48 protein-coding genes and 1 pseudogene (2 of these 49 cut by a window edge) are annotated in these 57,671 nt (G+C 59.4%); 26 read left to right on the forward strand and 23 right to left on the reverse strand.

The features are described from left to right. The 4 genes from ABD997_RS06960 to ABD997_RS06975 all read right to left on the reverse strand — a co-directional run. Positions 1-184, reverse strand: the beginning of a protein-coding gene (locus ABD997_RS06960; RefSeq protein ID WP_345316290.1) for a hypothetical protein. 704 nt of this gene lie to the left of the window's left edge; the window shows 184 of its 888 coding nt (coding positions 1-184); it begins with the start codon at positions 182-184; the stop codon falls past the left edge of the window. 173 nt (positions 185-357) lie between these two features. Further along, positions 358-1,239 carry a YDG/SRA domain-containing protein gene (locus tag ABD997_RS06965; RefSeq protein WP_345316291.1) on the reverse strand — a complete coding sequence of 294 codons (882 nt, stop codon included), beginning with the start codon at positions 1,237-1,239 and terminating at the stop codon, positions 358-360. 309 nt (positions 1,240-1,548) lie between these two features. Further along, a complete protein-coding gene (locus ABD997_RS06970) occupies positions 1,549-2,784 on the reverse strand; it encodes a tyrosine-type recombinase/integrase (protein WP_345316292.1) in 1,236 nt (411 codons plus the stop codon). A gap of 412 nt (positions 2,785-3,196) precedes the next feature. Next, positions 3,197-4,918: a class I SAM-dependent methyltransferase gene (locus tag ABD997_RS06975; protein ID WP_345316293.1), complete on the reverse strand. Its 1,722-nt coding sequence runs from the start codon at positions 4,916-4,918 to the stop codon at positions 3,197-3,199. Positions 4,919-5,252: 334 nt separating this feature from the next. On the opposite strand from ABD997_RS06975, the gene ABD997_RS06980 reads away from it, so the two are divergent. The 3 genes from ABD997_RS06980 to ABD997_RS06990 are packed head-to-tail and all read left to right on the forward strand — an operon-like array spanning position 5,253 to position 9,943. Beyond that, entirely contained in the window at positions 5,253-6,653 is a 1,401-nt protein-coding gene (locus ABD997_RS06980) for an aminotransferase class V-fold PLP-dependent enzyme (RefSeq protein WP_345316294.1), read from the forward strand. 41 nt (positions 6,654-6,694) lie between these two features. Continuing rightward, the gene (locus tag ABD997_RS06985) at positions 6,695-7,609 is read left to right on the forward strand and encodes a transporter substrate-binding domain-containing protein (protein ID WP_345316295.1); all 915 of its coding nucleotides are present in this window, start codon (positions 6,695-6,697) and stop codon (positions 7,607-7,609) included. Positions 7,610-7,612: 3 nt separating this feature from the next. Next, positions 7,613-9,943, forward strand: coding sequence for a putative bifunctional diguanylate cyclase/phosphodiesterase (locus tag ABD997_RS06990; RefSeq protein ID WP_345316296.1), 2,331 nt, complete (start codon positions 7,613-7,615; stop codon positions 9,941-9,943). Between the two features lie 22 nt (positions 9,944-9,965). Here ABD997_RS06990 and ABD997_RS06995 read toward each other — a convergent pair whose 3' ends face one another. From ABD997_RS06995 to argR, 3 genes are all read right to left on the reverse strand, one after another. Continuing rightward, complete coding sequence (locus ABD997_RS06995) at positions 9,966-10,289, reverse strand: YqfO family protein (RefSeq protein ID WP_345316297.1); 324 nt, start codon at positions 10,287-10,289, stop codon at positions 9,966-9,968. A gap of 30 nt (positions 10,290-10,319) precedes the next feature. Continuing rightward, positions 10,320-10,844: a hypothetical protein gene (locus tag ABD997_RS07000; protein ID WP_345316298.1), complete on the reverse strand. Its 525-nt coding sequence runs from the start codon at positions 10,842-10,844 to the stop codon at positions 10,320-10,322. A 77-nt stretch (positions 10,845-10,921) separates the two neighbouring features. After that, positions 10,922-11,392: a transcriptional regulator ArgR gene (gene argR / locus ABD997_RS07005; protein WP_345316299.1), complete on the reverse strand. Its 471-nt coding sequence runs from the start codon at positions 11,390-11,392 to the stop codon at positions 10,922-10,924. Between the two features lie 256 nt (positions 11,393-11,648). Between argR and mdh the strand changes: the two genes are divergently transcribed. Further along, positions 11,649-12,587: a malate dehydrogenase gene (mdh, locus tag ABD997_RS07010; RefSeq protein WP_345316300.1), complete on the forward strand. Its 939-nt coding sequence runs from the start codon at positions 11,649-11,651 to the stop codon at positions 12,585-12,587. A 100-nt stretch (positions 12,588-12,687) separates the two neighbouring features. Here the strand turns inward: mdh and ispB are convergent, their stop codons facing one another. After that, positions 12,688-13,656, reverse strand: coding sequence for an octaprenyl diphosphate synthase (gene ispB / locus ABD997_RS07015; protein ID WP_345316301.1), 969 nt, complete (start codon positions 13,654-13,656; stop codon positions 12,688-12,690). 269 nt (positions 13,657-13,925) lie between these two features. On the opposite strand from ispB, the gene rplU reads away from it, so the two are divergent. From rplU to ABD997_RS07035, 4 genes are all read left to right on the forward strand, one after another. Beyond that, on the forward strand, positions 13,926-14,237 hold the full coding sequence (rplU, locus tag ABD997_RS07020; protein ID WP_345316302.1) for a 50S ribosomal protein L21: 312 nt from the start codon (positions 13,926-13,928) through the stop codon (positions 14,235-14,237). 18 nt (positions 14,238-14,255) lie between these two features. Then, the gene (gene rpmA / locus ABD997_RS07025) at positions 14,256-14,513 is read left to right on the forward strand and encodes a 50S ribosomal protein L27 (RefSeq protein ID WP_345316303.1); all 258 of its coding nucleotides are present in this window, start codon (positions 14,256-14,258) and stop codon (positions 14,511-14,513) included. 91 nt (positions 14,514-14,604) lie between these two features. Continuing rightward, positions 14,605-15,771, forward strand: a complete 1,167-nt coding sequence (cgtA, locus tag ABD997_RS07030; protein WP_345316304.1) for an Obg family GTPase CgtA — start codon at positions 14,605-14,607, stop codon at positions 15,769-15,771. Between the two features lie 82 nt (positions 15,772-15,853). After that, positions 15,854-16,291, forward strand: coding sequence for a hypothetical protein (locus ABD997_RS07035; RefSeq protein ID WP_345316305.1), 438 nt, complete (start codon positions 15,854-15,856; stop codon positions 16,289-16,291). 610 nt (positions 16,292-16,901) lie between these two features. Here ABD997_RS07035 and ABD997_RS07040 read toward each other — a convergent pair. Next, entirely contained in the window at positions 16,902-18,227 is a 1,326-nt protein-coding gene (locus ABD997_RS07040; RefSeq protein ID WP_345316306.1) for a coiled-coil domain-containing protein, read from the reverse strand. Continuing rightward, positions 18,224-19,972 (reverse strand): leucine-rich repeat domain-containing protein, encoded by a 1,749-nt coding sequence (locus ABD997_RS07045; RefSeq protein ID WP_345316307.1) that lies wholly within the window; start codon positions 19,970-19,972, stop codon positions 18,224-18,226. Before ABD997_RS07045 ends, ABD997_RS07040 begins: the two co-directional genes overlap by 4 nt. A 411-nt stretch (positions 19,973-20,383) precedes the next feature. Between ABD997_RS07045 and ABD997_RS07050 the strand changes: the two genes are divergently transcribed. From ABD997_RS07050 to folA, 3 genes are read left to right on the forward strand one after another with little or no spacing between them, the layout of a single operon-like run. Beyond that, positions 20,384-21,142 carry a threonine/serine exporter family protein gene (locus ABD997_RS07050; RefSeq protein ID WP_345316308.1) on the forward strand — a complete coding sequence of 253 codons (759 nt, stop codon included), beginning with the start codon at positions 20,384-20,386 and terminating at the stop codon, positions 21,140-21,142. Between the two features lie 8 nt (positions 21,143-21,150). Further along, positions 21,151-21,588, forward strand: a complete 438-nt coding sequence (locus ABD997_RS07055; protein ID WP_345316345.1) for a threonine/serine exporter family protein — start codon at positions 21,151-21,153, stop codon at positions 21,586-21,588. A gap of 22 nt (positions 21,589-21,610) precedes the next feature. After that, the gene (folA, locus tag ABD997_RS07060; protein ID WP_345316346.1) at positions 21,611-22,108 is read left to right on the forward strand and encodes a type 3 dihydrofolate reductase; all 498 of its coding nucleotides are present in this window, start codon (positions 21,611-21,613) and stop codon (positions 22,106-22,108) included. Positions 22,109-22,114: 6 nt separating this feature from the next. Here folA and ABD997_RS07065 read toward each other — a convergent pair whose 3' ends face one another. The 6 genes from ABD997_RS07065 to lptD all read right to left on the reverse strand — a co-directional run bounded on the left by ABD997_RS07065 (position 22,115) and on the right by lptD (position 28,768). Further along, complete coding sequence (locus ABD997_RS07065; RefSeq protein WP_345316309.1) at positions 22,115-22,930, reverse strand: symmetrical bis(5'-nucleosyl)-tetraphosphatase; 816 nt, start codon at positions 22,928-22,930, stop codon at positions 22,115-22,117. Between the two features lie 37 nt (positions 22,931-22,967). Continuing rightward, on the reverse strand, positions 22,968-23,342 hold the full coding sequence (gene apaG, locus ABD997_RS07070) for a Co2+/Mg2+ efflux protein ApaG (protein WP_345316310.1): 375 nt from the start codon (positions 23,340-23,342) through the stop codon (positions 22,968-22,970). Between the two features lie 7 nt (positions 23,343-23,349). After that, the gene (gene rsmA / locus ABD997_RS07075) at positions 23,350-24,156 is read right to left on the reverse strand and encodes a 16S rRNA (adenine(1518)-N(6)/adenine(1519)-N(6))-dimethyltransferase RsmA (protein WP_345316311.1); all 807 of its coding nucleotides are present in this window, start codon (positions 24,154-24,156) and stop codon (positions 23,350-23,352) included. Beyond that, positions 24,153-25,139, reverse strand: a complete 987-nt coding sequence (gene pdxA, locus ABD997_RS07080) for a 4-hydroxythreonine-4-phosphate dehydrogenase PdxA (protein ID WP_345316312.1) — start codon at positions 25,137-25,139, stop codon at positions 24,153-24,155. The genes rsmA and pdxA overlap by 4 nt, the downstream gene beginning before the upstream one ends. After that, positions 25,139-26,413, reverse strand: a complete 1,275-nt coding sequence (gene surA, locus ABD997_RS07085; protein ID WP_345316313.1) for a peptidylprolyl isomerase SurA — start codon at positions 26,411-26,413, stop codon at positions 25,139-25,141. The genes pdxA and surA overlap by 1 nt, the downstream gene beginning before the upstream one ends. 72 nt (positions 26,414-26,485) lie before the next feature. Continuing rightward, entirely contained in the window at positions 26,486-28,768 is a 2,283-nt protein-coding gene (gene lptD, locus ABD997_RS07090) for an LPS assembly protein LptD (RefSeq protein WP_345316314.1), read from the reverse strand. Positions 28,769-28,925: 157 nt separating this feature from the next. On the opposite strand from lptD, the gene ABD997_RS07095 reads away from it, so the two are divergent. The 4 genes from ABD997_RS07095 to ABD997_RS07110 are packed head-to-tail and all read left to right on the forward strand — an operon-like array spanning position 28,926 to position 31,965. Then, complete coding sequence (locus ABD997_RS07095; protein WP_345316315.1) at positions 28,926-29,939, forward strand: aminoglycoside phosphotransferase family protein; 1,014 nt, start codon at positions 28,926-28,928, stop codon at positions 29,937-29,939. Then, positions 29,936-30,610 carry an N-acetylmuramate alpha-1-phosphate uridylyltransferase MurU gene (gene murU, locus ABD997_RS07100; protein WP_345316316.1) on the forward strand — a complete coding sequence of 225 codons (675 nt, stop codon included), beginning with the start codon at positions 29,936-29,938 and terminating at the stop codon, positions 30,608-30,610. The genes ABD997_RS07095 and murU overlap by 4 nt, the downstream gene beginning before the upstream one ends. Continuing rightward, positions 30,594-31,322 carry a co-chaperone DjlA gene (gene djlA, locus ABD997_RS07105; protein WP_345316317.1) on the forward strand — a complete coding sequence of 243 codons (729 nt, stop codon included), beginning with the start codon at positions 30,594-30,596 and terminating at the stop codon, positions 31,320-31,322. The genes murU and djlA overlap by 17 nt, the downstream gene beginning before the upstream one ends. 10 nt (positions 31,323-31,332) lie before the next feature. Beyond that, positions 31,333-31,965 (forward strand): outer membrane beta-barrel protein, encoded by a 633-nt coding sequence (locus ABD997_RS07110; RefSeq protein WP_345316318.1) that lies wholly within the window; start codon positions 31,333-31,335, stop codon positions 31,963-31,965. 30 nt (positions 31,966-31,995) lie between these two features. Here the strand turns inward: ABD997_RS07110 and ABD997_RS07115 are convergent, their stop codons facing one another. After that, complete coding sequence (locus ABD997_RS07115; protein WP_345316319.1) at positions 31,996-32,589, reverse strand: class I SAM-dependent methyltransferase; 594 nt, start codon at positions 32,587-32,589, stop codon at positions 31,996-31,998. Between the two features lie 168 nt (positions 32,590-32,757). Here ABD997_RS07115 and ABD997_RS07120 point away from each other — a divergent pair, with 168 nt between their 5' ends. The 3 genes from ABD997_RS07120 to ABD997_RS07130 all read left to right on the forward strand — a co-directional run bounded on the left by ABD997_RS07120 (position 32,758) and on the right by ABD997_RS07130 (position 36,312). Continuing rightward, positions 32,758-33,147, forward strand: a complete 390-nt coding sequence (locus ABD997_RS07120; RefSeq protein ID WP_345316320.1) for a hypothetical protein — start codon at positions 32,758-32,760, stop codon at positions 33,145-33,147. 39 nt (positions 33,148-33,186) lie between these two features. Next, positions 33,187-34,143: a D-2-hydroxyacid dehydrogenase gene (locus tag ABD997_RS07125; RefSeq protein WP_345316321.1), complete on the forward strand. Its 957-nt coding sequence runs from the start codon at positions 33,187-33,189 to the stop codon at positions 34,141-34,143. Between the two features lie 213 nt (positions 34,144-34,356). Continuing rightward, entirely contained in the window at positions 34,357-36,312 is a 1,956-nt protein-coding gene (locus tag ABD997_RS07130) for an exoribonuclease II (RefSeq protein ID WP_345316322.1), read from the forward strand. Between the two features lie 77 nt (positions 36,313-36,389). Here the strand turns inward: ABD997_RS07130 and mgtE are convergent, their stop codons facing one another. After that, positions 36,390-37,739: a magnesium transporter gene (gene mgtE, locus ABD997_RS07135; RefSeq protein ID WP_345316323.1), complete on the reverse strand. Its 1,350-nt coding sequence runs from the start codon at positions 37,737-37,739 to the stop codon at positions 36,390-36,392. A 310-nt stretch (positions 37,740-38,049) separates the two neighbouring features. Between mgtE and ABD997_RS07140 the strand changes: the two genes are divergently transcribed. Continuing rightward, on the forward strand, positions 38,050-38,712 hold the full coding sequence (locus ABD997_RS07140; protein WP_345316324.1) for a hypothetical protein: 663 nt from the start codon (positions 38,050-38,052) through the stop codon (positions 38,710-38,712). Between the two features lie 94 nt (positions 38,713-38,806). Here the strand turns inward: ABD997_RS07140 and ABD997_RS07145 are convergent, their stop codons facing one another. Further along, positions 38,807-39,610 (reverse strand): putative porin, encoded by an 804-nt coding sequence (locus ABD997_RS07145; protein ID WP_345316325.1) that lies wholly within the window; start codon positions 39,608-39,610, stop codon positions 38,807-38,809. Between the two features lie 545 nt (positions 39,611-40,155). After that, complete coding sequence (gene rapA / locus ABD997_RS07150) at positions 40,156-43,050, reverse strand: RNA polymerase-associated protein RapA (RefSeq protein WP_345316326.1); 2,895 nt, start codon at positions 43,048-43,050, stop codon at positions 40,156-40,158. 216 nt (positions 43,051-43,266) lie between these two features. Here rapA and ABD997_RS07155 point away from each other — a divergent pair, with 216 nt between their 5' ends. The 3 genes from ABD997_RS07155 (at position 43,267) to ABD997_RS07165 (ending at position 48,849) form a co-directional block, all read left to right on the forward strand. Then, entirely contained in the window at positions 43,267-44,658 is a 1,392-nt protein-coding gene (locus ABD997_RS07155; RefSeq protein ID WP_345316327.1) for a PhoH family protein, read from the forward strand. Positions 44,659-44,752: 94 nt separating this feature from the next. Then, entirely contained in the window at positions 44,753-48,433 is a 3,681-nt protein-coding gene (locus ABD997_RS07160) for a response regulator (RefSeq protein ID WP_345316347.1), read from the forward strand. Positions 48,434-48,504: 71 nt separating this feature from the next. Next, on the forward strand, positions 48,505-48,849 hold the full coding sequence (locus tag ABD997_RS07165) for a YbaN family protein (protein ID WP_345316348.1): 345 nt from the start codon (positions 48,505-48,507) through the stop codon (positions 48,847-48,849). Positions 48,850-49,128: 279 nt separating this feature from the next. Here ABD997_RS07165 and hutW read toward each other — a convergent pair. Continuing rightward, a pseudogene (gene hutW, locus ABD997_RS07170) lies at positions 49,129-50,940 on the reverse strand (heme anaerobic degradation radical SAM methyltransferase ChuW/HutW); the annotation flags it as partial. Positions 50,941-51,089: 149 nt separating this feature from the next. On the opposite strand from hutW, the gene ABD997_RS07175 reads away from it, so the two are divergent. Further along, positions 51,090-51,533 (forward strand): YbaN family protein, encoded by a 444-nt coding sequence (locus tag ABD997_RS07175; RefSeq protein WP_345316328.1) that lies wholly within the window; start codon positions 51,090-51,092, stop codon positions 51,531-51,533. Positions 51,534-51,630: 97 nt separating this feature from the next. Then, the gene (locus ABD997_RS07180; RefSeq protein WP_345316329.1) at positions 51,631-53,976 is read left to right on the forward strand and encodes a zinc-dependent metalloprotease; all 2,346 of its coding nucleotides are present in this window, start codon (positions 51,631-51,633) and stop codon (positions 53,974-53,976) included. A 51-nt stretch (positions 53,977-54,027) separates the two neighbouring features. On the opposite strand, the gene ABD997_RS07185 is transcribed toward ABD997_RS07180, so the two are convergent. Continuing rightward, positions 54,028-55,884, reverse strand: a complete 1,857-nt coding sequence (locus tag ABD997_RS07185; protein WP_345316330.1) for a serine/threonine protein kinase — start codon at positions 55,882-55,884, stop codon at positions 54,028-54,030. 136 nt (positions 55,885-56,020) lie between these two features. On the opposite strand from ABD997_RS07185, the gene ABD997_RS07190 reads away from it, so the two are divergent. Next, positions 56,021-56,380 carry a hypothetical protein gene (locus ABD997_RS07190; protein ID WP_345316331.1) on the forward strand — a complete coding sequence of 120 codons (360 nt, stop codon included), beginning with the start codon at positions 56,021-56,023 and terminating at the stop codon, positions 56,378-56,380. Between the two features lie 110 nt (positions 56,381-56,490). Then, entirely contained in the window at positions 56,491-57,135 is a 645-nt protein-coding gene (locus ABD997_RS07195; RefSeq protein WP_345316332.1) for a thiopurine S-methyltransferase, read from the forward strand. Between the two features lie 94 nt (positions 57,136-57,229). Here the strand turns inward: ABD997_RS07195 and ABD997_RS07200 are convergent, their stop codons facing one another. Beyond that, on the reverse strand, positions 57,230-57,671 hold the final stretch of the coding sequence (locus ABD997_RS07200; RefSeq protein ID WP_345316333.1) for a porin. Its footprint extends 596 nt past the window's final position; only the last 442 of its 1,038 coding nucleotides appear in the window; the start codon falls outside the window, past its right edge; the stop codon is at positions 57,230-57,232.

Here is a 57,671-nt window from a genome sequence, read left to right on the forward strand (position 1 = left end):
GATAGTGAAATAGATTGCCGAGCCCGTATTCCCCATCTTTTGCTTTGAGCATTGCTGCAAACTCGGTGCCTTCGACCCGAGCGCAGAGTGACACCACGTCCCTCTCGACCAGATCGAGCAGATCCCCTTCGCTTAATGCGCTGACCTGACTAATCTCATTGAGTCGGTAAAAGCGTCTTTCCATCTGTTCGCTGATCCTCTTCAAACCGCTGAATCACTCCTAAAGCGGGCTACGCTCAACCTTACTACAGCCGGCACGGTCACCCAAACTTACGCCAGAATGAGCCCTTAAGATGCTTGAGATTGCGGTTGAACTTGGGGGCTTAGAGGCATGGCAATCGTTTCTTTCTGGGGGTTTTACTTTTCATACCCGTGGATTTGTCGGTGGTACTTTAGGTTGTCTTCGTTGATGTCGTGGTGCGGGTTAACCCGAAGTTTGCCTGATATGGGCCCGAGCAAGCTGAAGTCGTCATCAATCGAGAAGCTGCCTCGGTCTAACATCACGTGGTGATTGGGGCACAGGCAAAGTAAGTTGTCTTTGCTGTCATCGCCGTTATGAGGTCTGCCGAGCGGCCTGATGTGTGCCCCTTCGGAGTAGCTTCCAGTTTTCGTTGGTATAGCAATGCAACAGACTTGGCAGTGGTTTTTGTAAAGCCGCTTAATCTCTAGTGAGATCTCGGTGTCCCGAACGATCCTCATCACCGTCCCTTCACGTCGCTCGGGAGTTGCCGGGCTGCCGGCGATTTCGGTTTTTTCTGGAGTTTTTCTATCGCTATTGCTGCCGCAATAGATCAAACGAAAGCGGCAAATCTTAAAGCCGCTTTTCCCCAGTTCTTCCCAGGCATCCACCACGCAATAAAGGCCTGCGTAGCTGTAGCCCTTTTCTGGTGAGGAAGATGATTTATGGTTATGTCCTCGAGCGACTCTTACTGGCAGTCCTTGGTCCCAACTGGTCAAAAGGCCAGCATTGCTTGGATGCTCCCAGGATTGGTCCTTAACTTGGCGCTTGGTATCCGGATCGTTACCGCCGGCTCCGGTATAGATGATCTCATCGCCGTGGTCTTCGTCATCTTCATAGCCGCCAGATAAGGCAATAGCAGCGGCTCCCTCTTTGCCGTTGCCATCAACGCCCCATCCACTATTTCGGTGAAAGCAAGATGGCATCATCTCTTTGCGATCCGCGAACCAATGTCCCTCTTCAATTCCTTCAATCTCACCAAATGTGATGGGTCTTGCCATGACTAAATCCTTTTAAATGGTCTGGTCTCCCTAATCTATCAGATCGACCGCGCAACTTTGTGCTCTGGACTAGGTGCGCTTAGCGCATGGGGATCTTGAAATAGGTACTGTGACAGTCAGCATTTCTTTTCACCGTGTCGGCTATCGCGTTGACTGGGGATTCCACAATGTTCCCAAGGTGATCGCTGATTATTTTGCCCACTTTCAGACCCTATAGGGTATCGAGTTGTTTCCCACTGGCTATAGCCAACTCGAAAAGTCCCCAAACATGACATTGAGTCCCTATAGAGGACCTGAACTCGTTACCAATTAGCCAATGAGATTCACGGCAGCAGCTTTATGCTCCGGCGCCAGGTGGGCATAGCGCAGCGTCATCTTGAGATCGGCGTGGCCCAGCAGTTCCCGAACGGTATTGAGATCGACCCCTGCCATGACCAGCTTACTGGCAAAGTGATGGCGCAGATCGTGAAAGTTGAAGCCGCTGATCTGGGCGCGCTCCAGTAGGTTGGCCCACGGCTTTTTCACGTCGGTTAATGGCTTACCTGTCTCGGCCTCAAACACAAAGTGATAGTCAGGGTTGTGTTCGCGCCAGTCGTGCAGGGCGGTTACGGCTTCCTGATTCAGTGGTATGGTGCGGCCCGCCTTAGACTTGGCTTTGTCGCCCTGGACCGTGAGATAGCTGCCCCCAAGCGAAACGGCGCTCCAGGGCAGGGACAGCAGTTCACCCCGGCGCATTCCGGTGTTCATCGCCAGCAGGATCAAGGGTTCGAGGTAGTCGGCAAAACGTCGGCCCTGAAGCGACGGGTAGAGCGGCTGATGACGGGCTTCCCGAAAGGCGTTGCCCGAGTCGCGTTTGTTTTTGAGCTCGGCATCCCGCTCCCGCAGCGCGGTTCGCAATCGCTTCTCTTCGGGGGCGCTGAGGTAGCGTACGCGGGTGTTGTCGGCCTTGATGGGCTTGACCTTGCTCAGCGGGTTCGACGCTATCAGGCCCCAATCGACGGCACGGGACAGCGCCCCTTTCAGGCTGTTGACGCTGTAGTTGATGGTCTGGGCCGCTTTACCCAACTTGCGCTGCTCATTGCGCCACTTCTCCACTTCCCACGGGGTGATCTGATCGAGATCTTTACTCAGCAACATGGGGAAGCGGTTGCGGATGTGCTTGTAGGTGCGCTCGGCGGTTTTCGGATTGCGGGCGGTCAGGAAGGGCAGGTAACGCGCTTCGAGGTAGGTAGCAAGGTTCAGGTGCTTGCGGCGTTCATGCTCGGCACGGGCGCTGAGCCGCTCCTGCTGGACATCGTTGCCTTTGCTGACTTCAGCCAGCTTCTCCCGGGCCAGATCGCGCGCTTGGGCGGCGGTGAGCTCTGCCGCTGCCCCTAGGCGGTAATTGACCTGTTTGCCGTTGAGGCGGTAGTACAGATAAAAGGCGATGGCCCCTTTGGGGCTGATCCGGGCATGAAACCCGGGGATCTCGGTGTCGTTAAGCCGACCATCGGCCACCGTAAGGGCCTTGAGACTGCTGTTGCTGATCTTACGCTTGAGCGCCATTGCTCGCCGTCCGTCACTGATTGCAGGGGAGTTGACGTGCTACTGTGTAGCACATATGTAGCAAATCGATTGGATCTGAGCGTAACGCAATGAGCCGGAGTGAACAACGGTTTGCTTGTAATGCTATGTTTAATAAAGGCTTACTTGTTCACTTTTGTTCATGGTGGTTTATGGGAATTCGGCAAAAATTCGTCTCATAATCGCTTGGTCGCGGGTTCAGGTCCCTCAGGGGCCACCAAATATAGAAAGGCGCAGCAGGTTAGTAACCGCTGCGCCTTTTCTGTTTGTGCCGCCATTGTGCGGCTTAGAGGTGCCCTTAAAGTGGAGGACCATTCGCAATGCGCCGTGTGCTGTTTAAATTTCACAACGGGCGTTGAGTATCTTTATCGGGTCGAAACTTAAGTTTATGACTTCACCAATTTGGTAGCAGTAGCCTACTTTTGAGCCCTGCGATTTGCAGACCCATAGCCTCGTAAACGGCTTCGAAATCTTGGCATCCAGCCGGTAGGCCGGGTAAAGCCATTTGTGCCTGAATGAAGAAGCGCTCTTGGCTAGCCGTTTGGTCGTAAGCAGACTGCCACCAATGGATAATTCGCTGGCGCGAGTCATTGAGTCTCTGTGCGGAGGGTAGGCGATCGGATTTGGCTCGATTCTCTTTCGAAGTGGTTGGTAGCAAGTTCCACTTGTCGTTATTTGGCCAGTGAGCAAAAGGTAGGCAGTGGTCGATCTGGCTAGTCTCGGGTTTGAGTTTGGTACCCGTCCAGACGCTCGTGAGGTCAAACCCATTTTGATATAAAGCTATCATACGTTGCCGTATAGCCGAGGTGTCGTGCTTAGGATCAAGCCACTGCAAGTAGATGTAGTAATGCTCTAACGAGATCTCTCCACTTTCTTCTCGGGCAATATTACCTCGGTAACGCTTCATCTCTGCGACCCATTGCTGAATTAACATCGGCTCAATCCAACTGCCGTAGAGCCGAAGGCAATCCCAGAGTTCTTCTTCGAGCGTGAAGTGGCCAAAGCTGGCAAAGAAATGTTGATCAAGGACAGTCTGCCCTTTGATGTTGACGCGCTTTCGTTCCATCGCAAATAGCGGATTACTTTTATCGCCTCGATAGGTATAAGTCACTGGGCCCGATTTGATAGTGGCGAGAACATCCTGAAATGTAGAGATTAGCGCTCGGCTTTCCTCAGGTGAGAGTAGGGCGCCGATGGAAAGATCATCTGGCATCAACCCCATCTGTTTTAGTGTTAGCCACCCTTTTTTCACAAAGCCTAGCCCGGCATTGGAATTGGCACTTTGATGCAGTCCTCCCTGATTCACCAGGCGCATAAATTGTCGAGTCCAATATAGCGCTACTAGCCCCAAGGGAATGATGACTTTACCATCGGTTCTGTCCAATACAGAGCCGGGATGAGCATCGGCGATCCGTAAGAGGGTCCTCAGCAGTGCAAGCTTGTAGGTGGCGGACTTGCTTTCGTTGACAATGACGTGGCGGATTGTAGATAGACTACCTTTTCCGTCATCCGGCAAGGTGAAAACGACACTCTGCCAGCTTACGTCACCTCGGCCCATGGCATCGCTGTCGGCCTGTGTCAGCATGGATACAGCTAAACCGTAGCGCCTCGCGAATTTCTCTAGCTCTGAGCTCTGGGTTGGGTAGGCAACTCTGCCATCTGAAAAGTCACCATGCCTTAGGGTAATGACCAGTCGTCCACCTGGCTTTAGCAGGTTAGAAAGCTTGCGAAAGGCTTTCTCACGATGGCTATAGGCCAGGTGCATCCAGACGGCGCTGACAAGGATGAGGTCAAAACGCATGCCCAATTCGGTAGTCTTAAGCAGTCCTGGTAGGCAGTCATCGATCCAAGTGACGGGCAAACCTGCTGTTAATTCTTTGCCAATTTCTGCAAGTTCATACGCCGGTTCGACCGCGATGACCTGAGCACCACGTAGAGCCATCCAGTGTGAATCTCGGCCACTGCCTGCGCCAACATCCAATACGTAACTATCCGAGCAATCGCTATTTGGCCAATAGGCCGACCAGGATTGGTGGACCCGCTCAAAGGGTAACTTGTTGTACGTACGAGCCAGTGGCTCTGCATTTTCTCTATAAAAGCGTTTGTTAACGTCCATCGGGCATAAACGTCTGTTTATATTGGAATTGGTTTGAGGTTATGGGGTTAAGGAAAGGCGGTCAATGATTGAAGCTTGAACGCACAATGCCGACTTAGCCGCCCCTCTATACCTCGCAGTGGTCCGCTCACAGTGGGCTCTATCACCAAAAACCTTCATCATTTTTAGTGGCGCCAGTCAATGAAGTAGGCGCTGGTGAGTGCGTCTTTCTGATCTTGGTTCGAATCTGAGCAAGGGCTCAGAGGGAAAACTAGGGCAGGGGAAAGGAACGTTTTATCTTGGCCACTTTCACTAGCCTTATCGAGGCTTTCCTTGCAGTTAAAGGGAGTTACGCATGTCAGAGACCCGCATCGATTCTGAGATTCAACCTGGACGTCGCCGATTCTTAAAAGCCACCACCGGGGTGGCCGCCGCATTGGCTCTGCCCGGACAGGTGCTGGCCGCCGAGGGGTGGACTCCGCCGGTGGGCGGTGGCCAAAACGACTCCGACAAGTTGTGGAAAGAGGTGAAAAAGGCTTTCACCCTCGATAAGCGCAACGTTTACATGAATATAGGGACAACCGGCTCCATGCCGCGCCATGTGCTGGCGCAGTTTGAGGCCAACAACGCCATTGTTGCCCGGGACCCCTGGGCCATGGGCCATAAGTTCGGTGGCTTCTCCAAGATGGGCGATATGATCGAGGAGGTGGCGCCCGGCTTTGGTGCTGATTCTCATGAGATCGTGTTCAGCCGCAACACCACCGATGGCCTCTGCACCATCCTGGGTGGACTTCAGTTCCAGGCCGGGGACGTGGTCCTCACCACCCACCACGAGCACATGGGGCTGAAATCCCCGCTGGATGTGGCGCGTCGCCGCTATGGCATCGAAGTGGTGGAGCTGGAGATCCCCGTGGACACCGGTAACAACAGTGTCACCGAAGAGGATTTTGTCCGGGTCTTTGCGGATGCAGTGGCCCTTTACGGCAGCCGGGTGCGCCTGATCACCTTCTCCCACATCCCCTATGTCACAGGGACAGTCCTGCCGGCCAAGCGGATCTGCCGGGAGGTGGCGGTGCCGAACGGGATCCCAACCCTGGTGGACGGCGCCCACACCATAGGGATGCTGAACCTGGATTTTCATGACATCGATTGTGACTTCTACGCCGGTTCCGGGCACAAGTGGCAGTGTGGTCCGGGCGCCACCGGGATCCTCTATGTCCGCAACGAGGCCGAGCGGCTGAAAACGTTTTGGTGGGACCGTCCCGACCCGCTTCTGCTGGTCAATAGCTCCCGCTCCGAAAGTGAAAGCCTGCCTCTGAACCAGCGACTTCAGTACATCGGTCAGGATCACATCCCCAGCAAGCGTGCCCTGGCCGACGCCTGTCTGATGTGGGACAGTATCGGCCGTGATCGCATTGAGGCGCGCGTCAGCGACTTGGGGCTGCGCTGTAAGCAGCGTCTTGCGGCAGCGTTCCCAGGTGCCAGTATCTTCTCGCCCATGACAGCCGAGCTGAACGCTGGCATCACCACCATCAACCCCTTTGATGATGTGACCGATGGGGCGCTGCTGACCCGCTTCCGGGATCGCCTGCGCGAGGAGTACGGATACACCATCCGCACCACCAGCTTTGCCCTGAACAAAGGGGATGCGGTAATGACGCAGGCTCTGCGGATCTCGACCCACCTGTTCCACGACGAGCAGGACGTGGATGGTCTGGTGGATGCAATGTCCCAACTGTATATGGATATGGCGTAAGCAGCGGGGTCCCGAGGGGCCCCTTTTTCTTGGTATTTTTTATGTTTCGAGCAGTCTCGTTTCTTTGGTTGTTGGGCGCCTGGACCCTGCTGGGCGCGGCGCCGGCATGGGCCAAAGATCTTGAGGAGATCAAAGAGGCCGGGGTGTTGCGCCATATCGGCATCCCCTACGCCCACTTCGTCGCCAGTTACCGTTCGCTCGATGGTGAACAGGCCCAAGGGTTTGACGTGGAGTTGATCCAGGCGTTTGCCCGTCATCTCGGCGTGGAGTATCGCTACGTTCCCGCGAGTTGGCGCACGGCGGTTGGCCAGTTAACCGGTCGTCATGCCGTTTATGCGGAGGGTGAAGTGGTGCTTGGGGAGGCCCAGGCGGTAGAGGGCGATCTTGTGGCCAGCGGCGTCACGCTGCTGCCCTGGCGTGAGTCCCTGGTGGACTTCTCCGACCCCTACTTTCCCTCGGCGGTGTGGTTGGTGGCCCGCAGCGATTCCTCAATGCAGCCCATCGTGCCCAGTGGCGATGTAAAAGCGGATATCGAGGCGGTAAAAAAGCTGATGGCTCAGCGAACCGTACTGGCGATGCGCAACTCCTGCCTGGATCCCAGCCTCTACCAGTTGGAGCTGACCGACGCCGAGGTGGTCCTTCCCAAACAGGAGCGCCAGCTCAACGAGATGGTGCCCGCCATCCTGAACAAGGATGCGGAAAGCACCCTACTGGATGTTCCGGACATCGTTATCGCGTTGGAAAAGTGGCCGGGGCAGATCAAGGTGGTCGGCCCGGTCTCTGAAGTCCAGGAGATGGGGGTGGTGTTTCGCCGGGAATCGCCGCAGCTACGCGAGGCGTTTAACGAGTTCCTGGCGCAGATCCGGGCCGACGGCACCTACATGGCGCTGGTGAACAAGCACTTTCCCAGCATGCCGTACTTTTTCCCCGATTTTTTTGATCCCCCGCAGCCCTGAACCATGGCCAGATGTAAGTGGCTCCACCCCCACAGCCTCGCCTTCATTCTTGCCGGCGCGGTGTTGATCGCCTACCTGCTCCTGCTGCTTCTGGTGGCCCGGGAGGGGCAGAGTCAGCTGAGTGAATACCAGGACAATGAGCTGACGCTGAGGGTTTCCAACTATGCGCGGGAGATGAACTATTTCCTCTCCAACAGCCAGGCCCGGCTCAAGGCGCTGACGGAAGACAGTGTGGTCCACACCTACTTTGACAACCGGGCGTTGGGGATGTCGATGACGTACGGTCTGGGGGCCAGCAAGTATCAGATGGCGCAGCTGTTGCGACAGAACCAGCAGCGCTTTGAAAAGGAGGGCAAGCCGGTTTTTGAACGCCTGGTGATGATGGATTTCCGCGCCCGTGTCCTGGCGGACACCGATCCGGCCGGCGCGATACTGGAGGAGCTGCCACTCTCGGCGATGTACCACGCGGGGGAGCGTCATCGGATCATCGCCCGCCGCGATGGCGGTAAGCTGGTTCTGCTTCAGTTGGCCACGGTATTTCGTCATGACCAACCCCAGGCGATCCTGGTGGCCAAGCTGAACCGGGCACAGATCACCCAGGTGTTGTCCAGCCAGGAGCAACCGGAGCAAGCCAGTCGACTCCAATTGAAGACGCCGGAAGGGGCCCTCCTAGCCTGGGATGCCTTTTCCTCTTCACGGGCCTTTGATGACCCCCGCAACATCGCCCATACCCTGCCTCTTGCGGTGCCCGGCTTCGCTATCCAGGGCTGGTTCCTGCCCCTGGCCAACCAGGATTTCTTTACCTCGAGCTGGTTCGTGGCAGCCCTCTCGTTGTTGGCTTTTCCCGTGGTGTTGGGTTTCTTCTTCATGCTGCGGATGAACAGCCGAAACCTGGTGTTGCAGACCAAGGTGGGACTGGCGGCACGACAGCAGCGCAGTCTGGCGGATAAAAATCAGCAGCTACTGCAGGAGGTGGAGAAACGCCAAAGGTCAGAGAAGTTGCTGGCCTACCAGGCCAGTCACGATACCCTGACCGGCCTGCCCAATCGCAAAGCGGGCCAGGAAGCGCTGGCGCAGTGGGTGGCCAAAGCCCAGGCGGCGGGGCAGGGGGAGCAGGTGCTGCTGATGTTCATTGACCTGGATAACTTCAAGCACATCAATGACAGTCAGGGACACCATTACGGCGACCAACTGCTGGTGCAGAGTGCACGGCGCCTGGGAGAGGGGGCCGATGGTCAGGGCATGGTGGCCCGGTTCGGCGGTGATGAGTTCCTGGTGATCCAGGGGCAGTTGGCGGATAGGGATGTGGCCAGGGCACAGGCGGCGCGGATCCTGCGTCTTTTCGAAGCGCCCTTTGACCTGGAGGGGGGGCGGGTGTACGCCTCTGTCAGCATCGGCATGGCCCTCTATCCGGAGGACGGTGTCGAGGGCAATACCCTGATCCAAAGAGCGGACGCCGCGCTTTACCGGGCGAAGGAGCAGGGGCGCAACGGGTTCAGTTTCTATGATGCCAGCATGGATCACTTCGCCCAGCGGCAAGTGCTGCTAGACAGTAAGCTGCGCCAGGCGCTGGAGGAACGGCAACTTTCGGTGAACTACCAGCCAATCCTGGCACTCAACACGGGACGGATCGTTGGGGCGGAGGCCCTGGTGCGATGGAGAGACCCGGAACTGGGCTGGATCTCGCCGGCGGAGTTTATCCCCCTGGCGGAGCGCAACGGCCTGATCCATAAACTGGGTGATCAGGTACTGGCCCAGGCCTGCAGCCAGGCCGCTCGCTGGCAGGCGCTGTCGCCGCTGCAGATCGCGGTCAATGTTTCCAGCATCCAGTTTCGCCATGGTGAGGCGCTTTGCCAGCGGGTACTGGAAACACTGGACCGCACCGGCTTGCCGGCCAAGTGCCTGACCATTGAGGTGACCGAAAGCCTGCTGCTGGACAACCACAAGGATCTGAGCGCGACGCTGCAACCTTGGGTGGCCCACGGAGTGGGTCTGGCCATAGATGACTTCGGTACCGGGTACTCAGCACTGGGCTACCTGCAGCGGTTCCCCTTCAGTAAGCTCAAGATCGACAAAGTGTTCCTGAACAAGCTGGATACCAGTGCGCCCGACCGGAGTCTGGTTGAAGCGATCCTGGCGATGGCCAGGGCGCTGGGGCTTGAGGTGGTGGCGGAGGGGATAGAGCACGACTGGCAGGCGCAGTTCCTGCGTCAACGGGGGTGTCATTTTGGTCAGGGCTACCTCTACAGTCCCGCTGTGACTGCCGAAGAGTTTGAGCGCCTGTTGCACCAGGAGAGCCAGCACCAGCCGAGAAAGGCACTGGCTGTGGGTTGAGGGACCCGTAATGGGAAGAGTCTTACAGCTCTACGGTCAGGATCTGGTAGGCAGGGGTTTCATAAGGGTGGGCCGCTTTGAGCGCCCCTACAATCGCAGACTGCTTCGCGGCCTCGAACACCAACTCCACCTTGCTCTCTGACAGGCGGTGCAGCGTGCCAACCTCGCCCACGTGGGGCCGGCTCTGGGGCAGGGGACGAAACTGCCCCGTTCCCTCGCTGAACCAACAACACTGGTCGTAGTGGCCAACTTGCCCGGCTCCGGCGGCGAACAGGGCGGCCAGTACGCGCTCCCTATCCTCACTGGGGACGTAAAACTCCAATTTTTTTAACCGGATGACGCTCATGTGGGTTACTCCGGGCGAAAGCGAATCGGCTCAGGCCTGTTTGCGGGTTTGCTCCAGCCACTGCTGGCGCTGAGCTTGCAGGCTTTTCAGGCCCTTCTCTGCCTGCTTGTTGTTCCCACGTAGGCGCCAGTAGGCGTAGCCCCCAAGTTGAAATGCCTGGCCCAGCAGGGCTTCGTAGAGCGCCCACCCATCGATCTTTTCCGATCCGGCTTCGAGGATGGTGCCGAGATCCGTCATCAGGGCATCGGTGTCGCGCTGCTGTTGTGTGCGGATGGGCGTGAGATCCTGCTGTGAGCGGGTGTTGGCCAGAAACCCCTGGCCGAAGGCGTCCCGGAGCCCTTGATGCAGGGAGTCACGCAGGGATTGGCGCTGCAGAAGTTCAGGGCTCAAATGCGGATAGGAGTCACGACGTGTCGCCAGGATCTCGGCCAGCGCCTGTTTGGCGTTGGCGTTGTCCTGCTCCAGCTGACGGCGGTGTTTACGGGCCAGGTAGGCCACGTAGGCCAGGAGGACGCCGGCGAAGCAGAGAAAAACAAGGAGTACGGTTTGATTCATAACGGGATGATAAGCAACGCATGGATGCCACCGAGTATACCTCGGTGGCTTAAGCTTGGCGCCGCCTATCGTGCGACTCAGTCGGCGTAATTGAACAGCTCCTTGACCATGGCCAGGGTCTCACCCAGGTTATCGGTCGCAGAGGGGGCGATAAAGATGGTGTCGTCGCCGGCGATGGTCCCCAGGATCCCTTCCGCCTTGCCCATGGAGTCAAGCAGGCGTGCGATCAGCTGGGCGGCCCCGGGACTGGTTCGAACGACGATCATGGAGCCGTTGTGGTCCACGTCCAGCACCAGGTTGCGTAGCTGGGCATTGGCGGTGGGTACCCCGAGTTCGGCAGGGAGGCAGTACACCATCTCCTGCTTGGCATTTCGAGTTCGCACTGCACCAAATTTGCTGAGCATGCGGGAGACCTTCGACTGGTTGATGCTGGAAAAGCCTGCCGCCTGGAGCGCGGTGACGATCTCCCCCTGGGAGCCAAAGCGTTCCTCTTTGAGTAACGACTTGAAGGCGCGGACCAGTTCTTCTTGTTGACTGCTGTTTCTCATCAATTAATTCAAACACTGCATCACGGATGATGGCGCCAACTTTGTATAGAACGCGCTTAAAAAGCAAGTGTGATTCACATTTTAAGCATAAAAATTCAGCCCATGAGGTGGTGATTTATCTGTCCAGGCGGTTGGGGCTGGTGGGTCGGGGCGGCACCACCGGTAGCGTTGCCATCAGCAGCGGGTTTGGTTATTGTGGGCGCGAATTTGTCGCCGTGACTAAGCTCACGCGTTCAGGGAAAGTTGGAGATAAATCATGAAAGTTGCAGTTCTTGGCGCCGCTGGCGGGATCGGCCAGGCCTTGGCCCTGTTGTTGAAGCTCAACCTGCCTGCAGGCAGCAAGCTGGCCTTGTATGACATTGCGCCAGTCACTCCGGGGGTGGCCGCAGACATCAGCCATATCCCGACCGCAGTCGAAGCCGTGGGTTTTGCCGGCGATGACCCGACCCCAGCCCTCGAAGGTGCCGATCTGGTGCTGATCTCTGCCGGTGTGGCGCGTAAGCCGGGGATGGATCGGGCGGACCTGTTCAATGTGAATGCGGGCATTATCCGTAACCTGGTGGGCAAAGTGGCCGAGGCGGCCCCCACCGCCTGTATCGGTGTGATCACCAACCCGGTCAACACCACGGTCGCGATCGCTGCGGAAGTCCTGAAAAACGCCGGTGTTTACGACAAGAGCAAACTGTTCGGCGTCACGACCCTGGATGTGATCCGGTCCGAAACCTTCATCGCCGAGGCCAAAGGCCTGGATCCGGCTCAGGTGAAGATCAATGTGATCGGTGGCCACAGTGGTGTCACCATTCTGCCTCTGCTGTCTCAGGTGGAAGGCGTGACGTTCAGCGACGATGAGATCGCAGCTCTGACCCACCGCATCCAGAACGCGGGTACCGAAGTGGTAGAAGCCAAAGCGGGTGCCGGTTCTGCGACCCTCTCCATGGCTCAGGCGGCATGTCGCTTTGGCCTCTCCGTGGTTCGCGGCCTGCAGGGTGAAGAGAACGTCATCGAGTGCGCCTACGTCGAGGGTGACGGTGAGCACGCCCGTTTCTTCGCTCAGCCGGTCCGTCTGGGTAAGAATGGCGTTGAGCAGATCCTGCCTTACGGCGACCTGAGCGATTTCGAGAAGGGAGCCCTGGATGGCATGTTGGAAACCCTCACCGGTGACATTGCGAAGGGTGAGAGTTTCGTTAACGGCTAATGCCGGATACCGTTAAAAAAGCGCCCATCGGGGCGCTTTTTTTATGCGTTGAGAGCGCCCAAGCTGGGCTTGTTAATACAGCCAGGCTGTACTGACGGAGTTAGCTGCTGCGCTCAACCGCAATGCGGGCCAGGCCTTCCAGTGCGGCTTTGTGGGGGGTATCCGGGAGAATGGCCAGGGCGGCGATCGCCTTTTGGGCCTCCTCAACCGCCCGCTGCATGGTGTACTCCAGGGAGCCGGTCCGGTTGAGGGTGGCGACCACGGCATCCACCTCGTCGCAGCCACCGTTTTCGATGGCGTTGCGGATCCGCTGGCTCTCTTCCGCATCCGCATGGGCGATGGCGTGGATAAGCGGCAAGGTCGGCTTCCCTTCGGCCAGGTCATCCCCCAGGTTCTTGCCCAGTTCCTCGGCGTCTGCGGTGTAATCCAGCACGTCATCCACCAGTTGGAAGGCGGTACCCAGGTAGCGGCCATAGTCTGACATCGCCTGACAGGTGGCGTCGTCCCGCTCAGCCAACACCGCTGCCAGGTGGGTGGCAGCTTCGAACAGGCGGGCGGTCTTGCAGTAGATCACCTGCATGTAGCTCTCTTCACTGGTGTCGGCGTCGTTGCAGTTCATCAGCTGCAGCACCTCACCCTCTGCCAGGACGTTGGTGGCATCGGCGAGGTCTTCCAACACCTTGAGGCTTTTGAGCTCCGTCATCATCTGGAACGAGCGGGTGTAGAGGAAGTCCCCCACCAGCACGCTGGCCTGGTTGCCAAACAGGGCATTGGCGGTTTCCCGTCCCCGGCGCATGGTGGACTCGTCAACGACGTCGTCATGCAGCAGGGTGGCCGTGTGGATAAACTCGATGATGGCGGCCAGTTTGACATGGGCATCGCCCTGATAATCCACCGCGCGGGCGGCGAGAACAGCCAAAAGTGGACGAAGGCGTTTACCACCGCCATTGATGATATAAAATGACAACTGGTTGATCAGGGCCACGTCAGAGTGGAGCTGATCAAAAATCATTTGGTTGACCGACGTCATGTCGTCGTCGGCCAGGGCGCGGATGGCATTCAGGTCCATTCTTGGGTTCCGAAATCTGGCTCGTAGCGGCGAAAGCTTACTACTTTAATGGCTTTGCGGCCTGTCATTCTACCGTAAATGTGGGGTACGACCAGTGCCTTTCACGCCCTTATGGAGAGTGACCGATCCTTTTTTCGATCTTTTTCCAAGGGGGACTTGCCTGATTATCGTCCATGCCTTAGAATGCGCGCCCATTGTCAAACAGTTTTAGCCACACCCTGGCCCCCAACAAATGAGCGGGTTTCAGCGTGTGAAGTAGCGGAGTTATTATGTACGCGGTTTTCCAAAGTGGCGGTAAGCAGCATCGTGTTGCCGAAGGCCAAACCCTGCGTCTGGAGAAGCTGGAAGCAGAAACCGGCGCCACCGTTGAATTCGATCAGGTTCTGCTGGTCGCGAACGGCGAAGAGATCAAGGTCGGTGCCCCTCTGGTTGAAGGTGGCAAAGTGGTTGCGGAAGTGGTTTCCCACGGTCGTGCTGACAAGGTGAAGATCGTTAAGTTCCGTCGCCGTAAGCACAGCCGTAAGCAGATGGGCCACCGTCAGTGGTTCACTGAAGTTAAAATCACTGGCATCAACGCCTAATTCGAGGAGTACTGAGAGATGGCACACAAAAAAGCTGGCGGTTCTACTCGTAACGGCCGTGATTCCGAAAGCAAACGTCTGGGTGTAAAGCGCTTTGGCGGTGAGTCCGTTCTGGCGGGTAACATCATCGTTCGTCAACGTGGTACCAAGTTCCACGCCGGTGACAACGTAGGTTGTGGTAAAGACCACACCCTGTTTGCCACCACCGACGGCAAAGTGAAGTTCGAAGTGAAAGGCAAGAACAATCGCAAGTTTGTGAGCATTGTTGCTGAGTAATCCGAGCTGACCGGATGAAAAAGCCCCGCGGACGCGGGGCTTTTTGCGTATAGCGGGTATACTTACTGCGTTTTGAAGCAGGGGCGAAAAGATGAAGTTTGTAGATGAAGTGACCATTCGCGCCGAAGCTGGCGATGGCGGCAGTGGTGTGGTCAGCTTCCGTCGGGAAAAGTACATTCCGAAAGGGGGCCCGGACGGGGGCGATGGCGGCGACGGCGGTGATGTCTTCCTGCTGGCGGATGAAAACCTCAACACCCTGGTGGATTACCGTTTTGAGCGTTGCCACCGGGCCGTTCGCGGCGAGAATGGCCGCGGTGCCAATTGCACCGGCAAACGAGGTGAAGACAAGATCCTGAAGGTGCCGGTGGGAACCCGTGCCGTCGACGCTGATACCGACGAGGTGATTGGCGATCTGACCCGGCACGGTCAGAAGCTGCTGGTGGCCAAGGGTGGCTTCCACGGTCTGGGCAACGCCCGTTTCAAAAGCTCGGTGAACCGGGCGCCTCGGCAGAAGACCCTGGGCACCAAAGGCGAACACCGCGAGGTGCGCCTGGAGCTGATGTTGCTGGCGGATGTCGGACTGCTGGGTTTGCCCAATGCTGGTAAGTCTACCTTTATCCGCTCCGTCTCCGCCGCCAAGCCTAAAGTCGCCGATTACCCCTTTACTACCCTGGTACCCAATCTGGGCGTGGTGCGGACCGGCCCCTCCAGCAGCTTCGTAATCGCCGATATCCCAGGCCTGATCGAAGGTGCCTCCGATGGCGCCGGCCTCGGGATCCGCTTCCTTAAGCACCTGGAGCGGTGCCGGGTGTTGTTGCACATCGTGGATATGGCGCCCTATGACGGCAGCGATCCCATCGCCAGTGCTCATGCGATCCTCGATGAGCTGCAGGCCTACTCGCCCAAGCTCTACGAGAAGCCCCGCCTGCTGGTGCTGAACAAGATGGACCTGGTGCCGGAGGAGGAGCGTGAGGCGCTTATCGCCTCCATCAGCGAGGCCCTGCAGTGGGATGGCGGTGAAGTCCATACCATCGCCGCCATCAGCAAACAGGGCACCGAGGCCCTGGTGCAGCGTATTCAGACGTTGCTCAACGAACTGCCGGTCGAGGAGGAGACTCAACCCGACGAGGAGGAGGTCGCCTTCAAATGGGAGCACTACCATGCCCAGCAGATGCAGGAAGCGGTGGTGGAAGAGGATGACTGGGACGATGACTGGGACGACGACGATTACGATGTCGAAGTGGTCTACCAGAAGTAGGTTCCCGTAAGCGGGAATTTAAAGTTCTCAATTACTGACATAATCTCACTCTATCTGATGAAGGTAGAGTGAGATTTTTTGTATGGATGCAATGGTCTACTACTGTGAAACTATCAAAGATTTCCGGTATCGGCCTCCGACGGCCTATGTGGATGAAAATGGAGAGCTTGCTACTGATTACCTAATTAAAGGGCGTAAGGTTGGGACCGTAAGGCTTCTTGTTAGGTCAATCATTGATAATGACGGACAGGTTGTGGATAGCGAGTCCGTCACTGAAGTTAATAATTGGATCTTGCACCAAGCTGTATCTGATGGAGCTAAAGATACAACCCGCAATTCAGACGCTCTCCTAGATTATTTTCTTTTCTTAAATGAGATTGGCCTTTCATGGGATGAGATGCCATTTATAAAGAATCAGCGTCCGACCTATCGTTATCGTATCTTTCTTCGAGACCGGGTTCGGGGAAAATATCCAGAGCATCGCTTAGCCAAATCCACAGCAGACGTATACATGCGCTAAGTGGTCAACCTCTATAAACACCACATAAAATATGGCCACCCGTTTGAGAACGAACCTTTTAAACATGAGCTTGTGAAAGTCCAGATTGGAAATAGTCACAGGAGCATGCAAGCCACAAGCGTGTATGGAGTTACTACTACAGATCTTCGTCTCAAGCTGGACAAGGACCTAACTTACGAGTATGAGCGTCAGCTGTTTGCTCTGACAAGATATAAGTGGAGCATGCTCAATCAACTTCTTACGGTTGACAAGCAAGTCCTTCACAAGAATGGCGACTCCGTGACCACTGTACCATTGGTGGAAGAGATGTCTTTGCTGTTCCGCTTGATGCGCTTTAGCGGTTTGCGTCGAGAAGAGGCTATCACCTTTCTAGTTTGCCATAATAACCCCCCCTGGGGAACGCCTCGTCGTTCAATAGCTTGAAGTAACGAACGTTAGTCATGGGCCAGATACTGCAAAGTACCTCATAGTCCTACTCGTTAAACGACCGCGCAGGAGCATAAGTCTCCCTGGTGCAACCGTCGCCGACAGTACTCCCGGCGATCTTGGTTCCCGTAACTTTCCTAAGCAACGTCACCACGTAATCCCACTGTTCAGGCCAGGTTGTAAGTCAATGACCTCTAGTATGACTCTTTACCCAATGCCCACGAACCCAACTTCCCTCGCGCCAATGTCCTTGTCGCCAGAACCCGGTGACCTCATGGCTAGCACGGCAACTGCTTTCGTAGTTGGCTTCAGTTCTGTCTTCAAAGTCTGTTTCGTCACCCTCATTCATTAGGGCGGCGAGGGTCTGTTCCAGTTCTTGCGCAAGCGCTTCTAGATCTCGCTGTCGTATATCAAAGTAATCGCTCCAGTCATCCCCGAGTTGAGTCACGGTTTCATACTCGTCAGATTGCTCTAGCGAGCGAAGCTCTTCTTCGATTTGTTGATATCGAGCCTTCAACTCATTCAACTTTTCTAGGAGAGAGTCATGACTTGTCAGAGTATCGCTGGCAAATGCGAACTCCCCACCGCTCTCAATGTGGCGAAGTAGGTCCTGAAGTCTCCCAAGATCTTGTGCGGCATACGCTTCGTTAACTTGAACCATCAAGTCATGAGCCTGTGCCTTTAGCTCTTCACAGACAACATCTGGATGGCACAGCTTCGATGCCTTTCTGTACGTTGCTTTTAGCAGCTTCGCTTCTTCTTTGGACAGTTGAGCGACAACGGATTCTTTGATCTCTTCGTTTTCTTGCTCAAGTCGGTCGGCACTGTCGTGGGCTTGCTGGAAGTCCTCATAAGCGTTGTCTTGTTTGACCTTCTGAAGCTCCTTGAGGAGATGCTGACGTACAGACTCAAGCTTTTCATCCTGTCGGTCAATGTTGCGCTTCAGTGTCTGATATTGCGCAAAAAGCTTGTCATACTCGGGGCTTAAGAAATCCACTTCATCAAGTTGAACCTCGAGCTGTCGAAGCTCTTCCCTGTGTTGCTTGATCATGTCACGCAAGCCGCAACATTCAACATGTAATTGCCGGTAGTGTTTGAGCTTTTGTGATAGCTCCTGAGCCGCGATCTCTTCTTGTAACGACAAGATCCGCAGAAGCAATGCACCCAGTCTAAGATGGTATTCTCGGTTGAAGTCTTGAAGCCGGTTTTGCGCTTCATTGCGCTTAAGGACAGCGGACTCAAGCTTCTGCTCTAGCAGTTTTAGTTCTAGGCGGATGGCATTGGTTTGTGTGTCCTCGAACTTAACCAACGCGCTTTGTGTGCGGAGCCAAGACTCGATCTCCTGCTGAGCTTGTAGGTATTCATTTTGCTCAAGCAGTGAGGCGATTGCGCTGACCCTGTCGTCACTGCTAAGGGATTTAAGCAACGGCAATTGAAGTTCAATAAGGCTGTGGTCTTGTAGGCTGATACAGGTTTCTATCAGCCTGAGTCGTTTGATTAAGTCGCTCACTGTTCAATGCTCAAATTTGGGTTGTCCAATAGCGACTGAGGGATTGCGCCGTAATATCTGCTTAGCTTCAACGTTTTGAGATTAGTCAAGTTAGCGATGGACTTTGGTAGTGCTGTCAGCGGGTTATCACTTAAATCCAGCATAGTTAGCTGAGTTAATTTACCTATCGATTCCGGCAAGGCTGTCAGCTGATTGTCCGCTAAGTTCAACTCAGTTAGCTCTGAAAGGTCTCCAATGGTCTCTGGAAGTGCTGTCAATTGGTTACCCTCTAAGTTTAACTGACTAAGTTCTGTCAGGTTCCCGATGGAGGCTGGCAGTGCTACTAGCTCGTTGAAACATAGGCCGAGGTCTTCGAGGAAAATAAGGTTACCAATTGATTGAGGTAGCTCCTTCAACTGATTACCCATTAACAATAGTTTTTCTAGGTATCGCAGCTTACCGATAGACTCTGGTAGAGAAGTCAGTTGGTTAGAAGATACCCATAGATTCTTGAGGGATATGAGGTTGCCGATAGACTCTGGTAGAGAAGTCAGTTGGTTAGAAGATACCCATAGATTCTTGAGGGATATGAGGTTGCCGATAGACTCTGGTAACGTGGTCAGCTTGTGTTCGTCTAAATCAAGCTTTGTAAGTCTTCTCAGCTTTCCAATTGAATCTGGCAGAGCTGCTAACTGGCTACCTCTCAGATCTAGTTCAGAAAGTTGAGTAAGGTTACCGATTTCCTCTGGCAGAGCTGCTAACTGGTTACCTCTCAGACCTAGTTCAGAAAGTTGAGTAAGGTTACCGATTTCCTCTGGCAGAGCCGTCAGCTTGTTTTCGCTTAGATCAAGTTCAATCAGTGCGGCCAGTTGCCCGATGGAATCAGGGAGCTTCGTCAGTTGGTTATCATGCAAGTTGAGCCATGAAAGCTCAGCCAGGTCACCAATGGAGTCTGGTAGTACTTTTAGCTGGTTACCCCACAGATTCAGTACATTGAGCTGCGTTAAGCTATTGATGGAGTCAGGCAATGTGACCAGCATATTTTTGTAAAGATGCAACTCAGTTAGTCGCGTCAGGTAACCGATTGAATCCGGCAACTTGCTCAGTTGGTTTTTGCCCAGATTCAACTCGGTAAGTTGGCTCAGATTATCTATGGATTTAGGCAATGATTTCAATTGGTTATCGCACAGCCATAGAGAAGTAACCTGGCTCAGATTCCCAATCCATTCAGGCAGCTCAGTTAGCTGGTTTTCCCACACGTCCAGCTTGGTAAGTGAGGTTAAGTTACCGATTCCTCTGGGAAGCTCAGTCAGCTGGTTTCGAGACAGAGTTAAAGTGTTGAGATTGATCAAGCTACCAATGGAGTTGGGCAGTCGCGACAGCTGGTTGTTAGACAAATTTAAATTTTTAAACTGAAGCCACGGACCGAGCGCCTCTCTCAAAGCACCGCTATCCTTGAAATACAACTCTTTCATTGCTTGCAACTTCCCAATGCTCTCAGGCAAATAGGTCAGTTGATAATCACTCAATCTCAATGAATTAAGGAACATCAATTCACCTTTATCCCTCGGCAGATCCTTTGAGCTAACATCATTTTGCTCTGCCCAGTTCCATAACTCTTGGATGTACCGCTCAAGGTCTTCAGTCGTGGCTACAGCATTTCTACCAGCGAGCAACCTATCAGTCAGTTCAAGCAAGTGAGTGGTTCTGTGCCGCGTCAGTGTTGAAGGTTTGCTAACTGTGAGGCCTTTGTTGTTTTTTTGCATGATCACGGGTGGTTGAGATGTCTTAGCTTAGCTTCATTATCTATCTGGAAGCGGTGCCAGCAAGTAGTGCGACTCGTGTGCGTGAGTGAGCGCACGCTAGACTAACGTCAACCGCGAGCCGAGGGCATGACCCGCTCCTCTATTTCCTATGCTTTGAAGCGAACTTGGCGCTCCCAAAAGGTCTCAACAAAAATGGACTTTCAGACTCATGTTGAGCAAAATCTTCTCAGAAAAGCTGAAAAGCTCTCAAACCCCCTGTAGAGCTCTATGTCACAAGGGTTTGACACGAATTGTTGAGAACTCTTCGGGGCAGTAAACCGTGACGATTACGATGTCGAAGTGGTCTACCAGAAGTAAACGTTGAGAATGAAATTAGGGGCCTTGGGCCCCTTTTTCTGTTGGAGGTTGTGAATGACCGACAGGGGTCAGCAGGTCAGTACAGAGTTGGCACTGGATGTCGCGCTGCAGCTTTATGCCGGTGGTGCAGAGAGCGAGCGGGTGGTCACCGCCGCACAGCGGGTGGGGCAGCACTACGGTTTGGAGCGTGTAGAGTTGGCATTGACGCCCAAAGCGGTGATGATCAGCAGTTGGCAGCAGGGCCAGGCCGTGACCCTGGTGAAGCGGTTGGCGGGTCTTGGCCAGGACATGCACAAAGTTTGTCAGGTGGAGCTGCTCTGTGAGCGTTGTGAGCAACAGGAGCTCAGTCTGGAGGAGGCGACCAGACAGCTCAATCAGCTGGATGGCTGGCACTGGCCCAGGTGGGCGGTGGCATTGGCGATGGCACCCACCTGTGGCGCCTTTGCCTGGCTGATGGGGGCGGACTTGGCGGGCGTGGCTATTGCCGCTGTTGCGGCAATCATGGCCATGGCACTGCGTCTCTGGATGACGGCTCGTGGCGTGAACCTATTGTTTAATTGGGCGATAACCGCCTTTGTTTCCACTTTCTTGACCCGCCTGCCGCTGGGCTTGAGTGAGCATATTGACCTGGTTAGCGCCGCCGTGGTCCTGATGCTGGTGCCCGGCTTTCCGATGGTGGATGCCCTGACCGATATGCTTCGCAGTCACTTCGGTGTGGGCTGGGCCCGTTGGGTGCAAGCCAGTCTGATGATCTTGGCGGCGGCCGTTGGTGTGGCGTCGGCCCTGCATCTGCTGTGGTGGCTCGAGTGGTAGCCTTGTCCATGTTTGTTAACGCGGCGCTGGCGGCGCTGCCGGCCATCGGCTTTGCCATGGTATTCAATGTCCCCGGCCGCTATTTGTGGGCCTGTGGCGTGGCGGGTTCGTTAGGCTTCCTAGTCAGGGAATCTCTGTTGGCGCTGGCGTGGCATGCCGCCCTGGCGAGTCTTATCGCTGCACTGGCCATTGGGGCCCTCTCTGCGTTCTGGGCTCGCCACTACCGGGCGCCGATGCAGCTTTATGCCGTCGCCGCGGCGATCCCGCTGATGCCCGGACACGACGCCTTCGTTGCCTTCAATGCGATGCTGGAGCTGCTGCTGCAGGGCTATCAACCGGAGCTGTGGATCACCGTCGTAGGCCGCGGTTTACAGAGCGTGTTCGTGGTCGCGGCTATCACGCTGGGGCTGACCCTGGCCAATTTGCTGTATCATCGCAGGCAATGATAACCAGTTGAGATCCCAGTTGATGCGCATCGCGATGATCGCCTGCATGGCCCAAGATCGGGTCATTGGTAAAGACAATGATATGCCCTGGCACCTGCCGGCCGACCTGAAACACTTCAAGGCCGTAACCCTGGGTAAGCCGGTGGTGATGGGCCGTAAGACCTTTGAGTCCATCGGTCGCCCCCTGCCGGGCCGCCATAATATCGTTATCAGCCGCCAGAAGACCTTTGCCCCTGAGGGGGTAACCGTGGTGACGGATATTGATGCGGCGCTTGACGCCGCCGGTGAGGTGGAGGAGGTGATGATCATCGGCGGTGGTCAGCTCTACGCGGCGATGCTGCCCAGGGCAGATCGTCTCTATCTGACCCGGGTTGACCTGGCGGTGGAGGGGGACACCCGCTTTCCCGCTTTCGATGAGTCCCATTGGCAACAACTCGCCAGCGAGCATCGCCCTGCCGATGACGCCAACCCTTATGCCCTGGAGTTTGTCACCCTGGGGCGCATCGCTGGAGACTCCTGAGCCCGCTTAGAGGCCCAGTGACGGCTGGGTAAAGCGGCGCTCGTCCTCGGCGCGCCAGAAGGTCAGGTTGCCGCCCCAGCAACAGCCGGTGTCCAGAGCCCGGCCATTGGGGTGATCACAGCGCCCATCCAAGGCTGCCCAGTGGCCGAACACGATACGATGCGAGCTCAACAGCCGGTGCCCCGGATAGCGATACCAGGGGACCAACCCCAGGGCAGTCTCCGGGCCGGTTTTGCAGGCAAAATCGAGACGGCCGTCGGGATGGAGAAAGCGCATGCGGGTCAGGGCATTGACGGTGTAGACCTGCTGTTCCAGCGGGCCGACTCCGGGACGATCCTCATCCGGTTTCTCTCCATACATCTGGCCGATGAAGTCGAGATAGTGCTCCCCTTGCAGCGTTTCACATACGGCCTGGGCACGGCGAAGCGCCGTCTCCAGGGACCAGTGAGGCGGTAACCCCGCATGGCTGAGCAGAAGCTGTTGGGCGGGAAAGTTAACCAGCAGGGGCTGCTGACGCAGCCAGTGCAGCAGTTCCGGCAGGTCCGGGGCGGCCAGCAGCGCTTGCTGGCGATCCTTGGGCTTGACCCGTTTGAGCCCGGCGGCGACCGCCAGAAGGTGCAGATCGTGGTTGCCGAGCACAGTGCGGCCGGCGCTGCCGAGCTGACGAAACAGGCGTAAAACGCCTAGAGAGTCGGGACCGCGGGCGACCAGGTCGCCACAGCTCCAGAGGGTGTCCTGGCTAGGATCAAATCGGACCTGCTCCAACAGCCGGGACAGCTCCTCGTAACAGCCCTGAATGTCGCCGACGAAATACTCTGCCATGAAAACCTGTGCCTGTTAGCGCCCCCGGGACGCGACCTTAATGGACGGCACCGGGCTGACGGAAGGTGAAGGGCTCGATGCTGGCTTTGACCTGGCCCGAGGCCCCGCTGAGGGTATAAAACCCCTGCATGGTACCAACGGGCGTTGGGAAAATCACCGAACTGGTATAGCGGTAGCGGCCACCCGGTGGCAGAACCGGCGTTTCACCTACCACCCCCTCGCCTTCCACTTCACTTTGACGACCATCGCCATCGATGATCAGCCAGTGCCGCCGCTGCAGGGTAAGGGTGGTTTCACTCAAGTTGGTCAGGGTGAGGGTATAAGCGAAGGCGTAGCGGGACTGCTGCGGATCGGAGTGCTCCGGCAGGAAGTGGGTCTCGACTTCGATGTGAAGCGGGTTCTCCGGTCGCATCGTCCGATTACCCCTGGCGTCGGCTGATGAGGTTGGCCAGGGCCACGAACTGCGCCACAGTGATTCGCTCAGGGCGCAGGCTGGGATCGATCCCCAGGGACTCGAACTCTGCCTCGCTGACCTGGCCCTTGAGGTTGTTGCGCAGCGTCTTGCGGCGCATGGCGAAGGCACTGGCGCAGATCCGTTCCAGGATCTTCACGTTGTCGACGGGGTAGGGCTTCTCCTGGTAGGGCACAAGGCGCACCACGGCCGAGTCCACCTTCGGTGGCGGGGTGAAGCAGCCCGGTGGGACTTCCAGCACCGGCAGACATTTGCAGTAGTACTGCGCCATTACGGTCAAGCGGCCATAGTTTTTATGACCCGGGCCGGCGCAGAGCCGTTGCACCACCTCTTTCTGCAGCATGAAGTGCATGGAGGCAACATTGTCGACGGTCTCAAACAGGTGGAACATCAGCGGCGTGGAGATGTTGTAGGGGAGGTTGCCAAACACCTTTAGGCGCTTGCCCTCTTCCGCCAGCTGGTTGAAATCAAACTTGAGTGCGTCACCCTCATGGATGGTGAGCTTCTGGCCCCAGCGGGGCTGATGGCGCAGGCGTTCTGCCAGGTCCCGGTCGAGCTCCACCACGTTGAGATGGTCAACCAGGTCCGCCACCGGCTCGGTCAGGGCGCCGAGACCCGGGCCGATCTCCACCATCACGTGATCATTATCCGGGGCGATCGCGGCGACGATGCCATCGATGACGTGGTGATCATGCAGGAAGTTCTGGCCGAAGCGCTTGCGGGCGCGGTGGCCCAGATGGATGTTGTTACTCATGAATGTTGATTGCTCGCCAGTTCGATGGCTTTGTTCAGGGCGACCCGGAAGCTGCCGACATCGGCCTGGCCGCTGCCGGCCAGATCCAGGGCGGTACCGTGGTCCACTGAGGTTCGGATGAAGGGCAGGCCAAGGGTGATGTTCAACGACTTGCCAAACCCCATGTATTTTAGCACCGGCAATCCCTGATCATGGTACATGGCCAGCACGGCATCACTGTTCGCCAGGTACTTCTCCTGGAACAGGGTATCCGCCGGCAGTGGCCCGGTCAGTAACATTCCTTCGTCACGCAATTGTGTCAGTACAGGCTCGATGACCTCGATCTCCTCCCGCCCCAGGTGGCCGCTCTCGCCGGCATGGGGGTTGAGGCCACACACCAGGATGTGTGGTCGCTCCAAGCCGAACTTGACCCGCAGCTCATCGTGGAGGATCCGGATCACCGTCTCCAGTCGGGTAGGGGTGATCGCCTTGGCCACGTACGCAAGCGGTATGTGGGTGGTTACTAACGCCACCTGGAGACCTTCAGTGGCGAGCATCATCACCACATCCTGGCAGCCCGCCTGCTGAGCAAAAAACTCGGTATGGCCCGAAAAGGGCATCCCAGCCTGGTTGATGATCCCCTTATGGATGGGGCCGGTCACCACGGCATCAAATTCTCCGGAGAGGTTGTGCTCGCTGGCGAAGCGCAGGGTTTCGACCACATAGCCGCTGTTGGCTTCATTCAGTACACCGGGTATCGCGGGCTCGGCCAGCGAAGTCGGGGCGATGGTCAGGGTGCCCTGTCGCTGGGGTTGCGGGGGCTGTGCTGGTTGATAGGGTCGCAGATGGAGCGGTTTGCGCAGCATCCGGGCCCGCTGCATCAAGAGTTGGGGGTCGGCACACACCACCAGTTCGACGGGCCACTCTTGTTGAGCCAGTTCGATCACCAGATCAGGGCCCACCCCGGCGGGTTCACCGGGGGTAATGGCGATGCGCGCTACCATTAACGGCGTCCCTGGTTAACCAGTTCGATGTAGGCGCCAGAACGCATCTCTTCGTGCCAGGCGTTCACATGTTCGCCAAATTTGCGGCGGTAGATCAGCTGGTAGGCGCGGTCCGTGTTGAAGCTTTCAGTGGCGTCGCTGGTGCGCCGGTCAAGGACGTGAACGACGTGCCAGCCATGGCTGGAGCGGAAAGGTTCGGAGTACTCTCCCACTTCCAGGCGATTAATGGTATCGCGGAATGCCGGGACATACATGTTAGGGTCCGCCCAGCCTAATTCCCCCCCCTTGACCGCAGAGCCGGGGTCACTGGAGTGCTCCCTGGCCAGGTCGGCGAAATCGGCATCGCCGTTGCGGACATCGTTCAGAAACTCCTCCAGCATGGCGCGGGCCATCTCCTCGCTCAGAATGGGAGAGGGTTTGAGCAGGATGTGGCGGGATTGCACCTCGGCGACCTCCTGGGTCTCTACGCCGCGATGGTCAAATACCGTCAGAATATGGAAGCCGGCACCACTCTTGATCGGGCCCACGATGTCACCGACATCGATGTCGTTCATCACTTCCGCAAACAAGGTCGGCATCTCGTTGATGTTCATGTAACCCCAGTCGCCCCCTTCCAGCGCCTTGGGGCCAGCGGAGGCGGCCAGAGCGGTCTCGCGGAAGTCTGCTCCCTCTTTGAGTACCTGGAGCACCCGCTCGGCTCGCTGGCGGGCGGCGTCTTCATCCTCGGAGGCATCGATCAGGATATGGCCGACATGGAACTCCGCATCCTGCAGACCCTGCTCCTCGATAAGGTTAACCAAAGTATCGATCTCCTGGGGGGAGATCTGGATACGTCGTTGAACCTGAATTCGCTGCACCTGGCCCAGAGTGATCTCTCTGCGCAGTTCTTCGCGATAGGCGGTGAAGTTTCCCCCCTCCGCTTCGATGGATTCACGCATCTGCTCGACGCTCATACCTTGCTCGGCGGCCATGTTTTCCAGGGTCTGGTCCAGCTGGATATCGCTGATAACCAGCCCCATGCGCTCGGCCATCTGCAGCTGCAGATGTTCGACGATCAGGCGGTCGATCACTTGGGTCCGCAGGGCTTGGTCGGAGGGCAGTTGCTGGCCGGCACGCAGGGCGTTGAGCCGCACGTTTTCAACCCGTTCATTGATCTCGCTTTCGAGAATCACACCGTCGTTGACCAGAACCGAAACCTGGTCGAGCATCTGAGGCTGTGCCGCCGCGATGAAGGGCGCAAAAAGGAGTCCAATCAGAGTATTACGAAATTTCATCTATCCAATCCATCCTGGCAGTGGGAGCATTCGACTCCGCTGATTGCGAGCACTCTAGCATAACTTCAATGTTCAATTCCGCAGGTAATAGGGTTTACGGTAGTTAAACAACCCCTCATCAAGCATCTCACCAATCCCTAAAGGACCGCTGGATCCGAGGCCCTTGAGGACAAACTTGAGCGAGATGCCGCTGTCGAAATCATCGCGGCGATCGATGGTGGTGAAGTCCTGATCCTCGAAGTTGGTATCGAGATGGCGGTGATAGGCCAGCCGGATTGCCCAACAGCAGGATTCATATTGCAGTCCCGCGTAGGTCTCGATGCTGCGGTTGAGGTTGATATCGTAATACCAGTTGCCGACGAAGGTGGTGTTTTTCATCACCGGCCAGGTTGCTCTCAGGCCCGCCTGGTTGATGTCGATGGCGTTGCCCTCGATATCCGTACCGAGGTTCGGCACGTAACGGTGGGAGAGCTGGAACAGCTTCTCCTCCGACAGCCGGTAGTCCATCAGCACCTCGCTTTTGTTGGTGTCTCCGCGACTGGTATCGAACTGGATCCCCCCCCTTACGAACCAGCGCTCCGTCGCCTGTAGACGCAGGTCGGCAGCCAGCGCGGAGCTGGAGCGCTCTTCGTTGCTCTGATCGCCGCTGAGCGTGACCTTGGGATCATCGAAAAAGAAGATCTGGCCGATAGCCAACTGGGCGCGTTCTCGCAGGCCATCATCGAGGAAGCGGGTTGCCAGGCCCAGGGTCAGTTGATTGGCGTCGGAGATCCTGTCCAGGCCGGAGAAGCGGCGATCCCGGAACAGTCCGTAGTAATCCTCCTGCAGTAACGCCGTGTCGTAGAGGCCGATCTCTGACTGGTCCTCGTAAGGGATGTAGAGATACTGGACCTGCGGCTCCAGGGTCTGCATAAACCCTTTTCCGCCCACGTTGAGATCCCGTTCAAAATTGATCTGGCCGTGCATCATCAGCTGCGGCAGGGTCCGGCTGATGTTTTCCTTGAGCTCGCCGGCGGGATCCTGCTGGGCGTAGAAGGTCTGGTTGAGCTTGAGCTCCGTGGTGAAACTGCCCGCCGGGGTCTGGTAGGGCAGGATCAGGGTGGGTTCCAGGTGCCAGCGGGTGGCCGTCAGGTGCTGACTGTCCCGATGTTCGAAACGGGTCAGCTCGCTGTTGAAACGAAAATCCAGCCGGTTATAGAGGCTGGGAGAGAAGTAGTTGACGCTTAGGGAGGGCATCACCTGGAAGGGGCGGACGTCCTTCCCGAGCACCTCCACATCCTGCACTTTCAGGGCCGCGTTCCAATTCCGGGAGAAGTACGCGGCCTCCGCTTCACGGTTTAGCTGGTTATCGGTGGAGGCGTTGATGGCCGAGCTGAAGTCATTGAAGTAGTTATCATCGCTAACGGTGGTGTAGTTACCGTAGAATCGCCAGTTCTCGTTCAGCTTACCGGCATGTTCCGCATGGAGCATATAGCGATCCGGGTTGTCGTCGACCAGGCGATCGCTGCCCATGAACTCGGCGTTCAGTTGTCCCTCGCCCCAGGGCTGCAGGTAGCGAGTCTCCCCTTTGAGGAACAGACCCCGGGAACTCATATATTGGGCGGTCACCGTAGCGTCCAGGTTAGGAGCGATGTTGAAATAGTAGGGGATCTCGAAATCGAAACCGTTCTTGGAGCTGGTGCTGATGCTGGGATAGAGGAAGCCGGACTTGCGCTTATCGGAGACCGGTACCGTCATATAGGGCATATAGAAAACGGGAACGTCGAATAGCCGGACCTTGGCATGCCAAACCTTGCCCCACTCCTCCTCGGCGTTGATCTCGATCTCTTCCGCTTCCAGCAACCAGTCCGGATTATCGTCCGGACAGGTGGTGAAGGTGGCGCCATTGAGCTTCAGAGACTGCTCCCCCTGGATCACCAGGTTATCGGCCTCACCGCGGACCTGTTGGCCATTGAGCCAGTAGCGGGCCTGGCTCAGCTCCGCCTGGTTATCATCCATATCGGCGGTGAGGGAGTCCGCCTCGATCACGACCGCCGCATCCTCATAGAGCAGCCCACCCTGGGCCGAGAACGTGCCTTGGATGGAGCTGACTTCGGCACTGTCGGTGCGAATTTTGCGCTGACCCTGGCTCAGTTGAACATTGCCCTCGAAGCGCGCGGTATCACCGGAGATCGCCTCGCTGCGATTGGCACGAACGCGAACGCTGGGATCCTGTGCATCGTCGGGGCCGCCGCTGGTACTGAGCGTGGCCGGCGAGCGAGAGATGCACTGGTCCGGCGTAACGGATTCGGTCGCCTCCTGAGCCAGCACGGTGGCGGGCATGAAGCTGATGACGAAGGCAAGGGGGAAGCGCATTATGTCCCTAACATGGTTGACTCGGTGCGGCCGGTCTTTGATTGCCGAACCGCAGGATTGCTGACTCCGACCCAGAAAGACCGCCTAGGGTTCAATTCAGATCGTAAAACCTTGGTATGATAAAGCAAATTTGTTGATTCGACCATTGGGAGACTGCATGTCTGAAGATGGACGTCAGCGTCAGCTGACACTGTGGCTGAGGCAGGTTCGCGGGGAGGCGGTAAGTCCCCCCGAGGCGATCTTTGCCGATGCCAGTTTCCGTCGTTACTTCCGCTACCACTTGGGCAACCGCACCGAAGTGGCGATGGACGCCCCCCCGCCGCAGGAGGATTGCCGTCCATTCGTCGCCATCACCCGCGCCTATCAGGAAGCGGGCCTGCCGGTGCCCTCCATTTTAGCCGAGGATCTGCAACAGGGGTTTCTTGCCCTGGAAGATCTGGGGGATACACATGCCTATCAGGTTTTCTCCGGTAACGATCCTGAGCCCTGGTATCGCCGGGCTTTGGCGCTGTTGCTGCCCATCGCCCGGGTGCAACACACGGCGCTTGGCCCACTGCCACCCTACGACAGGGCGCTGCTGGCTCGCGAGTTGGACATCTTTCCCCAGTGGCTGCTGCAGACCCATCTGGGACTCCCGTTGGGGCCCGAGTGGCAGGCGCAGTGGCAGGCGCTGGAGGAGGTCCTGATCGAGAACGCCCTTGGTCAGCCGCAGGTCGGGATCCACCGTGATTTCCACAGCCGCAACCTGATGCTCCAAGCGGGCTCACTGGCGCTGATCGATTATCAGGGGGCGTTGCGTGGCCCCATCACCTACGACGCGGTCTCCCTGCTGCGTGATTGCTACCTGAAGCTGCCGGAGCCCCTGCTGCAAACCCTGCTTGAGGCGCACTTTGAAGCCCTTCAAGCGCAAGGGATGCTCACCAGCGAGGTCTCACTGGATCAGTTCCGGCGCTGGTTTGATTTGATGGGGATGCAGCGTCACCTCAAGGCGGCGGGGATCTTCGCTCGCCTCCATCACAGGGATGGTAAGTCGGGCTACCTGGCAGATCTGCCCCGGGTGATCGGCTACCTCATCGAAGTCGGACAAGGCTATCCGGAGACGCAGCCACTGGCGCAGTTGCTGGCCGATCGGGTGCAGCCGGCTCTATTGAGTAAAGAGGGGAAGGGATGAAAGCGATGATCCTGGCCGCCGGCCGCGGTGAGCGGATGCGACCGTTGACCGATCACACCCCCAAACCACTGCTGCCGGTAAATGGTAAGCCGCTGCTGGTGCATCACCTGGAAGCACTGGCCCGCGCGGGCATCACCGACGTGGTGATCAACACCGCCTGGCTGGGGGCTCAGATCCCCGCAGCGCTTGGCGATGGTGAACGTTGGGGGCTCAACCTGCAGTACAGCGACGAGGGCGCGGCGGCGCTGGAGACAGGCGGTGGGATCCACAAGGCCCTGCCCCTGCTCGGGGATGCCCCCTTCCTACTGGTCAACGGTGATGTGTTCTGTGCCTATCCCTGGCAAGCGTTGACAGGGTTGCGGGCAGGGGATTTGGCACACCTGCTCCTGGTCCCGAACCCCGGGCATAATCCCACCGGGGATTTTGTCCTGGCACAGGGACGGGCCCACAGTGGGGAAGGACACCGCCTGACCTACTCCGGTTGTGCGCTACTGAGTCCGGCGCTCTTTGCCGACTGTTCCCCTGGGCGTTTCCCGCTGGCCCCCCTGTTGCGCCGAGCGATGGAGGCGGATCGCGTCAGCGCCGAGCGCTGGGAGGGACTATGGTGTGACGTAGGCACGCCGGAACGACTTCAGACGCTGGAGGCGCAGTTGCATGGCGATCTGGGGTAAGTTTTTTGGCGCGGCCATCGGATTTCTGCTGGGTCGCTTCATCGGCGCGCTGCTCGGTGCCTACCTTGGCCACAGGTTTATCGACCAACGTCGCAGTGCCAATCCGTTTTTCCAGACCACTTTTGCGGTGATGGGGCATGTGGCCAAGAGTAACGGCCGAGTGACCGAACAGGATATCGCTTTGGCCTCTTCACTGATGAGCCAGATCGGCCTCAGGGGGCGGGCCAAAGAGGCGGCTCAGCGTGCCTACCGCCAGGGCAAAGCGGCGGACTATCCGCTGGACCGGGAGTTGAAGCGGCTCAACATGGCGCTGCGTTTTCGCCGGGATCTGGCCCGCCTGTTCATCGAGATCCAGCTCCAGGCCGCCCTGGTGGATGGGGTGTTGGACGATCACGAGCGGGCCCTCATGAGTCGGATCTGCGCTGCACTGGGATTCAGTGAGGCGGATCTGGAGAGGTTGATCGCGATGCGCCACGGGGAGCGCCACAGCCAGACGGCGAGCATGACGCTGGAGGACGCCTGTCGGATCCTCGGTGTGAACGGCGACGACAGTCTGCCCAGCATCAAGCGGGCATACCGGAAATTGATGGCACAACATCATCCGGACAAGCTTGCCAGCCAGGGCCTGCCACCTGAAATGCTGTCGGTGGCACAGCAGAAAAGCCAGGACATTCAAGCGGCTTGGGAGCGGATCCGAGCCAGCAAAGCGTGAGGTGAGGACGATGCGATCAATCTACATCGGGCTGCTGTTTTCGGCCCTGCTGACGGCACCGGCGCAAGCGGAGCGAACCTTCTTTATCGCTCCCATGGCCGGCTATAACTTCGGCGGCTCTCTGGATGTGACCGAACATCCCGAGGGGCAGGAGCGTCAGAAGGTGGGGGAGCTCAAGGTGGAGGATGCCGAGAGTTTCGGCCTGATGTTCGGTGTGGAGACGCAGGATCCTGGCAATATCTACCTCTATTACAGCCGGCAGCGCAGCGCCTTCAAAGAGGGTGACTTTGGTAGCCCGACGGGGTTGGATCTGGATGTGGATTATTATCACATCGGTGGTTCCCTCTGGTTTCCCCGCGGTCGGTTTGAACCCTACGTGACCTCAAGCGTCGGTGTCACCCGCCTGTTGCCGGATGGTGGCGTTTCTTCAGAAACCCGCTTCTCCTTGGGGCTGGGGGTGGGCGCCCGATACCGATTGCTGGAGCATCTCTCCATCTTCGCCGATGTGAGAAGCTTTTTTATCTTCATGGAAAACTCCACCAGCTTGGTCTGCCCCGGCGAAGATGGTACCTGCCGTTTCAGGATCGAGGGGAACGCCATGATCCAGGGGCAGGCCACCCTCGGGCTGATGGTTCGCTTTTGAACTTAAGACTGCGCTGCTGTCGGTGAGCGGTTAGCTCCTTAGGCGATAGGTGCTCCATCCCATACCGCTGGTGAGGGTGTTGTCTCCGGTGGGCTGCCAGCCATGTTCGCGCCAGCAATTCATGAACTCGTCGTGGGAGAAGCGGTTAGTCTGGGGGTGTTCGAGCAGTCTCCGCCACAGCGGATGGCAGATGAAGCTGCGATACATCTCCATGGTATAAAGCCGCGCGCCTGGACGCGCCACGCGGCTCAGTTCGGCAACCGCCTGCTGCCATTGGGGCACATGGTGCAGCACGCCAAAATCGAACAGGGCGTCGAAACGGTCTGAGGGCATCGGCAGGGCAGTGCAGTCAGCTTGTACCACACTACAGTGATCGAGATTCTCTGTGCGGTCCTGTGCCCGCCGTGTCATGGCGAAGTCCAGATCCAGACTCACCACCTCACGGGCGCCAAACGCACTCCTGATCAGTTCGGCCCCCAGACCCTGACCGCCCCCGATCTCCAGAGCCAGGGCCCCGTCACAACGGCCGCCCAGTCGCAACAGTTTTGGGGTTTCGACCCGTTTCTGCCACATCCCCCGAAGGGGATGGTTGATCGCCCACCGCTCTATCCTGTTCAGTATCACAGTCCCACCTCTTTATACTTATCAAGCCTTTACGCCTCTCCTAGAATGCGACGCGGTTCTCAGTCTGCTGTTCGTTACGGTGGGCCGGGAAGAAAAGTTTATTTTGACCTTTTGTCGATCGCTGAACGACAAACGGCAAGTGGGGCGACAGTGCCTCGGGAGAAAGGGATGTTTAAAAAAGTAGCGAGCGCTGCTGTACTTCTGCTGGGCAGCCTGCCGTTCAGCGCATTGGGCGAGATCGGGATCGGTTTTCAACTGGGGAAACCGGACGCGGTCAGTATCGGGGTCAATCGCTGGGATATCGGGGTATCCGTCGATGATGTCAACGTGAGCGTGGACCGCCGTTTTACCACCCGGGAGCTTCCCAACCTCTACTTCGGTGTCGGCGGCCAGGTGTCCGATAACGGAGATGCTCCGCTAGGCGTGCGTGGCAAGGTGGGGCTGAGTGCGCGAGCCGGTTTTGCCGAGTTGTTTGGCGAAGTGGTACCGACGGTGACCTTTGGCAGTCGCGGTGATTTCGAACTCAACTACGGTCTGGGTTTTCGGATCTGGTTCTAAGCCTCACACTTAAGTTTGATACGCAGAGGAGTCAAGCGGATGGATAAAATTGTGGTACTGGACGGCGAGGCACTGAATCCTGGTGATCTGGATTGGCATCCGCTGGCGGAACTCGGGCCGCTGACCGTCTACCCCCACAGCACGGCAGCACAGGCAGTGGAGCGGGCGGTCGATGCGTCTCTGGTTTTGATCAACAAAGTCCAGCTGGATGCCGAGATCCTGGCCCAACTACCTAAACTGCGCTATGTCGGCGTACTGGCGACCGGGGTTAACGGGGTGGATCTGGATGCGGCGGCGCGCCAGGGCGTGGTGGTGACCAACGTGCCCGGATACGGGCCGGAGTCGGTGGCTCAGATGGCGATCGCTCACCTGCTTCACCACGCCAGTCGGGTGGCGGAGCACGATGACGCGGTTAAGGCAGGCCAGTGGTGCCGCAGTCGCGACTTCTGCTTCTGGAATGCGCCGCTGACCGCTTTGGCCGGCAAAACGTTCGGCGTTGTGGGCTTTGGTGCCATCGGCCAGGCCGCGGCGCGGATGGCCCAGGGGTTTGGGATGAAAGTGCTGGTCAGTACCCGCAGTGAGCGCCGTGACCTGCCTGCTGGCATGAGCTGGGTGCCCCGCGCGCGTCTCTTCGCGGAGGCGGACGTGGTAAGCCTGCACTGTCCACAGACCGAGGAGAACACCGGTTTCGTGGATTTGGCCCTGCTCGCCACCATGAAACCCTCCGCCTTGCTGCTGAATACGGCCCGCGGTGGTTTGATCAATGAGGGAGAGCTGGCCGCAGCCCTGAAGGACGGGGTAATTGCCGGAGCCGGCCTCGATGTGCTCTCCAGCGAGCCGCCCCAGGCAGACAATCCTCTGTTGACGGCCCCCCGCTGCTCCATCACCCCCCACAACGCCTGGGCAACCCTGGAAGCGCGCCAGAACCTGTTGGATATCGCGGTGGCCAATGTCGCGGCCTTCCTCAAAGGCGTCCCCCAGAACCGGGTGAACTAGCCAGGGGGGGGCCGAAAGAGCAGGTTCAGGCGGCTGTCGGCGCTGGTGCGGACGGTGTTCGTCGTCTGAGTCCCTGTCGCCGCGGGAAGTTGGCCCCTGTCCCCAGATCCCGTACAATTGCCGTTTTTCTCGCCGCCCCCTCTGCTCCCTTGCCTGGTGCAAGCGTGAGGGGGTGGCCGATTCGTGTTCGCCAGCCAGAGACGTAAATCCCGGATGTTCCAAGACAACCCGCTGTTGCAGCAACTCAAAGCCCAGATCCGTGAGACCTTGCCCACGGTCGAGGGGACCATCAAAGCCACCGCCAAAGGCTACGGTTTCCTTGAAACCGACAAGGGCGAAAGCCACTTTGTACCGCCGCCGATGATGAAGAAGGTGGTACACGGCGACCGTGTCAGCGCGGTGCTGCGAACCGAAAATGACAAGACCTCGGCGGAGCCGGAAACCCTGATTGAGCCTGCACTGGATCGCTTCATCGCCCGGGTCAAGCGTTTCAAGGGGCGGCTCAACGTCGTCCCGGATCATCCGCTGATGAGGGAAGGGATCAAGGCCCGCTGCAAAAAGAGCGTCAACGAATCGGAGCTGGGGGAGGGCGACTACGTGGTGGCCCACCTCAAGCGCCACCCGCTGCGGGAGGGGGATAACAGCTTCATCGTTGAGCTCTCCGAGCTGGTGGCCAAGAGCGACGACCCCCACGTGCCCTGGTGGGTGATCCTGGCCAAGCACAACCTGGCCAAGGTGGAGCCGGCGGATCCGGCCGGTTGGCAGCTGGCGGAGGACGCCGAGCGTCAGGATCTTACCGCGCTGCCCTTCGTGACCATCGATGCCGAGTCCACCAAGGATATGGACGATGCCCTTCATGTGGCGCGCACCGGGCTGGGCTGGGCCTTGACTGTGGCGATCGCCGATCCTACGGCCTATGTGCAACCGGGAGACGCGGTGGACGCAGAAGCCCTCAAGCGCGCTTACACCCAGTACCTTCCAAGTTACAACGTGCCTATGCTGCCCCGTCAGTTGGCGGATGAGCTCTGCTCCCTGGTGGAGGGGGCCGATCGCCCTGCGCTTTGTGCCCGAATTGAGTTGGCGGAAGATGGTGCCCAGCAGGGGGCAGCGACGTTTTTCCTGGCCACTATCCGCAGTCAGGGCAAGCTGGCTTATGACAAAGTGTCGGATCGCCTCGAGGGGGTTGAGGGTGCCTGGCAGCCGGACAGCGAGGTGATCGCGGAGCAGATAGACCTGCTGCACCAGGTGGCCAATGCCCGAACCCAGTGGCGTCACGACCATGCGTTGGTGTTCCCGGATCGTCCGGATTACCGTTTCGAGGTGGACGACCAGGGGAATGTGCTGGCGATCCACGTGGATCACCGCCGCACCGCCAACCGCATCGTGGAGGAGTGCATGATCCTGGCCAACGCCGCCTGCGCCGAACGGCTTGGAGCCGCAATGGGACAGGGGGTCTTCAACAGCCACGCCGGTCTGGATCCGGAGCGTATCGAACAGGTGGTGGCTATGCTGGCCGAGCACGGCCTCGCCTATGATGCCGAGCGCTTGGGTACCCTGAGCGGCTACTGCGAGCTGCGTCGGGATCTGGACAGCCAGGAGAGTGGCTACCTGGACGCGCGCATCCGCCGCATGCAGTGCTTCTCGGAGATGGCGGGCACGCCCATGCCGCACTACGGCATGGGTCTTCAGGGCTACGCCACCTGGACCTCTCCCATCCGTAAGTACTCGGACATGGTGAATCACCGCCTGCTCAAGGCGATGATTGCCGGACAGGATCCAGTGCAGAGCGTGGATGAGGCGTTGCTGGCCCAGTTGGCCCAGATGCGTAAGCTGCATCGCATGTGTGAGCGTCACGTTGGGGACTGGCTCTATGCCCGTTACCTCAAGGCCGACGCCGGCAGCGAAACCCAGTTTGATGCCGAGGTGATCGACCTTAATCGCGGTGGCGCCCGGGTGCGCCTCGAGGTGAATGGGGCGGTCGCCTTTGTGCCCGCCAGTCTGCTCAGTGTCGACAAGAAGAAACTGGTCATCAGCGGCGACAGCGGCATGGCCCACTTCGACGAGGCGCTGGTGCTGAAGGTGGCGGATCGCCTCAGGGTGCAGATCACAGAGGTGGATGTGGATCAGCGCAGCATCCTGGCCAAGCCGGTCTCCCCACTGGGGCAGTAACGCGTATCCGTTTGATCTCGTGAAAAAGGCCGCCCTCTAGGGGCGGCCTTTTTTCATTCTCGGCATCGCTACCGGCTTCAGACTACCAGGTCCAGCAGCAGGGTGGCGAAGCCCAGGTAGATCACCACGCCAGTGGCATCGACGATGGTGGTCACCAGCGGTCCGGACGCGGTGGCGGGATCCAGGTTGATGCGTGAAAGCAGGAAGGGCAGGCAGAGGCCGATAAGAGAGCCGGCCAGCACCACACAGATCATCGCCAGGGCGACGGTCAGGGCGATCTCTGGGCCACCGCGCATCAGCCCGAGGCCAAAGACGGCGAAAGCCATGGTCAGTCCCAGGGCCCCGGCCACGAACACCTCCCGGCCCAGCACCTTGACCCAGTCCTTCATCTCCACCTCACCGGTGGCCAGGGCCCGCACCATCAGGGCGGCGGACTGGGAGCCGGCGTTACCACCGCTGCCTACCAGCAGCGGCATAAAGAACACCAGGGCCACGTTGGACTCGATGATCGCCTCGAAATGGGCGATGCCGGCGCCGGAGAGCAGCGCCCCAAACACCAGCAGGATCAGCCAGCCGACCCGCTTGCGGTAGAGCTCCCAGGCGCTGACCCGGTCCATGGTGGTTTCCAGGGCGGAAACGGAACCGGCTTTCTGGGCATCCTCGGTCGCCTCTTCCACCACCGCATCCATGGCGTCATCGTAGGTGACGATCCCCACCAGCCGCTCGGCGCTGTCCAGTACCGGCAGTGCCAGCAGATCGTAGTGGCGGATCTTCTCCGAGACCTCCTCCTGATCTTCATCGACCCGGACAAACACCACCTCGGTGAGCATGATGTCGGCGATCAGCGCCTCCGGGTTACAGAGGATCAATTCGCGCAGGGAGATGGTGCCCACCAGGTGACGATCACCGTCGATGACGTAAGTCTGGTAGATGGTTTCCTTGTCCGGGGCTTCCAGCCGCAGGCGCTGCAGTGCCTTGCGCACGCTCCAGTGACTGCGCAGGGTGGCATAGTCGCTGGTCATCATCGCCCCGGCGGTCTTCTCCGGATAGCTGGCCAGCTTGCGCACATCCTCTCGCTCCGCCTGGGCCAGACCCGGCAGCAGGGAGTGCTGTTGCTCTTTACTTAACTGGTTGAACAGATCCGCCCGCTCGTCGGACTCCATCTGAGAGAAGAGGGCCGCCAACTGGTTGCGGGGCATCAACTGGGCGATGTCTGATTGCAGTTGGGGATCCAGGTAGGCGAACACCTCGGCGTGATCCGGCAGGGACAGCAGATCCAGCAGTTTGGCTGCCAGCGGGGGGCTAAACTCCTGCACCGCGAGACCAAAGTCTGCGGCGTGCATCTGTTCCAACTCGGCGCGGATGGCGCGCTTATCGTTTGCGGCGAGCGCTTCGCTCAGGGTGGCAAAAAGTTGCGCTTTTTGCATACTCCACCTCCGGGTACCGGTGACAGAGTAGCAGGGAGGGCGTCCCTATCAGGTATGGACTCTGCGAACCGGGGTCATTATTTGGGTTATCGTGTCTTTTAGATCCCACCTGGGACTGGGAACGGGGTCCATAAAAGGGGTTCCTGATAGAATTTCCGCGGCGATCTTAGGTGCTTGCGTCATGCCGATCAAGCCTTCATTGTCATTTCCGACTTTATGGTTCGGCGTTGCTGCCAAGATGGGCACAAGGCTTGCTTTTAGGGCAAAATTCAAGCATATCGGAAGCAAGTATGGTCGAAGGATAGACAAGATGAAGTTTGCTTACTGGGCTTGGCTGACGGCAATGATGCTGCTGTTGAGCCCCCTTGAGGCTCTGGGCTCGGGGCCGGACTCTGCTAACGCAGGGGGCAATCCGGGGGCCGCATCGCGCTCCAGCGGTGCCACGGACCCCATGATCAACCCCCCGGCCAGTGAGCCACCGCTCACCCTGCTGCCTCAGCCCAGTAACTGGCGGGGCGAGCGTCTCCTGTTGCCACCGCCCTTTGCCCCGGAGTTGCCCTTTCAGGGGGCGGTGGAGTTGCGGTTCGCCCCCGGAATGTACGACCCCGCTGCCGAGGACTTCCTGACCCTGCTGTTTGTTTTTGAGCTGGTACGCCGAAAGGGTCTGACCGCGGACGCAGTGGAACAGCTGCTGCTGGGCTATTACCGTGGGCTGTGTCGAACCGTGTCTACCCAGCAGGGCCGGCAGTGTGCGCCGGAGCATATTGCCCTTCAACTGGATCCGGTGATGGGCGGGTACCAGGCGAGACTGGATTGGCCTGAACCCTACGTGACCGGAGCCTCTCAACGGCTCTACCTGGAGCTGCAACCCCACCAGCTGGAGGGAGGAGTCCACCTGTCCGGCGCCCTGTCGGCAAAACCCTGGGATGATCCGCTCTGGTCACAACTGCGCCGGATGGTGCCCAATCGCTGAGGGGAGCCTCCGAATTGAGTCGGCATCTCGACTCCCTCAAGGCATGAAAAACGCCCGGGCCCCAAGGCCCGGGCGTCGTCGACTGGATGCCAGGTCAAAAGCGGGCGGTGAAGCCCAGACCCAGGGTGAGATCATCGTCAAAGGTATTGAACTCATGACCCACCAGCGCCTGCAGGGAAAACACCCGGCCGATCTGCCACCAGTAACCGGTCTGTACAATCCAGGAGTCGTCATCATCGCCGATGTCCGAATAGCCGTAGCGGGCCCCAATGAACCAGGATTGGGTGATGTACCAGTCAGCGCGGGCATAGTACAGATTGCCATCCACCTGGTAGCGTCCGTCGGGAAAGCGGTGGTCATCGTCGACACGGGTGTAGCCAAACTCGGTATCCAGCCCTTGGGTGGTCTGCAGTGGAAAGTAGTGTCGTAAGCTGAGGCCGTAACGGTTGAACTCGGACTCCGTCGCAAAGTAATCCCGTTCGTAGCGTCCATAGGTGGCGGTCAGGGTGGTGGTGTCGGTCAGGTAATACCCGATGCCCCCCTCGTACTCATCCTGGTCGAGCTGTTCCAGCTGGTTTCGGGTGTAGTTAAAGAGGCCAAACCAGCCTGAGGGGGATTGATAGGTGCCGCCCACGGAGAAGGAGTCGAAGTCATCCATCTCGCTGTAGGAGGCGCGGACGCTCGAAGCGGGGGAGAGGTAGCGGGCCAGCGCATAGGGCTGGTTGCCCACCTTGATGGGGGAGAAGGCGTAGTCATACCGTATCCGCCAGAAGCCATCCCCGAAGCCATCGCCCTTGCTGCCCACTGCCGCGCTGGCCTCGTGCTGAAATTCGCCCTGGGCCAGGGCTGGTAACAGGGTACCCGCCCCGACGAGGGCGCCGAGTAAAATCCGTTTCATGATCGACTCTCCTTAGTCTGATGAGGCGGTGTGCCATGCCGGTTTCACTGTCCGATACCCAGGTTTGGGCAAAAGGCAGGGAGTCAGGTACCGCGATGGATAGCACCTCTTCATCGTATCCCGGCTGTTAGGTGATACTCAGCCAACAATGTACAAGTTAGTGAATTTAAATCACTTTTGAAATGGTTAATCTCCTACGCTGGCGTGGGTGATGGCGGCAAGGTCGATGTTCGGGGCTGTCATTGTGGGGCGACTTTCCTCCTGCACCAGACAGGGTGACGACAAATCTCCTCTGATGGGCGGGCCACCCGGAGTGGATAGACTGAGGGCATTGCGCGGAAAACTGCTTAGCAGTTGAATAACGGTGGACTCGGGGTCCGTGGGTAGGCTGGCAGGGTGAGTCTGCCCATGGAAGAGCGGGATCGGTCTTGTCCCGACGTGATCTGAGCGAGCGCCTTTTTCACTTTGGTGGTAAATGCGTTTTCTCAGGTGAAAAAAACGCCCCGGGTGGCGGGGCGTTGAAGGGGCTCAATAAATGGACGGGATTACTCTGGCGTCACCACGATGAGCCGGATGGCGTCCAGCTGGATCTGGGCTCTCGCCAGGTGGGAGCGGGCCAGGTTCATCTGCTCACGCAGGGCATCCAGCTCGGTGTCACGGATGTTGGGATTCACCTGTTTGAGCGCCGTGAGGCGTTCCAGTTCGGCGCCCAACTCTCGCTCCATGGCCCGTTCGGCGTCGCTGGCCAGGGAGGCCAGCTGCTCGGCCACCTGCTTTTCCGCCGCCGCGATAAGCGGGTGCAGTACGCCTTGGGAGGCGCTGACCAGCTTGGAGCCGGTATGACGATTGAGCGGGGTGAGCTGGCGGTTGAAGGCATCGAAGTCGATGTTCTGACCCAGGTCCTTGCCGCTCTTGTCCATCAACAGACGGATAGGCGTGGGGGGCAGGAAGCGGCCCAGTTGCACCTCCGCCGGCGCGACCGCCTCGGCGATGTAGATCAGTTCCAGAAACAGGGTGCCTGCTGGCAGGGCCTTGTTCTTCAACAGGGAGACGCCGGTACAGCCGGTATCCGAACTGGTGACCAGATCGATCCCCGCCGCCACCATGGGGTGGGCCGGGGTGATGAACTGGAAGTCATCCCGGGAGAGGGCCGTTTCCCGGTCAAAGGTGACGGAGACCCCGTCCTCCGGCAGGCCGGGGTAGCTGGGGAACAGCATCTGTTCGGTGGGGCGCAGGACCACGGCATTCTCGCCACGGTCATCCTGATGGACCCCGATGACATCCCACAGCTTGAGCATGAAGCTGATGAAATCGGTGTCGTCGTCCGCTTCAGCCAGGGCCGCGACCAGTGCATCGGCAGCCTTGCCGCCGTTGGAGTTGATCTCCAGCAGCCGATCCCGCCCCGCCTCCATCGCGGCCTTGTGCTCGGCGGCGCGCTCGGCAGTACGGGCGATCAGCCCTTCGAGATCGGTGTTGTTGCCCGCCAGGACCTCGATCACCTCATCACCAAACTCGCTGTGGATCAGGTGACCGCCCGGGCAGTTGTGCTCGAAGGCATCCATACCGCGATCGAACCACTCAAGCAGTTGTTGCTGGGCGGAGTCTTCGATATAGGGCACGTGGATCTGGACGGTTTCGGTCTGGCCGATCCGATCCAGGCGGCCGATCCGCTGCTCCAGCAGGTCCGGGTTCTGAGGCAGATCGAACATCACCAGGTCCTGGGCGAACTGGAAGTTGCGCCCCTCACTGCCGATCTCGGAGCAGATCAGCACCTGGGCGCCACCCTCCATTTGGGCAAAGTAAGCGGCGGCCTTGTCACGCTCCAGGATCGACATCCCCTCGTGGAAGACGCTGGCGGCGATCCCTTCGCGGGTGCGCAAGGCCTCCTCCAGCTGCAGGGCGGTAGCCGCCTGAGAGGCGATCACCAGCACCTTCTTGCTGCGGTGTGCCTTGAGGAAGGCCATCAACCAGTCGATACGGGGATCAAACTGCCACCAGCTGCCGTTACCGCTCTCACCTTCGAACTGCTGATACAGCTTCTCCGGGTAGAGATTGTTGATCACCTTCTGTGCCGCCGGTACGGCGGTGGTGCCAAACATGTTGTTGACCTTGATGGCGGTGGCGTACTGCTTGGGCAGTGCTACCGGGTGGCGATTGAGGCGCCGCTCGGTAAATCCGCTGACGCCAGCCCGGGTGTTGCGGAACAGCATGCGACCGGTGCCGTGACGATCCAGTAGGTCCCGCAGCAACTTGTCCCGGGTGGCCGTGTCGCCGGCCTGGATCGCCTCAAGCTGGCTGGCCAGGGTGTCGGAGGCCAGCAACGCGTTCAGCGCATCCAGCTCTTCGTTGTTAAGGGCGCGCTGCTCCAGCAGACCCTCGGCGGCCTGGGCTACGGACTGGTACGCCTGCTCCTCCTTGAGGAAGGCGTCGTAATCGTAGAAGCGATCCGGGTCCAGCAGGCGCAGGCGGGCGAAGTGGCTCTGGTGGCCAAGCTGGTCAGGCGTGGCGGTGAGCAGGAGGACGCCGGGCACCTGCTCGGCCAGCCCCTCCACCACCTGGTACGCGCGGGAGGGGGTATCCTCACTCCACTCCAGGTGGTGGGCCTCATCTACCACCATGAGATCCCAGGGGGCCTCCAGTGCCTGGTCGAAACGGCGCTTCTTGCGCAGCAGGTCCAGGGAGCAGATAACCAGCTGCTCACTCTCGAAAGGATTGTCACAGTCCGCCAACGCCTCAACGCAGCGCTCCTCGTCGAACAGGGCGAAGCGCAGGTTGAAGCGCCGCAGCATCTCCACCAGCCACTGGTGCTGAAGGGTTTCAGGAACGATGATCAGCACCCGCTCGGCACGGCCCGAGAGCAGTTGCTGATGCAGGATATGGCCCGCCTCGATGGTTTTCCCCAGGCCCACCTCGTCCGCCAGCAACACCCGCGGGGCGTGGCGTCGACCCACTTCATTGGCGATATAGAGCTGGTGGGGGATCAGCCCGGCACGGGGGCCCTGCAGTGCCCGCAGCGGGTTTTTCTGCATGGCGTGACGCTGCTGCTGACAGAGGAAGCGGGTCACGAACTGCTCCATGCGGTCGATCTGGCCCGCGAACAGGCGATCCTGCGGCTTGTTGAAGCGGATCTGATGGTCCAGCATCGGCTCGCGGATAAAGGCTTCCTGGCCATCTTCGCTGTGGGTGCCGAAGTAGGTGACCAGCCCGTCGTTCTCTTCCAGATCGGTGACCACCATCTTCCAGCCTTCGGCGGCGGTGATCTCATCCCCTTTGTTGAAGATGACCCGGGTCAGCGGGGCTTCGTTGATGGAAAATAGGCGGTTGTCGCCGGTGGCGGGGAACAGCAGGGTGACCATGCGGCCTTCCAATGCCACCACAGTTCCCAGGCCAAGATCCGATTCGGTATCGCTGATCCAGCGTTGACCCAAAGCAAAGGACATAGGTTGAACGACTCCTGAAATGAGGCTCTTAGGGCGGAAAAAGGCGCGTATCTTACAGCAATTTAGCCCGGTGGACACCCGTGCGATCGGTGCTGGTCAAAGCCTGTTCAATCTGTCATGTTAGGACTGCGAGGGGCGAAATTTGCCGCCCTTAATCCGGCGACAAAGGCCGCCCCGCACGACGTTTTCTAAAGGTCAAAGCATAGCGGAGGTGCCATGGTCCAGGCGGAGAAAAAACTGTTCGTGCTCGATACCAATGTGTTGCTGCATGAACCCCTCGCCATCTATTCATTTGACGAGCACGACGTGGTGGTCCCCATGACCGTGTTGGAGGAGTTGGACCAGATCAAAGACCGCAAAAAGGATGTTGCCCGCGATGCCCGGGTGGCGATCCGGGCCCTCGAGGATGCGGTTGGCAGTGCATCGCCGGAACAACTGCTCGCCGGTGTCCCCCTGGTTGGGGTGGAGGCGGAGCAGCGAGCCGGCACCCTGGCGATCTTCCCGGATCACCAGGTATCTTTCCCCGACATGGTGGCCCTGCCGGGCAACCACAACGACAACGACATCATCAATTCCGCGCTTTACCTCCAGCAGACCCACAAAGACAAGGCCGTCGTGCTGGTCACCAAAGACATCAACATGAGGATCAAGGCCAAGGGCGCCGGGTTGCGTCATGTGGAGGACTACCGCAGCGATCAACTGGTGGACGACATCCGCTATCTGGCGACGGGTTTTACTCGCCTCGATGGGGATTTTTGGCAGCGGGTCGGTGATGTCCGCTCCTACCAGCAGGGGCGATACACCGAGCATACCCTGCCCCGAAGTGCCCTGGGCGAAGAGCCCCTCTACCTGAACCAGTACCTTGTCGACGATGGCAAGGAGTTCTGCGCCCAGGTTCGGGAGATCAACGATGAAACCTTGGTGCTGAGGGACCTGGGTCGTGAGCGGTTGATGCATTACCACGCCTGGGGGATCTCACCCAAGAACATCTACCAGGGGATGGCGCTGCAGGCGCTGATGGACCCGGATATCGACCTGGTGATCCTCACCGGCCCTGCGGGTTCCGGGAAAACGCTGCTGGCACTGGCGGCGGCGCTGGAGCAGGTGGTGGAGCAGCGCCGCTACGACCGGGTTCTGGTGACGCGGAACACCCCGGAAATTGCCGAGTCCATCGGCTTCCTGCCCGGTACCGAGGAGGAGAAGATGATGCCCTGGCTGGCGGCGGTGACCGATACCCTCGAGGTGCTGCACAAGCATGACGAGTCCCCCAGTTCCAGCCTGCAGTACATCATGGATAAGGCCAATATCCAGTTCAAGTCAGTGAACTTCATGCGTGGCCGCTCCATCCAGAACAGCTTTGTGCTGCTGGATGAGTGTCAGAACCTTACCCCTTCCCAGGTCAAGACCATCCTGACCCGCATGGGGGAAGGGACTAAGTTGGTTTGTTCCGGTAACCTGGCGCAGATCGACTCCAACTACCTGACGGCGGTGACATCGGGGCTGACCTATCTGGTGGAGCGCTTCAAGATGTTCGAAGGCAGCAGTAACGTCTACCTCAACGGTGTGGTTCGCTCGCGCCTGGCCTCCTTCGCCGAAGAAAATCTCTGACCAACGGGGATCGCAAAGGGCGGCAACGGGCTTATCGTCCGCTGCCGCCTTTTTGATACACTGCTTGCCGGAGTCTGATAATTACCGGTGATCCCTGAGCGTGAAGCTGCCCATTCTGCGTCGTTATAACAAGGCCGTTTTCTATACCTATCTCGGCGTGGTGCTGCTGTCGCTGCTGGTGGTGTGGCTGGTCTACAGTGGCGAGAAGCGCCAGCTGCTGGCTCAGAAGGTGGCGGACATCGATCGCCACAGCCAGCAGATCGAGATGCTGTTGGACGCCAGTATTCGTGCCCTGGAGTCCCTGCGGGACTTCGCCGCCACCAACATGACCGTTGGGGCGATGGGGCACATTGAGCGCCTGCCGGACATCACCCGGTTTGACGAGTCCGGGAACTACTTCGCCCTGGAAACTCCCTACAAGGAGGTGGGCCTCAGCGATGATGGCATGGGGCGGATCACCGGTTACGGCCAGTTGGAGGGGCGCTCCGAGCGCTTCTACCGCGAGCTGGACATGCTCTACCAGATGTCGATCTCCTTCCCGGTGGCCAAGCGGATGGCACCCAAGGCGTCGCAGATCTACTACATCTCGGAAAAGCGGATGATGTCGGTGTTTCCCTGGCCGGACAGCGACGACAACTTCAATCGCCGCATCCTCAACTCACCGCTGTTCAAACACGCGCGGCCGGAAAACAACCCCTTCCGCCAGCTGTTCTGGACCGAAGTGCGCCGCAATGCCGCTGGGGAGTTGATCACCACCCTGGGCCTGCCGGTCTACCTGGCGGATGAGTTCATGGGGTCGGTGTTTTTGGACCTGGAGCTGGCGATGCTCTCCCAGCAGATCCAGCGCTACTTCGAAGTGAAGGGAACGGTGCTACTGCTGGATGAGGAGAACAACATCCTCACCTATCCGAGAATGCACCTCGAGGGGCTGCCCCGCACCTTCCAGCTGAGCCAGAAGATCCCCAACGCCCTGCATAACGTGCCAGCCCAGCAGATCCTTGAAGCCACGGAGGGGGCGCTGATCGCGGACCACTATGTCCGAACCGTGGTGCTGGAAAATGCCCCCTGGCGGCTGCTCTATATCCAGTCGGAGGCGGAGTTGGTGGATGATCTCTGGGACAAACTTGAGATCACTTTCCTGATGGTGGTGATGGCCCTGTCGGTGCTGGTCACCGTGGTGCACTACCTCACCCGCCGGGCCTTTGTGGGCCCCGCCGCCCGCCTGCTGCGCCATCTGGAAGCCAGCGCCCAGCACCCGCAGCCGCCGCCAAAAAACCTGCAGCCCGGCTGGGAAAGCTGGTTCGAGCTGATCTCCCGGACCTTCGAGGAGAACCAGCAGTACACCCGCCACCTGTCGGAGCAGAATCGACGCCTGGATGCCTTGGTGGCCAAGCGCACCGAGCGCCTGCGCCAGGCCAATGAGCGGCGGGAGCGGGATTTCTCCCTGATGCGAAGCCTGATCGACGCCATTCCCGAGGCGATCGTGTTCAAGGATACCCAAGGGCGTTACCTGGGCTGTAACAAGGCGGCGGAACGCCTGCTGGGCCACAGCGAGTCGGAGATCATCGGCAACGCTGTGACTGAGCTGGATCCCTCCCCAAGGGCAGCGCGGGTGGCCGAGGAGGATGCCCGGGTGCTGGCGGCCCGGACCCCGGAGCGCTTCCGTGAGCGGGTCCGCGTCGATGGCAAGTCACTGCTGCTCGACTCCCTCAGCCTGCCGTTCTATAACCGCCGGGGCGAGTTGCTGGGTTTGATCTCCGTGTCCCGAGATATCACTCGGGAGTCGGAGCAGCAGGAGCAGATCAAGCGCTCCGAAGAGCGTTACCACCTGGCCATGGACGCGGTGGAGGATGGTCTCTGGGACTGGTACCTGGACTCCAACCAGCTGATCTGTAACCCCGCCTATTACACCATGTTGGGCTACCAGCCGGACGAGTTCCCGCTGCTGATTGAAACCTATTACGCCTTGATGCACCCGGATGACCGGGAGCGGGTGGAGCGCTACATCGATCGCTACCTGGACCAGCCTGAGCAGGCTATGGCCATCGAGTTCCGGCTGCGGGGCAAGGGGGGCGAGTACCACTGGATCCTATCTCGGGGCCGGGCGGTGGAGTTTGACGATCTCGGCGAGCCGCTGCGCCTGCTGGGAACCCACAAGGACATCAGCAAGCAGAAAGAGAACGAGGTGGCGCTGCTGGAGGCCAAGCAGGACGCGGAGCTGGCCAACCGCACCAAGAGTGAGTTCCTGGCCAACATGAGCCACGAGATCCGTACCCCCATGAACGCGGTGCTGGGGATGCTGCAGCTGACCCTGCGTACCGAGCTGGATCAGCGTCAGGCGGATTACATCGACAAGGCACGCATGAGTGCGGAATCGCTGCTGCGGATCATCAATGACATCCTCGACTTCTCCAAGATCGAAGCGGGCAAGCTGGAACTGGAGCAAACCGAGTTTGCCCTCGACACTGTGTTGGAGCATGTGCTGTCGATGAACGCCATCAAGGCCCAGGAGAAGGGGATCGAGCTGCTGCTCTATGCGCCCATCTCTGCCGGACTGCACCTGCTGGGCGATCCGCTGCGGCTGGGCCAGGTGCTGGTTAACCTGCTCTCCAATGCGGTCAAGTTTACCGATGCCGGCGAGGTGGAGCTGGGCTGCGAGGAGCTGCGGGACAGGGATGATCGCATCACCCTCAAGTTCTGGGTTCGGGATACCGGGATCGGGATCAGTCCTGCCCAGCAGGTCTCCCTGTTCGACGCCTTCAGCCAGGCTGACGGCTCCACCACCCGCCAGTTTGGCGGTACCGGGCTTGGCCTTTCCATCTCCAAGCACCTGGTGGCGATGATGGGCGGTGATATCGAGGTGGAGAGTCTGCCCGGCGAGGGTACCACCTTCAGCTTTACCATCGATGCCCAGAAGGTGGCGGCGCCCAGGCAGATCCTGCCGGTCCTGCCGGAGGCGATCAGCGGCCTGACTGCCCTGGTAGTGGATGACAACCACAGTGCCCTGCAGATCTACGCCACCTTCCTGCGTGATTTCCATTTCCGGGTCGAGACCGTCGACAGTGGAAAGGCGGCGCTTAAAGCGCTGGAGCAGCTGCAGCCAGATCTGCTGTTACTGGACTGGATGATGCCGGGAATGGATGGACTTGCGGTGGTGGACGAGCTGGATCGGCGTTTGGCCAACGGCACCCTGAGCAAGCGGCCGCAGATCATCATGATGACCGCCTATACCGGTCAGCCGGTGCAGGAGCAGGTGGAAGCGGGCCGGGTGGAAGCGCTGCTGCAGAAGCCGTTCAAGGCCTCCGCGCTCTTTGATGAGGTGATCTCCGCCTTTTCAAGCGGCGAAGCGCCGATGGCCCCTGCCGCAGTGTCTGCCGGCGAGGAGGCGGGCAGCGAGGCGGCGCAGATCCTGCTGGTGGAGGACAACCTCATTAACCAGCAGGTGGCCACCGAGTTGCTCAGCAGTGCCGGTTACCAGGTGACTGTGGTGGGTAATGGCCAGGAAGCGGTGGATCTGCTGGCCCACACCGAGGTGGACCTGGTGTTGATGGATATCCAGATGCCGGTAATGGATGGATTGGAGGCGACCCGCACCCTGCGCAAGGCCGGTTTCCGCCGCCCCATCATCGCCATGACCGCCCACGCCATGAGTGGTGACCGGGAGAAGAGCCTGGCGGCGGGCATGAATGACCACATCACCAAGCCCATCGTCCTGACCCAGCTTTTTGACACGGTCAAACACTGGCTCAATGCCGAGCAGAGTTCCGCATCATGAGTGTACAGCCACCGAGCTCCCCCCCGAGTCATCCGACCAAGCTGGTGACAGGTCCGCTGCGCTACCTGCTAATGGGGCTCGGTTGCCTGGCGGTGGCCCTCGGGACCCTGGGGGTGTTCCTGCCCTTGGTGCCCACGGTGCCCTTCCTGCTGCTGGCAACCTTCTGCTTCAGCCGCACGTCGGCACGGATGCAGCTGTGGCTGTTCAACAACCGTCTGCTTGGGCCCTACCTGAGAAACTACCTGCAGCGCAAAGGGCTGACCCGAAAACAGCTGCTCTCCTCCCTCATCAGCCTCTGGATTGGCATGGCTATCGCCATCGTCATCGCCCCCATTCTGTGGGTGAAGGGGCTGCTGCTCTTCATTGCGCTGTGCGTCACCATTCACCTGATAAGGATGAAGCGGATCCCCGCCTGAATTTTTCCCATTGCCCCAGCGCAGCAGGCTCTTCATCGGGCAGCGGCGAATCCTCTCTCCTTCGCCCGTTCCGGTCTTGGTCGACTCGGTATCGGCCCCGAGGCTGGCGGAGCTGATCCCGCTGATGGGGCAACGCCGGGGTATTGGTTGCTGTTGGGCCTGGGCTGCGGCCACCACCTCACCCGGGCAGTCGCTGTCAAACTCGGCCGTCGGAGCGCCGCTGCTGTGGATCCCCTCCGCCTGATCCGCCGCCCAAAATGCCTGCGCCAGGGCCTCGAAGCGGGAAACCTGGTCAGACAGGAGCTGTCGCCTGGTATCCCGGCCCAGGTAGATCTTAAAGCTGCACTGTCCCTCCTCATCCAACAGCCAGATAGAGCGGGTCTCCATCCGCATAAAGGGGCGGCTGCAGAAGCCTATCCAGGCCACCGCCTTGGGGTTGAGATGGCCGCGAAGGTGTTCCCCCTTGAGGTTGTAAAAGCCGTGGCCATAGCTGCCCTCCGGGAAGCCGCCCTTGTACTCAAGGATCTGTCCGGCCACCTCGATCACGGTAGTGGTGGGTCCGAACTCCGTCAGGGCGGCCATCAGGCGGTCGAAATGGCGGCCATCGACAATGCGGGCCTGCTCCGGGCGCAGGGCTTGCAGGGTGGCCAGCTCGGTCAGGCCGAGCTGGCGGCCGATCTGGGCCAGGGAGGCGAAGGGTTGGGCCTTGTCCAGGGCGTTGATGCTGTCGAGCAGGGTACTCATGGTGGTGCGGGTCTCCCGATGGTGTTGATTATCCAGATAGGTGTTGATCGCCTGTTGCAGGTTGATGTTCCAGAACTGGCCGGCGGGTGTCAGGTTGAGATAGCGGCCCTCGCGACGGGCAAGACCGTGTTGCTCCCAGCCATCGAACAGCGGCTGGCAGCGGGTGCTCAGCGCGTGGTCCTGAGCCTGTAACTGCTGCAGATCCAGGTAACCGAGATCGAAGCCGGCACCGAGGGCAAAGCGCAGTGAATGCTCATGGTGGGGGCGGGTCATCATCACCAGTGGTTTCTCCCCCGCCTCAATGCGTTCGAGGTAGCGGCACAGCTTGCGCTCGGTCATCACCCCATGCCCCTGGATCCGTCCGCCGGCACCGCTGCCGAAGGGAACCAGCTCTGCCCCCGCCTTGGAAAGGTGGTTGTAGCGGTTGCGCTCCCGTCGATCCCGTCCCCAGTGGCTGACCGACAGGCGGTTGAAGTGATGGCGGTTGAGGCTCTCCACCCCGGCTTTGAACATCTGTGCCTTGGCTTCGGTGCTGGGCGGGGGGGTGACCCGTCCCCGGTTAACGTCCCGGCCAAGCTGGCTTTGAGGGAGCAGGATCAACTGGTAGAGATCGGCACCACCGATCCCGGTGTTGACCAGCACATCCAGGTCCGCCTGCCACTGGGCCAGGGTCTGTCCCGGCAGACCGTAGATAAGATCCGCCACGATCACCGCCTGATCCTGGGCGGTGAAGTGATCCAGCCGGCGGCGGACGGTTTCACCATCGTCAATGCGGCCCAGCCGTTGGCGCAGCTCGGTTTGAAAACTCTGCAGCCCCAGGGAGAAGCGGTTAAACCCGGCGTCGAGACAGGCGCTAAACCTGTCGTCGTCAAAGCCGTGGAAACGGGCTTCGAAACTCAGTTCGGCATCGCTTTTCATCGGCAGGATCTGCCTCAGTCGCTCACCCAGTTGCAGGATCTGCGCTGGGGTGAGATCACTGGGGGTCCCGCCGCCGACGTAAATCCCGTCGAATGGCGAACCGACAATGCCCGGCTGCTCCGCCGCCATGGCCAGCTCCTCGAAAAGGGCACTGAGGTAGCGTTCGATCTTGTCGTCGCTGGAGCGGTTCTGGAAAAAGGCACAATAGCTGCAGCGAGTTCGGCAAAAAGGGATATGGATGTAGGCCAGCCTCGGGCCGGCTGCGGCGGGCCCCATCGCCAGTTGCTGCCAGAGCGCGGCCTGTTCGTTCTCCGGCACCGGTGTCCCCATTACCTGGATATGGGCGGTCTCTTTGCGGGTAAAGGCTCCGGTCATGGGATCGGTGCTTGGGCGGCCGATCAACGAGGCGTTCAGTGATGGGGATAGCATATTCAATGAAAGCAAATGGTAATGCGAATGATTATCAAATATTGTCTGGTTTCTGAGATAAGTTGTCCGTGACGGAGATCGAGAAGATGGCAGCAGAGGAAGAAAAAGTTCAGGGCTACCCTGGTCAGTGTTCGGGCAGGGAAGGTGTTATGAACTCCGCGCCGTTGGCCGCGGCGAAAGCCTCACCGTCCGCTGAACCCTGGGGAGCGGAGCCCGGGCTGGTGGCACCGGCTTTTCGTCCGCTGCTGATAACCCTCGGCATGCTGGCGATCGCTCTGGGGAGTGTCGGTGTGGTGGTGCCCATGCTCCCTACGGTGCCCTTTTTGCTGCTGGCGGCCTGGTGTTTCAGCCGCGCGTCCCCCCGGCTGCGCCGCTGGCTGTTCGCCCACCCCACCCTGGGGCCCTACCTGAACAATTTCCTGCTGCGAAAGGGGCTGACGCGCACTCAGTTGCACCGCTGCCTGATCGGCAAGTGGAGTGGCATGGGGCTGGCGATCATCTTGGCGCCGGGGATGGGCCTGAAGCTGGCCCTGTTGCTGATCGCCATCGCGGTCAGCGTATACCTGCTGCGGCTGCAGCGTTTGCCCCAGTAGGCGGCGGGGGTTTCTGATCAATCGTTGTCCTGGCCTTGAGGGGGCCGGTGCAAGCCAGTAAGCTGGCCAGAAATCGCGAGCGAATGGAACAAAATCAATGGATTGGAAAGGCTTTTGCTGCCCTGCTCAGGTCGGCCTCTGGGTATTGCTCTGGCTCTCTGTGCTGCCACTGCAGGCGGCCAACCTGCTGGAGTGGCGCCTCTCCTCCCAGGGCCAACTGACGATGACGCTGCCGCCTCTACAGCAACCTATGCTGCTGCAGAGCGGTCTTCTCTCCGGGGTGGGTGCCAACGAGATCGGGCTGGACCGGGGTCAACTTGGCGCCACTCGGATGGTCCAGTTTGAGCGTCATGGTGATCGCCTGTTGCTGCGCCAGCTCAACAGCGGCTATCGGGCCGCGGGTGCCATTGACACACAGCGCCGCGCGGTGATGGAGGCCTTTGCCGACTCGGTGCTTTGGGTAGGAACCCTGGAGGGTGAGCGGGTCGATGTCACTTCGCTGGTGTTGCAGGACTGGCATGGCGTGGCCCGTGCCCTGAGTGACAGCGGTCAGGGTGATTTTGCCCTGTCGTTGGAACACTCCCTGGTACTCAGTGACGGGGTCAAGGCATTTCCCCACAACGCCGATGTGGATCTACAGCTGACCTTTGTCGGCCGTGATGCCGGGGAGGCCCTGCGCAGCGTTGCCGCGGACCCGGATATCATCAGTGTCCGGGTCCGCTACTCCCTGATACGGTTGCCGGCAGAGCCGATGACGCCGCGCCCCTTTCACCCCGACTCCGGCTTTTTTGCCCTGAGCCATATGGATTACGCCCAACCCCTGGGGCGACCGTTACGGGTGAGTGTCCTGCCCCGACATCGGTTGGAGAAGGTGCGCCCCGGACCAGCGCCATCACCGGTGGTCGAGCCCATCGTCTACTACCTGGATAACGCCACGCCGGAGCCGATGCGCTCGGCGCTGCTCGAGGGCGCCCTTTGGTGGCAGAGTGCCTTTACCGAGGCGGGGTTTGAAGATGCCTTTCGGGTAGAGATCATGCCAGAGGATATGGATCCTCAGGATCTGCGCTACAACACCATTGCTTGGGTGCATCGTGTCACCCGGGGCTGGAGTTACGGAGGTTCGGTGATCGACCCCCGCAGCGGCGAGATCCTCAAAGGCCACGTCACCCTGGGCTCCCTTCGGGTCCGCCAGGACCACCTCATCTTTCGGGGTCTTACCGCTGGCTGGAAGGATCGCAAGGAAGCGTTCGGTGCGGCCGAGCAGACGGCTTTGGCCAGGTTGCGCCAGCTCTCGGCTCACGAGGTGGGTCACACCCTGGGGCTGGCCCACAACTTTGCCGCCAGTGCCAGCGGCGACCCCTCGGTGATGGACTATCCCCATCCCCATATCACCCTGGAGAAGGGGCAAGTGGTGTTAGCGGGCAGTTATCGCGAGGGGCTGAGTCCCTGGGATTCCTACGCCATCGCCTTCGGTTACGGCCACTATGACGGACCGGCTGAGCAGGTGCAGGCGACGCTGGTGGCGGAGGCCAGAACCCGGGGACTCAAGTTTCTCTCGGATCCTGACGCCCGGGGGCTGGGATCGGCGCATCCGGCGGCCCAGCTCTGGGACAATGGTGAAGACCCTGTTGCCCGGCTGTCGGAGCTGATGGCGATCCGCGCCCGGGTGCTGGCTCAGCTTGGGCCCCAGGCACTGTTGCCGGGTGAGCCCGGGAGCGCACTGGGTCGCCTTATGGTGCCCCTGTATCTACTGCCCCGCTACCAGATCGATGCGGTCGCTTCGTTGCTCGGTGGGGCTGACTATGACTACGAGGGGAGCAGCGTTACCTCCCTGGCTCCGGAGTGGCAGCGCGCGGCACTGGAAAGCCTGGTTGGGTTGCTGGAGCCGGCCCAGCTTCGTCTTCCGGCCCGCTTAAGGGAGTCCTGGGTACCTCAGGCTTACGGTCACTCCTGGGACCGAGAGCAGTTTGGCGGTCAACAGGGCCCGGTGCCGGACTGGCTGGCGCCGCCGGAGGCGTTTGCGCGCCTGGTGCTCGAAGCGGTCCTGTCACCGGCGCGGCTTAACCGGATGCAACAGCAGCAGTGGCAGGATCCTGAGCTGCCGGGACCGATGGCGCTGCTGGAGGCGTTGTCCGAGCAGGTGATGTTGGTCCACCGTGAGGAGGGGTTCGATGCGCTGATCCAGGCCCGTTTGCGGGCGGTCGTCGCGGATCACTGGCTGTCGCTCTATCACGATCCTGCTGTCGCACCCGAAGTCCGGGCCCTGGTGGCGGCACGGCTGCGCAGTGATGCCAACCAGCTTGAGCGACGGGCCCGACGCTCCGACGAGCGTATCGACGCCCACTACCGCCTGCTGGCGGAGGTGATGCGCAATGGGTTGAGCGATCCCGAGTTGCGGATGATCCCCGAACCCCTGCCGGTGCCCCCCGGCTCACCCATCTAGGCCATCGTTGTCGTTCCTGGTTACTAGGGTCTAGTTCCTAGGATCTAGAGCTTAGGATCTGGCTCCTTGCCCCTCCCCCTCCGGCTCGTTAGACCAGTCATGGCGCCGAGGGTCCTTGGGATAGTAACGCGCTGCCGTTTGTGCCTGGTGGGCAAAGCGGCGGGTGTTTTTAAAGGGCAGCTTCATAAAGCCGGAGACACCGAGTCCGCGGATCTTCGGGATCTGGGCCACGATTCGGGCCAGGCAGTTGCGAAACTCCCGCTCCCGCCGGGGATTGAGCAGGCGCAGATCGCTGTGCAGCTTGAGGTGGTCCGCCAGCACCTCGAAGATGATGCAGCCGGTGTGGTGAATCAGGTTGAGGTGGGAGAGTTCATCCAGGATCCCCTGGGGCAGTTCCAGGTTTTCATCCGGGTCCCGGCCATCCTCGAAGTAGGAGTGGAGCCGGCTCTTGTCCTCCAGCTCCGCTACTTGGCTGATGCTGAAGGGCAGGGCGGTATCCGCCTCCGGGGCAAAGGGCGATTCCGGATCCTCACGAGTGAGGTGCAGGGTATTGCGGGCGTCGAAGAAGCAGGCTTTGAAGACCGCCCTGTCGGCCTTGGGAGTGAGCGCCCGGGCCAGGGTGACCAGGTTATTGACCGCATGGGTAAAGGGAGCGAGAAGGGCCGGGTCCTGGAGGGCCAGGCTGGAGTCGATCGCCACAGTGCCCTGTTGCCAGTGCAGTGCCAGCCCCCCAATCAGGGGATATTGCCCCAGCTGGTTGACCGCCAGTACGAACGCTTTCTCACTGTCTCCCATCCCTGCCAGGAAGTCCCGGTAGTAGTGGGCGATCTGCAGATCCGCCTCCCGTTGAGGGGAGAGCGGCTGTGGCTGATGGGCGCGCAGGAAGGAGCGTCGGGAGCTGTAAGCGGCGGTTTCAACCGCTTGTGGCTCGGCCGGGGTGTCGATGGGCAACTGTGGCTCCGGTACCCGGACGGGTGGCGGCAGCAGGAGCCAGTGGCGCCCGCCGGGCAGGGTGGAGAGAAAGTGATCCCCCCCCTGGCGGCGCAGTTCGGGGTCTGGGGAGAGCATGGCATCGAGGATCTCCGCCATCGCCCGGGGCAGACCCAGACTGCGAGCCGGGCGGACTTCGCTGCCGAAGCGGCCGGTTTGACCTGAGGCCAGGGCGTAGAGGGTGGCCGCAACCCCCTGCTCATCGAAGCGGGGGGAGGAGAGGGCGCCACCCAACTGTTCCTCACCGATAAAATAGACATCCCCCATCTGGGCATTGGATCCCCGCTCCCCCTCGTAAAACCCCAGTGGCGAACCCAAAGGCTGGCCGATGGCATCCTCCTGCGCCGGTACCGCTGACCCCCAGTCGACCAGGGAGAGGTGGCCCCGGTCGGCGTCAAACATCAGGTTGGAGGGTTTGATATCGCCGTGGATGATGGGTTCGGGCAGGGTCCGAAGGTAGTGCAGCAGTTCCGCCAGTTGGGCGGCGATGGGGACCAATTCGGTCAGGGGCAGGGGGCCCAGTCGTCGTGCGCGCTGCGCCAGGTCTTCACCCGGTGCCCGCGCCATCTGCAAGATGGGCTGGCCGGAGGCTTGAACGTAGCCGCCGAAAGCGGGGATGTGGGGATGGTCCAGCTTGGCCAGGATGGCGCCTTCGTCTGCCAGGCGCTGCTGAAGGTGGGGGGCCAGGGTGCGGCGGCTGAACTTGAACACGTCGTTGCCACGCTCTGACTCGCCGGCAAAGACGAACCCGAATACCCCCTTGCCGATGTAGTGCACCCGCCGGTAGCCCAACTGATGCAGCTGTTGTTGGCAAAGCTTGACCCATTGGCGCAGCTTGCGGGCATCGTCCTGCTTAAGCAGGTAGATGGACTGCTCCTCGGCGATGTAGAAGTGTTGCAGTGTGTGCGTCGACCCCACGGTGCGCTCCTTGTTCGGGACCCCGCCAGCATGGGGGCGTGATCCGATTCACATCCATTTAATCTGCCTCATCGGCCCGGTGGTAACTTGTGCCAGACTGGAGCCGTTAACGAGCCGTCTGATTGAGGTGATCCGGATGAATGCAGATAAACCGGCCTGGGACAAAGCCCAGTTGGCTGATCTGTTAGCCTACCCCCGACGCAAGATGCGGGACAACATGGATGTGCGCTTTTGTCCCCATGCGGTGTTTTACAACCCGGTGGACGAGCGCTGCCTCTACTGTCATCAGGACATGGAGTGCAAGTGGCTTAATCGCAACGATGAACTGGTCTCCACTGAGGAGAAGTCCACCGAGGAGCTTCGGCGGGAGTTGACCAAGGCGATGGACTACGTCGAGGCCCAGTTGACCGCCGCCCACCTCAATCGTCGAAGCTGTGGCTGCGATAACTGCGTCTGGCTGGGCAAGGTACGCAAGGTGTTGGGCCAACAGCAGTGAGGGCAAAAGCCCCCCAGAGTTGAACTGAAAAACGCCTCGGCGTGTTATTGGGTTTGCCGCTTTGCCCTGATACCCTGAGCCCCATCGAACACTCCTGATGAGGCAGCGACATGGAACCGCAGTTCTGGCACCAGAGGTGGCACGCCAACCAGATAGGTTTTCACCTTCCCCACCCTAACCCCCTTTTGACCCGCCACTGGATGAGCCACAATGGCACCGTGCTGGTGCCGCTGTGTGGCAAGAGCCTGGATCTGCCCTGGCTGGCGGAGCGTGGTCACCAGGTGTGGGGGATCGAGCTAAATGAGCAGGCGGCGCAGTCGCTTTTTTCCGAGCAGGGTCTCTCGCCCGAGCGGACATCAAAAAATGGTTTGACCCGTTTCAGCGCGGGCCCGATGACGGTGCTGCAGGGGGACTTTTTCGATGTCTCGCCGCAGGATCTGCCGCCCCTGACCCACTTCTATGACCGTGCTGCCCTGATCGCTTTGCCGCCAGAGATGCGCCAGCAGTATGTGGCTCACCTGGCGTCACTGCTGCCCAGTGGTGCCGAGGGGCTGCTGGTCACCCTGGACTACCCGCAATCTCTGATTGCCGGCCCGCCCTTTTCGGTTCCGGACCAGGAGGTGCGCCAGCGCTTCGAGCTCTGGTTTGAGGTCGAACACCTGGCTAGCCAGGATATCCTGGCCGACAGTCCCAAGTTCCAGGCCAAAGGGGTGCCCTGGCTGGAGGAGCGGGTCTATCGGATGGTGCGTCGGTAAAGGGTGCCCAACAGTCCCCCAGGGATAGGCAGAGAACGGAAAAAACGGCAACCCAAAGGGTTGCCGTTTGGCTGACTGAGGTTGGGGGGTCAGATCAGAAACGGTAACGCATACCGATGGTGAAGGTGTTGTCGTCACGGTCACCGGCATCATCGTGGCTGGCGTCGTAGTAGGCGTAGTGGCCGTACAGGTAGGCGGCCTTGGTGAGGTGGTACTCGGCACCCACGGTGTAGTTAATCACTTCGGCGCCGCTGCCTTGTTGCATATCCTCGCCGGCGTCGTCGTAAGCGTTTTTGGCAAACTTACCCAGGCCGGATTCGTCGTAGCCGACTTGGGCTTTGATGTTCCAGTCGTTGAGTCGGTACTGGGCAGAGACCATGTAACCCTGACCGGAAAGGTCGCCTTTCTCAGAGTCCTGGAACAGGCCGCCGAGCTTCAGGTCGCCCAGTTTGTAGGTGACGACGACTCGCGCCGATTCCAGCCCGTTCAAGCCATCGGCGTAAGCCAGTCCCACGTAGTAGGGCTGCTTGGCCATC

Source organism: Ferrimonas gelatinilytica (assembly GCF_039544205.1).
GTDB lineage: Bacteria > Pseudomonadota > Gammaproteobacteria > Enterobacterales > Shewanellaceae > Ferrimonas > Ferrimonas gelatinilytica.

Excerpts from the sequence above, each read along its gene's own strand:
- ABD997_RS07195 (WP_345316332.1), top strand. The coding sequence starts at position 56,491 with ATGGAACCGCAGTTCTGGCACCAGAGGTGGCACGCCAACCAGATAGGT.
- cgtA (WP_345316304.1), top strand. The coding sequence starts at position 14,605 with ATGAAGTTTGTAGATGAAGTGACCATTCGCGCCGAAGCTGGCGATGGC.
- ABD997_RS07110 (WP_345316318.1), top strand. The coding sequence starts at position 31,333 with ATGCGATCAATCTACATCGGGCTGCTGTTTTCGGCCCTGCTGACGGCA.
- mdh (WP_345316300.1), top strand. The coding sequence starts at position 11,649 with ATGAAAGTTGCAGTTCTTGGCGCCGCTGGCGGGATCGGCCAGGCCTTG.
- ABD997_RS06965 (WP_345316291.1), bottom strand. The coding sequence starts at position 1,239 with ATGGCAAGACCCATCACATTTGGTGAGATTGAAGGAATTGAAGAGGGA.
- ABD997_RS07140 (WP_345316324.1), top strand. The coding sequence starts at position 38,050 with ATGAAGTTTGCTTACTGGGCTTGGCTGACGGCAATGATGCTGCTGTTG.
- ABD997_RS07120 (WP_345316320.1), top strand. The coding sequence starts at position 32,758 with ATGTTTAAAAAAGTAGCGAGCGCTGCTGTACTTCTGCTGGGCAGCCTG.
- rapA (WP_345316326.1), bottom strand. The coding sequence starts at position 43,050 with ATGTCCTTTGCTTTGGGTCAACGCTGGATCAGCGATACCGAATCGGAT.
- ABD997_RS07165 (WP_345316348.1), top strand. The coding sequence starts at position 48,505 with ATGGGGCTCGGTTGCCTGGCGGTGGCCCTCGGGACCCTGGGGGTGTTC.
- apaG (WP_345316310.1), bottom strand. The coding sequence starts at position 23,342 with ATGCGACCGGAGAACCCGCTTCACATCGAAGTCGAGACCCACTTCCTG.
- rplU (WP_345316302.1), top strand. The coding sequence starts at position 13,926 with ATGTACGCGGTTTTCCAAAGTGGCGGTAAGCAGCATCGTGTTGCCGAA.
- ABD997_RS07000 (WP_345316298.1), bottom strand. The coding sequence starts at position 10,844 with ATGAATCAAACCGTACTCCTTGTTTTTCTCTGCTTCGCCGGCGTCCTC.
- djlA (WP_345316317.1), top strand. The coding sequence starts at position 30,594 with ATGGCGATCTGGGGTAAGTTTTTTGGCGCGGCCATCGGATTTCTGCTG.
- ABD997_RS06980 (WP_345316294.1), top strand. The coding sequence starts at position 5,253 with ATGTCAGAGACCCGCATCGATTCTGAGATTCAACCTGGACGTCGCCGA.
- folA (WP_345316346.1), top strand. The coding sequence starts at position 21,611 with ATGCGCATCGCGATGATCGCCTGCATGGCCCAAGATCGGGTCATTGGT.
- mgtE (WP_345316323.1), bottom strand. The coding sequence starts at position 37,739 with ATGCAAAAAGCGCAACTTTTTGCCACCCTGAGCGAAGCGCTCGCCGCA.
- ABD997_RS07130 (WP_345316322.1), top strand. The coding sequence starts at position 34,357 with ATGTTCCAAGACAACCCGCTGTTGCAGCAACTCAAAGCCCAGATCCGT.
- ABD997_RS06975 (WP_345316293.1), bottom strand. The coding sequence starts at position 4,918 with ATGGACGTTAACAAACGCTTTTATAGAGAAAATGCAGAGCCACTGGCT.
- pdxA (WP_345316312.1), bottom strand. The coding sequence starts at position 25,139 with ATGGTAGCGCGCATCGCCATTACCCCCGGTGAACCCGCCGGGGTGGGC.
- surA (WP_345316313.1), bottom strand. The coding sequence starts at position 26,413 with ATGAAATTTCGTAATACTCTGATTGGACTCCTTTTTGCGCCCTTCATC.
- murU (WP_345316316.1), top strand. The coding sequence starts at position 29,936 with ATGAAAGCGATGATCCTGGCCGCCGGCCGCGGTGAGCGGATGCGACCG.
- ABD997_RS06995 (WP_345316297.1), bottom strand. The coding sequence starts at position 10,289 with ATGAGCGTCATCCGGTTAAAAAAATTGGAGTTTTACGTCCCCAGTGAG.
- ABD997_RS07055 (WP_345316345.1), top strand. The coding sequence starts at position 21,151 with ATGTTTGTTAACGCGGCGCTGGCGGCGCTGCCGGCCATCGGCTTTGCC.
- argR (WP_345316299.1), bottom strand. The coding sequence starts at position 11,392 with ATGAGAAACAGCAGTCAACAAGAAGAACTGGTCCGCGCCTTCAAGTCG.
- ABD997_RS06985 (WP_345316295.1), top strand. The coding sequence starts at position 6,695 with ATGTTTCGAGCAGTCTCGTTTCTTTGGTTGTTGGGCGCCTGGACCCTG.
- ABD997_RS07180 (WP_345316329.1), top strand. The coding sequence starts at position 51,631 with ATGGATTGGAAAGGCTTTTGCTGCCCTGCTCAGGTCGGCCTCTGGGTA.
- ABD997_RS07190 (WP_345316331.1), top strand. The coding sequence starts at position 56,021 with ATGAATGCAGATAAACCGGCCTGGGACAAAGCCCAGTTGGCTGATCTG.
- ABD997_RS07050 (WP_345316308.1), top strand. The coding sequence starts at position 20,384 with ATGACCGACAGGGGTCAGCAGGTCAGTACAGAGTTGGCACTGGATGTC.
- ABD997_RS07145 (WP_345316325.1), bottom strand. The coding sequence starts at position 39,610 with ATGAAACGGATTTTACTCGGCGCCCTCGTCGGGGCGGGTACCCTGTTA.
- lptD (WP_345316314.1), bottom strand. The coding sequence starts at position 28,768 with ATGCGCTTCCCCCTTGCCTTCGTCATCAGCTTCATGCCCGCCACCGTG.
- ABD997_RS07155 (WP_345316327.1), top strand. The coding sequence starts at position 43,267 with ATGGTCCAGGCGGAGAAAAAACTGTTCGTGCTCGATACCAATGTGTTG.
- ABD997_RS07125 (WP_345316321.1), top strand. The coding sequence starts at position 33,187 with ATGGATAAAATTGTGGTACTGGACGGCGAGGCACTGAATCCTGGTGAT.
- ABD997_RS07045 (WP_345316307.1), bottom strand. The coding sequence starts at position 19,972 with ATGCAAAAAAACAACAAAGGCCTCACAGTTAGCAAACCTTCAACACTG.
- ABD997_RS07065 (WP_345316309.1), bottom strand. The coding sequence starts at position 22,930 with ATGGCAGAGTATTTCGTCGGCGACATTCAGGGCTGTTACGAGGAGCTG.
- ABD997_RS07035 (WP_345316305.1), top strand. The coding sequence starts at position 15,854 with ATGGATGCAATGGTCTACTACTGTGAAACTATCAAAGATTTCCGGTAT.
- ABD997_RS06990 (WP_345316296.1), top strand. The coding sequence starts at position 7,613 with ATGGCCAGATGTAAGTGGCTCCACCCCCACAGCCTCGCCTTCATTCTT.
- rsmA (WP_345316311.1), bottom strand. The coding sequence starts at position 24,156 with ATGAGTAACAACATCCATCTGGGCCACCGCGCCCGCAAGCGCTTCGGC.
- ABD997_RS07175 (WP_345316328.1), top strand. The coding sequence starts at position 51,090 with ATGAACTCCGCGCCGTTGGCCGCGGCGAAAGCCTCACCGTCCGCTGAA.
- ispB (WP_345316301.1), bottom strand. The coding sequence starts at position 13,656 with ATGGACCTGAATGCCATCCGCGCCCTGGCCGACGACGACATGACGTCG.
- ABD997_RS07095 (WP_345316315.1), top strand. The coding sequence starts at position 28,926 with ATGTCTGAAGATGGACGTCAGCGTCAGCTGACACTGTGGCTGAGGCAG.
- rpmA (WP_345316303.1), top strand. The coding sequence starts at position 14,256 with ATGGCACACAAAAAAGCTGGCGGTTCTACTCGTAACGGCCGTGATTCC.
- ABD997_RS06970 (WP_345316292.1), bottom strand. The coding sequence starts at position 2,784 with ATGGCGCTCAAGCGTAAGATCAGCAACAGCAGTCTCAAGGCCCTTACG.